Annotated in this window: 56 protein-coding genes and 1 other RNA gene (2 of these 57 only partly in view); 17 read left to right on the forward strand and 40 right to left on the reverse strand. The window is 69.9% G+C overall.

All coding sequences use genetic code 11. The features are described from left to right. From TR49_RS10645 to TR49_RS45440, 5 genes are all read right to left on the reverse strand, one after another. Nucleotides 1-1309, reverse strand: the 5' portion of a protein-coding gene (locus TR49_RS10645) for a putative type IV secretion/conjugal transfer ATPase (RefSeq protein WP_236653315.1). 59 nt of this gene lie to the left of the window's left edge; the window shows 1309 of its 1368 coding nt (coding positions 1-1309); it begins with the start codon at nucleotides 1307-1309; the stop codon falls past the left edge of the window. A gap of 2 nt (nucleotides 1310-1311) precedes the next feature. After that, nucleotides 1312-2808: an SCO6880 family protein gene (locus tag TR49_RS10650; RefSeq protein WP_042379979.1), complete on the reverse strand. Its 1497-nt coding sequence runs from the start codon at nucleotides 2806-2808 to the stop codon at nucleotides 1312-1314. Nucleotides 2809-2840: 32 nt separating this feature from the next. Then, nucleotides 2841-4343 carry a hypothetical protein gene (locus TR49_RS10655; protein ID WP_152627180.1) on the reverse strand — a complete coding sequence of 501 codons (1503 nt, stop codon included), beginning with the start codon at nucleotides 4341-4343 and terminating at the stop codon, nucleotides 2841-2843. Beyond that, on the reverse strand, nucleotides 4333-4869 hold the full coding sequence (locus tag TR49_RS10660; RefSeq protein WP_042379981.1) for a DUF8175 domain-containg protein: 537 nt from the start codon (nucleotides 4867-4869) through the stop codon (nucleotides 4333-4335). The genes TR49_RS10655 and TR49_RS10660 overlap by 11 nt, the downstream gene beginning before the upstream one ends. A gap of 283 nt (nucleotides 4870-5152) precedes the next feature. Then, nucleotides 5153-5476 (reverse strand): DUF8827 family protein, encoded by a 324-nt coding sequence (locus tag TR49_RS45440; protein ID WP_042379983.1) that lies wholly within the window; start codon nucleotides 5474-5476, stop codon nucleotides 5153-5155. Between the two features lie 492 nt (nucleotides 5477-5968). On the opposite strand from TR49_RS45440, the gene TR49_RS45445 reads away from it, so the two are divergent. The 3 genes from TR49_RS45445 to TR49_RS10690 all read left to right on the forward strand — a co-directional run bounded on the left by TR49_RS45445 (nucleotide 5969) and on the right by TR49_RS10690 (nucleotide 9254). Further along, a complete protein-coding gene (locus TR49_RS45445) occupies nucleotides 5969-7051 on the forward strand; it encodes a C40 family peptidase (protein ID WP_236653316.1) in 1083 nt (360 codons plus the stop codon). An 874-nt stretch (nucleotides 7052-7925) separates the two neighbouring features. Next, on the forward strand, nucleotides 7926-8126 hold the full coding sequence (locus tag TR49_RS10685; protein ID WP_152627181.1) for a hypothetical protein: 201 nt from the start codon (nucleotides 7926-7928) through the stop codon (nucleotides 8124-8126). Nucleotides 8127-8693: 567 nt separating this feature from the next. Next, a complete protein-coding gene (locus TR49_RS10690) occupies nucleotides 8694-9254 on the forward strand; it encodes an NUDIX hydrolase (protein WP_042379989.1) in 561 nt (186 codons plus the stop codon). A gap of 150 nt (nucleotides 9255-9404) precedes the next feature. On the opposite strand, the gene TR49_RS10695 is transcribed toward TR49_RS10690, so the two are convergent. The 16 genes from TR49_RS10695 to TR49_RS10765 form a co-directional block, all read right to left on the reverse strand. Further along, nucleotides 9405-10037, reverse strand: a complete 633-nt coding sequence (locus tag TR49_RS10695) for a mycothiol-dependent nitroreductase Rv2466c family protein (RefSeq protein ID WP_042379991.1) — start codon at nucleotides 10035-10037, stop codon at nucleotides 9405-9407. A 52-nt stretch (nucleotides 10038-10089) separates the two neighbouring features. Next, a complete protein-coding gene (locus tag TR49_RS10700) occupies nucleotides 10090-10752 on the reverse strand; it encodes a 3'-5' exonuclease (protein ID WP_042379992.1) in 663 nt (220 codons plus the stop codon). 97 nt (nucleotides 10753-10849) lie between these two features. Next, entirely contained in the window at nucleotides 10850-11815 is a 966-nt protein-coding gene (locus tag TR49_RS10705) for a phosphoribosylaminoimidazolesuccinocarboxamide synthase (protein WP_042379995.1), read from the reverse strand. 52 nt (nucleotides 11816-11867) lie between these two features. Beyond that, the gene (locus TR49_RS10710) at nucleotides 11868-12548 is read right to left on the reverse strand and encodes an HAD family hydrolase (RefSeq protein ID WP_236653317.1); all 681 of its coding nucleotides are present in this window, start codon (nucleotides 12546-12548) and stop codon (nucleotides 11868-11870) included. A gap of 50 nt (nucleotides 12549-12598) precedes the next feature. Further along, entirely contained in the window at nucleotides 12599-13366 is a 768-nt protein-coding gene (locus TR49_RS10715) for a dTMP kinase (protein ID WP_042379998.1), read from the reverse strand. A gap of 73 nt (nucleotides 13367-13439) precedes the next feature. Further along, on the reverse strand, nucleotides 13440-14552 hold the full coding sequence (locus tag TR49_RS10720) for a DegT/DnrJ/EryC1/StrS family aminotransferase (protein WP_084724773.1): 1113 nt from the start codon (nucleotides 14550-14552) through the stop codon (nucleotides 13440-13442). Beyond that, complete coding sequence (locus TR49_RS10725) at nucleotides 14549-15583, reverse strand: radical SAM protein (protein WP_042380238.1); 1035 nt, start codon at nucleotides 15581-15583, stop codon at nucleotides 14549-14551. The genes TR49_RS10720 and TR49_RS10725 overlap by 4 nt, the downstream gene beginning before the upstream one ends. Then, nucleotides 15573-16295 carry a dTMP kinase gene (locus TR49_RS10730; RefSeq protein WP_042380241.1) on the reverse strand — a complete coding sequence of 241 codons (723 nt, stop codon included), beginning with the start codon at nucleotides 16293-16295 and terminating at the stop codon, nucleotides 15573-15575. The genes TR49_RS10725 and TR49_RS10730 overlap by 11 nt, the downstream gene beginning before the upstream one ends. Beyond that, complete coding sequence (locus tag TR49_RS10735; RefSeq protein WP_042380002.1) at nucleotides 16292-17110, reverse strand: class I SAM-dependent methyltransferase; 819 nt, start codon at nucleotides 17108-17110, stop codon at nucleotides 16292-16294. The genes TR49_RS10730 and TR49_RS10735 overlap by 4 nt, the downstream gene beginning before the upstream one ends. Beyond that, on the reverse strand, nucleotides 17100-17627 hold the full coding sequence (locus TR49_RS10740; RefSeq protein ID WP_042380005.1) for a phosphoribosyltransferase: 528 nt from the start codon (nucleotides 17625-17627) through the stop codon (nucleotides 17100-17102). The genes TR49_RS10735 and TR49_RS10740 overlap by 11 nt, the downstream gene beginning before the upstream one ends. 36 nt (nucleotides 17628-17663) lie before the next feature. Continuing rightward, complete coding sequence (gene folE / locus TR49_RS10745; protein WP_042380008.1) at nucleotides 17664-18299, reverse strand: GTP cyclohydrolase I; 636 nt, start codon at nucleotides 18297-18299, stop codon at nucleotides 17664-17666. A 49-nt stretch (nucleotides 18300-18348) separates the two neighbouring features. Further along, entirely contained in the window at nucleotides 18349-19095 is a 747-nt protein-coding gene (locus tag TR49_RS10750) for a 7-carboxy-7-deazaguanine synthase QueE (RefSeq protein ID WP_042380012.1), read from the reverse strand. After that, nucleotides 19092-19544: a 6-pyruvoyl trahydropterin synthase family protein gene (locus TR49_RS10755; protein WP_236653318.1), complete on the reverse strand. Its 453-nt coding sequence runs from the start codon at nucleotides 19542-19544 to the stop codon at nucleotides 19092-19094. The genes TR49_RS10750 and TR49_RS10755 overlap by 4 nt, the downstream gene beginning before the upstream one ends. A gap of 116 nt (nucleotides 19545-19660) precedes the next feature. Then, entirely contained in the window at nucleotides 19661-20326 is a 666-nt protein-coding gene (locus TR49_RS10760) for a M15 family metallopeptidase (RefSeq protein WP_042380014.1), read from the reverse strand. A gap of 31 nt (nucleotides 20327-20357) precedes the next feature. Beyond that, on the reverse strand, nucleotides 20358-20480 hold the full coding sequence (locus TR49_RS46370) for a hypothetical protein (protein ID WP_268874068.1): 123 nt from the start codon (nucleotides 20478-20480) through the stop codon (nucleotides 20358-20360). A gap of 66 nt (nucleotides 20481-20546) precedes the next feature. Then, nucleotides 20547-21062, reverse strand: coding sequence for an ATP-binding protein (locus TR49_RS10765; protein WP_052434176.1), 516 nt, complete (start codon nucleotides 21060-21062; stop codon nucleotides 20547-20549). Nucleotides 21063-21497: 435 nt separating this feature from the next. Between TR49_RS10765 and TR49_RS10770 the strand changes: the two genes are divergently transcribed. The 4 genes from TR49_RS10770 to TR49_RS10785 all read left to right on the forward strand — a co-directional run bounded on the left by TR49_RS10770 (nucleotide 21498) and on the right by TR49_RS10785 (nucleotide 25453). After that, nucleotides 21498-22883: an NsdA family TPR-like regulatory protein gene (locus TR49_RS10770; RefSeq protein ID WP_052434177.1), complete on the forward strand. Its 1386-nt coding sequence runs from the start codon at nucleotides 21498-21500 to the stop codon at nucleotides 22881-22883. 24 nt (nucleotides 22884-22907) lie between these two features. Next, nucleotides 22908-23384, forward strand: a complete 477-nt coding sequence (locus TR49_RS10775; protein WP_042380016.1) for a TrmO family methyltransferase domain-containing protein — start codon at nucleotides 22908-22910, stop codon at nucleotides 23382-23384. 367 nt (nucleotides 23385-23751) lie between these two features. After that, complete coding sequence (locus TR49_RS10780; RefSeq protein ID WP_236653320.1) at nucleotides 23752-24858, forward strand: helix-turn-helix domain-containing protein; 1107 nt, start codon at nucleotides 23752-23754, stop codon at nucleotides 24856-24858. A 16-nt stretch (nucleotides 24859-24874) separates the two neighbouring features. Next, complete coding sequence (locus TR49_RS10785) at nucleotides 24875-25453, forward strand: HD domain-containing protein (protein ID WP_042380018.1); 579 nt, start codon at nucleotides 24875-24877, stop codon at nucleotides 25451-25453. Nucleotides 25454-25780: 327 nt separating this feature from the next. Here the strand turns inward: TR49_RS10785 and TR49_RS10790 are convergent, their stop codons facing one another. The 11 genes from TR49_RS10790 to TR49_RS10835 all read right to left on the reverse strand — a co-directional run bounded on the left by TR49_RS10790 (nucleotide 25781) and on the right by TR49_RS10835 (nucleotide 35115). Further along, nucleotides 25781-26629 (reverse strand): alpha/beta fold hydrolase, encoded by an 849-nt coding sequence (locus TR49_RS10790; protein WP_042380021.1) that lies wholly within the window; start codon nucleotides 26627-26629, stop codon nucleotides 25781-25783. Next, entirely contained in the window at nucleotides 26629-27219 is a 591-nt protein-coding gene (locus TR49_RS39840) for a GNAT family N-acetyltransferase (protein WP_052434178.1), read from the reverse strand. Before TR49_RS39840 ends, TR49_RS10790 begins: the two co-directional genes overlap by 1 nt. Nucleotides 27220-27308: 89 nt before the next feature. After that, complete coding sequence (locus TR49_RS10800; protein ID WP_042380024.1) at nucleotides 27309-27767, reverse strand: hypothetical protein; 459 nt, start codon at nucleotides 27765-27767, stop codon at nucleotides 27309-27311. Between the two features lie 198 nt (nucleotides 27768-27965). Continuing rightward, nucleotides 27966-28763, reverse strand: a complete 798-nt coding sequence (locus tag TR49_RS10805) for a hypothetical protein (protein ID WP_042380028.1) — start codon at nucleotides 28761-28763, stop codon at nucleotides 27966-27968. 31 nt (nucleotides 28764-28794) lie between these two features. Continuing rightward, entirely contained in the window at nucleotides 28795-29535 is a 741-nt protein-coding gene (locus TR49_RS10810) for a hypothetical protein (RefSeq protein WP_152627183.1), read from the reverse strand. Between the two features lie 288 nt (nucleotides 29536-29823). After that, nucleotides 29824-30255 carry a hypothetical protein gene (locus TR49_RS10815; protein ID WP_042380034.1) on the reverse strand — a complete coding sequence of 144 codons (432 nt, stop codon included), beginning with the start codon at nucleotides 30253-30255 and terminating at the stop codon, nucleotides 29824-29826. A gap of 191 nt (nucleotides 30256-30446) precedes the next feature. Further along, nucleotides 30447-30908 (reverse strand): hypothetical protein, encoded by a 462-nt coding sequence (locus tag TR49_RS10820; RefSeq protein WP_042380037.1) that lies wholly within the window; start codon nucleotides 30906-30908, stop codon nucleotides 30447-30449. 116 nt (nucleotides 30909-31024) lie between these two features. Beyond that, nucleotides 31025-31177, reverse strand: coding sequence for a hypothetical protein (locus tag TR49_RS43690; RefSeq protein ID WP_160311569.1), 153 nt, complete (start codon nucleotides 31175-31177; stop codon nucleotides 31025-31027). Between the two features lie 165 nt (nucleotides 31178-31342). Beyond that, complete coding sequence (locus tag TR49_RS10825) at nucleotides 31343-32623, reverse strand: ATP-grasp domain-containing protein (protein ID WP_042380040.1); 1281 nt, start codon at nucleotides 32621-32623, stop codon at nucleotides 31343-31345. A gap of 11 nt (nucleotides 32624-32634) precedes the next feature. Beyond that, entirely contained in the window at nucleotides 32635-33843 is a 1209-nt protein-coding gene (locus TR49_RS10830) for an MFS transporter (RefSeq protein WP_042380043.1), read from the reverse strand. 15 nt (nucleotides 33844-33858) lie between these two features. Continuing rightward, entirely contained in the window at nucleotides 33859-35115 is a 1257-nt protein-coding gene (locus TR49_RS10835; protein ID WP_042380046.1) for an ATP-grasp domain-containing protein, read from the reverse strand. 1052 nt (nucleotides 35116-36167) lie between these two features. Between TR49_RS10835 and TR49_RS39845 the strand changes: the two genes are divergently transcribed. Beyond that, complete coding sequence (locus TR49_RS39845; RefSeq protein ID WP_052434179.1) at nucleotides 36168-36920, forward strand: hypothetical protein; 753 nt, start codon at nucleotides 36168-36170, stop codon at nucleotides 36918-36920. A gap of 132 nt (nucleotides 36921-37052) precedes the next feature. Here TR49_RS39845 and TR49_RS10845 read toward each other — a convergent pair whose 3' ends face one another. Together TR49_RS10845 and TR49_RS42650 are read right to left on the reverse strand one after the other, a co-directional pair. Further along, the gene (locus TR49_RS10845; protein ID WP_042380074.1) at nucleotides 37053-37358 is read right to left on the reverse strand and encodes a hypothetical protein; all 306 of its coding nucleotides are present in this window, start codon (nucleotides 37356-37358) and stop codon (nucleotides 37053-37055) included. Between the two features lie 923 nt (nucleotides 37359-38281). Continuing rightward, nucleotides 38282-38521: a hypothetical protein gene (locus TR49_RS42650; RefSeq protein ID WP_152627184.1), complete on the reverse strand. Its 240-nt coding sequence runs from the start codon at nucleotides 38519-38521 to the stop codon at nucleotides 38282-38284. A gap of 138 nt (nucleotides 38522-38659) precedes the next feature. Between TR49_RS42650 and TR49_RS10855 the strand changes: the two genes are divergently transcribed. Together TR49_RS10855 and TR49_RS10860 are read left to right on the forward strand one after the other, a co-directional pair. Further along, nucleotides 38660-39763 (forward strand): helix-turn-helix domain-containing protein, encoded by a 1104-nt coding sequence (locus TR49_RS10855; protein ID WP_152627185.1) that lies wholly within the window; start codon nucleotides 38660-38662, stop codon nucleotides 39761-39763. Between the two features lie 642 nt (nucleotides 39764-40405). Beyond that, nucleotides 40406-41734 (forward strand): tyrosine-type recombinase/integrase, encoded by a 1329-nt coding sequence (locus TR49_RS10860; RefSeq protein ID WP_084724774.1) that lies wholly within the window; start codon nucleotides 40406-40408, stop codon nucleotides 41732-41734. A 186-nt stretch (nucleotides 41735-41920) separates the two neighbouring features. Here TR49_RS10860 and rnpB read toward each other — a convergent pair. Beyond that, an RNA gene (gene rnpB, locus TR49_RS39850) (RNase P RNA component class A) lies at nucleotides 41921-42322 on the reverse strand. Between the two features lie 93 nt (nucleotides 42323-42415). Here rnpB and TR49_RS10865 point away from each other — a divergent pair. Continuing rightward, complete coding sequence (locus tag TR49_RS10865) at nucleotides 42416-43033, forward strand: Uma2 family endonuclease (protein ID WP_160311570.1); 618 nt, start codon at nucleotides 42416-42418, stop codon at nucleotides 43031-43033. A gap of 42 nt (nucleotides 43034-43075) precedes the next feature. Here the strand turns inward: TR49_RS10865 and TR49_RS10870 are convergent, their stop codons facing one another. Further along, nucleotides 43076-44527 carry an RNB domain-containing ribonuclease gene (locus tag TR49_RS10870; protein WP_042380081.1) on the reverse strand — a complete coding sequence of 484 codons (1452 nt, stop codon included), beginning with the start codon at nucleotides 44525-44527 and terminating at the stop codon, nucleotides 43076-43078. Nucleotides 44528-44616: 89 nt separating this feature from the next. Beyond that, a complete protein-coding gene (locus TR49_RS10875) occupies nucleotides 44617-46386 on the reverse strand; it encodes a streptophobe family protein (protein ID WP_152627187.1) in 1770 nt (589 codons plus the stop codon). A gap of 215 nt (nucleotides 46387-46601) precedes the next feature. Here TR49_RS10875 and TR49_RS10880 point away from each other — a divergent pair, with 215 nt between their 5' ends. Continuing rightward, nucleotides 46602-49238, forward strand: coding sequence for an FHA domain-containing protein (locus tag TR49_RS10880; protein ID WP_042380084.1), 2637 nt, complete (start codon nucleotides 46602-46604; stop codon nucleotides 49236-49238). Nucleotides 49239-49301: 63 nt separating this feature from the next. On the opposite strand, the gene TR49_RS10885 is transcribed toward TR49_RS10880, so the two are convergent. After that, nucleotides 49302-50417 (reverse strand): S-adenosylmethionine:tRNA ribosyltransferase-isomerase, encoded by a 1116-nt coding sequence (locus TR49_RS10885; protein ID WP_174501565.1) that lies wholly within the window; start codon nucleotides 50415-50417, stop codon nucleotides 49302-49304. A gap of 14 nt (nucleotides 50418-50431) precedes the next feature. After that, entirely contained in the window at nucleotides 50432-51187 is a 756-nt protein-coding gene (locus TR49_RS10890; RefSeq protein WP_084724778.1) for an SDR family oxidoreductase, read from the reverse strand. A gap of 204 nt (nucleotides 51188-51391) precedes the next feature. On the opposite strand from TR49_RS10890, the gene TR49_RS10895 reads away from it, so the two are divergent. Together TR49_RS10895 and TR49_RS10900 are read left to right on the forward strand one after the other, a co-directional pair. Then, on the forward strand, nucleotides 51392-52609 hold the full coding sequence (locus TR49_RS10895) for a GAF domain-containing sensor histidine kinase (protein WP_084724779.1): 1218 nt from the start codon (nucleotides 51392-51394) through the stop codon (nucleotides 52607-52609). Then, nucleotides 52602-53249 carry a response regulator gene (locus TR49_RS10900; RefSeq protein WP_042380088.1) on the forward strand — a complete coding sequence of 216 codons (648 nt, stop codon included), beginning with the start codon at nucleotides 52602-52604 and terminating at the stop codon, nucleotides 53247-53249. The genes TR49_RS10895 and TR49_RS10900 overlap by 8 nt, the downstream gene beginning before the upstream one ends. A 76-nt stretch (nucleotides 53250-53325) precedes the next feature. Here the strand turns inward: TR49_RS10900 and TR49_RS10905 are convergent, their stop codons facing one another. Beyond that, the gene (locus TR49_RS10905; RefSeq protein WP_042380091.1) at nucleotides 53326-54126 is read right to left on the reverse strand and encodes an Rv1486c family protein; all 801 of its coding nucleotides are present in this window, start codon (nucleotides 54124-54126) and stop codon (nucleotides 53326-53328) included. Between the two features lie 141 nt (nucleotides 54127-54267). Between TR49_RS10905 and TR49_RS10910 the strand changes: the two genes are divergently transcribed. The 3 genes from TR49_RS10910 to TR49_RS10920 all read left to right on the forward strand — a co-directional run. Beyond that, nucleotides 54268-55062 carry an ABC transporter ATP-binding protein gene (locus TR49_RS10910; RefSeq protein ID WP_042380095.1) on the forward strand — a complete coding sequence of 265 codons (795 nt, stop codon included), beginning with the start codon at nucleotides 54268-54270 and terminating at the stop codon, nucleotides 55060-55062. Nucleotides 55063-55151: 89 nt separating this feature from the next. Then, entirely contained in the window at nucleotides 55152-55583 is a 432-nt protein-coding gene (locus tag TR49_RS10915; protein WP_042380097.1) for an NfeD family protein, read from the forward strand. Nucleotides 55584-55702: 119 nt separating this feature from the next. Next, nucleotides 55703-56284, forward strand: partial view of an SPFH domain-containing protein gene (locus TR49_RS10920; RefSeq protein WP_042380099.1) — the 5' portion only. It continues 396 nt past the right edge of the window; 582 of the gene's 978 nt are visible here — the first part of the coding sequence; its start codon is at nucleotides 55703-55705; its stop codon lies off the right edge, out of view.

The raw sequence follows: 56284 nt of genomic DNA on the forward strand, positions 1-56284 counted from the left end.
CCCTCTCGGTCATCCTGCGGTTGGTGTCGGTCAGTCGAATTTCCGCTTTCGTGCGGATATGTTCCACGAGATTGATTCGGGAGCCGACCTGCCATATCGCGCGCCCGGGGGCGCAGACGTTCGCGCCGTCGGCGAGTGCGTCACGGGCCCAAGAGGGAAGCCCCAGGTAGTCGGCAGTGACGTCGGCCTCGGCGCGGTCCAGGTGGTAGAGCACACGGACCGCGGTGAGTTTGAGGATGGCCGCGGCCTCGGGGGCGTCCGCCAGCACGAGGTCCGCCAGGTGGTGCATCACCGCGACGAAGCTCAAGCCGAGTCGGCGGCCGTAACGGACCAGCTCCTCGAACAATCGGGCCACGGGCCTGTGCGAGAGGATGTGCCACGCTTCCTCCACGATCAGTGTTCTCTTGATGCTGTCGCCGGACTTGATCCAGCCGAACCGGATCCACGGCCCGATGACCGCCATGAGCAGCGGCATCGCCTCCCCCTCACGGGGCAGACGGGTCAGGTCGAAGACGATCAGCCGTGCGTCGAGGTCGATGCCCTCACTGGTGGGACCGTCGAACAGGCCAGCCAAGTCGCGGTGCGGGTTGCACAGTTCGTCGAGAGCGAGCGCCGCCGGTTGCCCCCACTCGGTCAGCTCCTGCGGGGTGACCGGCTGCTGTCCCAGCAGCGCCGCGCTGGGCGCGGTCAGTGCGTCGAGGACGTCGGAGAGGATCACGACTCGTCGCTCCGAGGCCGCCTTGGCCACCGCCGCCCGGTGCGCCTCGGCGAGGGCGAACTTGCACTGCGACGTGATGACCGTTCCCGTGAGGATTTCGAACATCGAGACGAGGACCTTGAACTGGTGCTCCTGCGGAATTCGGCGGTCGAGCGGATTGATGCGGATCCCGTCGGTGGCGCCGACGTCCCCGTAGACCAGGCGGACCGGTGTGATGCCCAGTTCGCGCGCGATGCCGTCCCACTCGCCCGCGCCGTCCTCGCCCTGAGCGTCTAGGACGCAGAAACTCCGGTCGCGGAACCGCAGTTGCCGCAGAACGTAGGTCTTCTCCAGCGCAGACTTCCCGTGCCCCGACTTCCCGAGAATCAGGACGTGCCCGCTGGGCAGCCTGATCCGAGCCTTCGGGTCGTACAGGATGAACGGATCGAAGATGTAAGCGGCCCCGGAGTACGCCTCGCGGCCGATGATCACCCCCCGGGGATCCATGCTCGACGCACCGACAGCCGGATACAGGCCGCAGGCGTTGGTGGTTGTGGATCGGATGGCGCGTCGGCGGGTCTGCGTCTGCCGGCGGAGAGAGCCCAGGATCATGGTCAGCTCTCCTTGATGAGGCCGCCCGCGAAGGGCTGAGTGTTGGCGAATGCGCGATGGTGCTCGTGGTCCATCCACTCCAGGCGCAGTCCGCTGCGGGTGGCCGCGTTGCGCGTGGTGTCGGAGTCCCGGCGCAGCGCCTCGGCGTCGGGCGAGGTCACCGTCACCCAGCCGGTGAGCCGCACGCCCGCGGCGCCGTCCGCGATCTCGCGCATCGTGGCCACGGACGCGCTCTGGGCCTTGCGCTCACGCGGGTCCTCGATCTTGCCGGCGCGCTTGTCGGCTTGACCGAGCTCGGCCGTGGCGTCGGCCATGGCCTGGGTGATGGCCTGATCGGTGGGGACGAGATCCATCGTCACCGCCACCGAGAGGATCACATCCGAGACATACAGAAGGAGAGGCGCCATGAAGTTGACGCCGACCGGCATCACGGGCCACTGCTTGATCCAGGCTGTGCGCGAGTGCCAGGCCTTCGCGGAGCTGTCCCAGCTCCGGGAGACCATGCGCTCGGTGGGGCGGGCGTCGAGTTCGGCGGGCCATGCCGTGACACGGTCCATGCCTGTGGTGTCGTCGATCCAGTGGCTCGGGTCGAAGGTGTGGTGCAGGTAGGACGCGAGCAAGGACTCGTCGTAGTTCCGGATGTGTCTGAGCTGGCCGCGTCCCAGGCCCCGGATGAAGGACTCGACCTCCTTGCCGAGGGTGATGCCGTATCCCTCGTGCAGGCTGTTGTAGCGGCGCGCTTCCGCCACGAGGTCCGTGCTGTAGGGGATGCCCACGACCATGATCAGGCGGCGGTCTTCGGCCGTGACGGCGACCTGCCTGACCAGCTCGGAATAGGAGTCCTCCAGCCACTGCGGGGCGGCAGAGTCGCGCCGCGCTGCAGCGTCGCGTAGGTGGGCGTTCGGATCGGTGGGGATGATCCTCGTGATCCACTGCAGACGGCGGATCCGCCCGCCGCTGTCGGCCGTCGACCTGAGCAGGTACTCATAGGCCCTGATCAAGGCCTCCTTGTCGTCGGTGTCGAGGCTGCCGAAGTCCCGCATGGCTTCGACCTCCAGGGCGGCGGTGAACCACAGCTCGTGAGGTTGCAGCACGAAGGCGATCTCTCCGAACGCCGTGCGCGACGTGATCCACTCCATGTTCTGCGGCGCCCCGGGCGGCACGTCGATCGGCACGCGCCGACCGCTGCTGAGCCGCCCAGCCTCCGGGGCCCTGGAGCGGTAGAGCAGAGTGCCGTCGCGCAGCAGCCGCTTGTAGGTGCGGCGGATCTCGAACCAGCGCACCCAGGTCCGGCCCTTGTAGGGCGCGAGGGTGGCCCAGCTGCCCGATCCTGCGATGGCCGCGAAGACGAGAACCTTGAGGATGATGTCGGCGACGAGGTATCCCGCGATGAGGCCCGAGACGAAGGCGGCGCACAGGATGTACTGGTCGTCGGCTTCAAGTTTCCGGCCGAGGAGACCTCGCGGCCGGGGCCTGGGGAAGGTGAAGGTCCGTGGCATCGGGCGCTACCTTCCGGCCGTTCGGCTGGTGATCACGAGGACTCCGTCTCTGGGGGCTCCGGGGGAGTGTGCATTGGTGGTTCGTCTGGCGGCGGCGCGGGCGGCGGCTGGGCGCCACTGTGGGTGTCCGCATCCCAGGTCGGAGCGCTCGGCGAGTCAGCGCTGGAGCCTGTGGTCCTGCTGGGGACTGATGGGTCAGTGGCGGCGTCGGACCGGGACCCGCTTGCTTCCGGGTCGTCCACTGCAGCGCTGGTTGAGGTGTCCGCGGAAGTGGGCGGTTCGTCTGCCCCTCCCATCGCGTTGGAGGTGCTCTGCTCGGCGGTCTGCTTCGCTTCGTTCTTGGCGGTGTCGGCTGCTTCCTTCGCGGCCAACGCGTTCCCCGCGGGGGAGTCGCCTTCCTCGGAGCCGCCCTCGTCGTCGCCGTCGTCCCCCTCGTCGTCCCCGTCGCCGCTGCCGAGGCGGTTCCTGAGTTCGCCGAAGGTGTCGCCCACCTTGCCGCCGATGTTCTGGGCTCGGCCCTTGAAGTCGTCTCTGGCGGCGTACATGGCCTGGAGCTCGTCGCCCAGAACTGGCAGGAACTTCGCCAGCGTGAACGGCAGGTACAGCGCCAGCCACAGAACGCCGATGCCGGTGAAGACCGTGGCGAACGCCTGGCCGACGGAGGGTGGCCCGGTGCCGTTGGTGGATACCAGTCCTGTGCCGAGAGCGAGGGTTGTAAAGGTGACGTACCGGGACGCGATGATCCCGGCGATCACCCCGATCCACCTCTTGCAGTGACCCCAAAGGTTCCTGTCGACCAGCCCGCTGAACACGGTGGCCCCGAAGACGAGTCCGCACAGGATGAGTGCGGCTCGGATGATGAGTTCCATCCAGACCCCGGCAATGGCGGAGAGCATCGCCAGCGCCAGAAAGATCACGATGATCTGGCCGCCGGGGATCGCCATGAGTACCGCGAGCGCTGTCGACACGCTGCTGGCCATGCTCCCGATATCTGATGAGACCGGCGCGAACATCGCGGCGGCTGCCTGGTCACCGAGCTCCGTGGCGTAGGCGACTGCGGCAGGGGCCAGTGCAGTGACGAAGACGGAGAGCATCAGGAAGCCGATCGACTCCCCCGCGGCCTGCAGAGGCGGAACCCCCTGCAGCGCTCGCTTCAGAACCGCGATCAGCCAGAGGATCACGGTGAGGATCGTCGATGCTCCGAAAGCCATGCCGTAGGTCCGCAGGAAACCCGCGTTGCTCCAGTCGATGGTCGTCGACGACAGCAGTGCCTTGACCATCTCGTGGAACAAGCTGGCGACGGCGTTGTTGAAGAACTGCGCGATGTAGCCCAAAGGGTCGTTCATGAAGTCGACCGACTTGTTGACCGTCTGCACGATGCCGCAGAGCTTGTCGGCGAACGGGATGCCCTTGCAGATCCCGCCGCCTCCGTCGGCTCGGGCCCGGCCGGCGAAGAAGAAGAGCTGCATCACCGTGGCCATCACGGCTATCAGGCGCAGTCGCGCCGCCAGGCGCTTGATCGCTTCAGCCGACATAGGGCGGCGCATCGAATGAGGAGTTGGCGGTGCGGAAGTCGTCCACGGAGGTCGGGCTGCCCGACCCGGTGTCCAACGGCGTGGGGCCGGCGGCCGAGGTCACGGAGACCAGCTTCCAGTCGCTCGACTCCCATTGAAGGGTCAGTGTGTAGGTGGCCCACGAGGCTGAGACGGGGAGCGGCGCACTCTTCGAAGTCGTTCCGATCACCCCGGCCATCCACACCTCGACCGTGGCCACCTGGTTCGAGTAGCTGTCGGACTTGGTACCCAAAGCCGCAGCCCGCGCGACCAGCGTGTTCGCGTTGGAGCTGTTGATACCCAGCGAGACCAGCAGCTGCTTCATCGCCGCGTCCTCGTTGCTGATCATCTGCGGACGCGCCCCGGAGGCAGCCATCGCACCGATGACCTTGTGCCGAGCGGTGGGGTCGGTGAAGTAGCTCGCGGAGGACCGGGCGAGCTCGTAGTTGACCGCTGCCTGGACAGCACCGGTCTGCGTGTCGGGGTAGCCCACGGGGACGCCGGCCACGGTCCTCTGGGTCGAGGTGCTGGGGTTCCCGCCAGCGCCGGTCACTGGCTGGGGCAGGGAAGTCCCGGTACTCGAAGTGGGCGACGGCGTAGCTGCACCGGCAGGGATGGACGACCCGCCCTTCGTCAGATTGACCGCCAACGCCATGACGAGCAGCGCCGCCAACACCGATCCGGCAATCGCAAGTCCGCGCCACCACGGCGGTTGCTTCCGGGTAGACGGCGAAGGCTCCTCTGTCAGAACTCGCGTGCCGCCACGTTCCTCACGTCCTCGGGCTGCCATGTCAGATCCCCATCCCGTAGACGATGGTGAAGACAGTGCCGAGAGAGGCGACGACGAAGGCGCCGATCAAGGAGCCGGCCACCTCCTTCTTGCCCTTGCTGACCTGGGCAATGTCGTTCTGTCCTTCCCCGATCTTGATGTGGAAGGAGCCCAGTGCCGCCCTGCCCAGCAACGCGCTGATGACGGCGGCCATCACGATGTCGATCACGGTCTTCGCGGTGTTTCCGAGCGCCGAGAAGGGGCCCCAGTTCGGCGCGACGCCGTTGACGAGCCCCCCGATGTTGCCGTTCGCGGCGAGCTCCACGAGATGGTGCACAGCCGACATAACCCAACTCCCTCCCAGGCCTCACCGGATTCGTACATCTCGGCGAGGCAGTTCGGCACGACGCCAGAGGCCACATCATAAACACACGTTTACATAATGGCGAGAGGGATTGGAGTGTTCGGTGGAGGTGATCAGAGGGGGATCGTAAGCGGAACGTAGACTTCCACTCCTTGTCATTCCTGGGGCTGTCCGACAGGCTGGCGCTCGCCTGGGCTCTACATAATCCCAGGTGAGGAGTCAAAGGAGCGAGGGTGGCGGACTGTGGCTTTGGGATCGCCATCAGGTGTCCAGAGTGGCTCGACTCGATGGCCGGGGGGCGGATCCGGGGACCTGATCTTGTCAGTGCCAGGTCGGGCGCGAGGAGGGTGGGCCAGGTGAACCCTGGCTCTATGTGCGCCGCTGATGCTCTACTGAGGCCGTGCATAAACACTCGTTTACGGATGCGGAAGCATGAAGGGCGCCGTCGGCGGGCTCGCCGCAGCTCTCGTGGTCGTGTTCGCGGTCCTGGCACTGCCGCTCTTTGTTGTCGCGGAGGCGACGGGGACTGCGAACGCGCAGACCTGCACGTCCGGCCTTCAACCGGTCGGTACAGGACAGCAGGGAGCCGGGGCGGGCGGAGGCGGCACGGTCTTCGAGGGCACAACGCGACCGGGCGACGGACAGGTGATCGTGCCCCTCGATCCTCAGGGGCCCCAGGCCACAGCGACGTGGAGCCCGAGTCAACTGCGGAACGCGGCCACCATCACCAACGTGGCCCGCACCCGGTCGCTCTCTCCGCGTGCTGCCGTCATCGCCGTGGCCGTTGCGATGCAGGAGTCCAGCCTCAACAACATCGATTCCGGGAACCTCGACTCGGTCGGGCTCTTTCAGCAGCGCCCCAGCCAGGGCTGGGGAACTGTCGCCCAGCTGACCGACCCGGTGTACGCCTCGAACAAGTTCTACGATGCGCTCGTCAAGGTCCCCAGCTGGCAGACCGGCGCACTCAGCGTCGTCGCCCAGGCTGTGCAGCGAAGCGGCTTCCCGTACGCCTACGCCAAGTGGGAGCGGGCCGCCGGTGCCGTGGTCTCGATGACCTGGGGGACGTCGGCGGTGACGTCAATCTCGACCGGATGTGCGAGCACGGGCGCCAACGACCCTGTAGTCAACTTCAACGTCAAGAACCCGCGTACTGCAGCCCAGGCCATCGCGGCCGCCCGCAAGGAGGCGGGAACTACGGGCTGGTACCGGCGGTGCGACAACTTCGTTGCACAGTCCTACGGCTGGTTCTACTCCGGTTCCGATACCGCGAACGAGCACTGGCAGCGTCTCGTCGCCGCGGGCCTGGCCCACCCTGGGGACAGCAACCCGCCGGCCGGTGCGTTGTTGTTCTACGACTCCGGTGAGCCTGCTGGCCACGTAGCCCTCTACCTGGGCGGCGACATGGTCGCCAGCAACGATGTCCTGGACTCGTACAAGGGCGAAGGCATGATCGCCATCGTCCACCGGTCAGACATCACCAATGGGCACTGGAGGCTCCGCTATCGAGGCTGGGCGGCGCCGAGCTTCCCCAGCGCCGGCGGAGCAGCCACGTTCTGACACCACGTACGGAGAGGCAACAGGGCACATGGAATGCTCGGTGCACGTACGCATCGCCAATGACGGAAGCTGCTTCATCGATGACGAGTTCTTCCCGGTGCCGCCGGGGGCGTCTTTGAACGAGGCGGTCCTCCGGCACCTCGCCCTAGAAGCCGCCGCCCTTGAGGCGCCGGTTCGGGCTCAGATTCACGATGAACAGTCCGACTACACCGTCGAGATCGAAGTCCGCCCCGACGGCGCGAGCGCACCCGTGGTTCGCCCGGGAGGCGCTTCCGTCCTGTCGGGGTCCCTTGCCGAGACGCTGGGAGACGGGCAATCCGCCGGACCGTCGCGGGTCCGAGAGCGTGATACGCAGTCGCTGCCTGATCCCCCCACAATCAGGGAACCTGTGCCTCCGGACCGGCCATATGAACCACTCGTTGAACCTCACCGAAGTCGCCTTGCGACCGTACTGAGCCTGGCTCGCGCGGGGGACATCGCCACGGCCAGCCGCAGCGCTGACGCGCTCCTTCGCGAGCTATCCGCGATCCACGGATCCACCCATGTCTCCACGGTGGCAGTCCTGACCGTTCGGGGCGATCTGGCGCACCTCAGCGGCGACTTCCACTACGGGCTGCGGCTCTGGTCTTTCGTGGCCGAGCTGTGGGGGCAGCAGCTCGGCCCCGTGCACCCCAGCACAGTGCGGGCCGCTGGCAACGCGGTCGGGTGTTGGAGGCGACTTGCACCAGCCGACGCTGTGACAACGAGCCAGGCAGTCGTCGAGCTGCTCAGTCAGGTCCCGATCCCTCGGGCCGAGGTTGCACAGCGACTGATTGAGTCGCGAACGAAGCTATGGCACTAGATAGCTGATGTTCATTCAGGGAGAATGAAACCCATGAATCCCATACGTGTGGGCCGTCTCGTCCTCTTCCTCCTTCCCTACGTCCTGGTGATCACGGGCATCCTCGTTGCGGGCAAGGTGCACGGGCAGGTCGGCGGTGGTCACGTGGCGTTCGAAGCCCTCGCCGTCGCTGCGGTCGGAGTGACCTGGGCGAGCATTCGTGGCATGCGTACCCGCCGGGGCCCTCGGCGCTAGGGCGCCTATGGAGTCGTAATCCGCACTGAATCTGCGTCAGAGCGTTCGCCGAAGGCTCGCTGGAGCCTGTCTGAGCGCAGCCTAGAGGGCCGGGCTCAATACCCTCTTCCAGGCTGCCCGCCGCTACGGCACTCACGTGGAGCTGGAGATGAAGGCGGCCGCAGCCGACCACCGCGGCCCCGTCTTCACCGAGATCAGCAACGATCTCGCCGCGCTCGTGGTCAGGCACGCGGACCGCGGCCGGCCCCTCGGCGGGTCGTGGTCGAGTACGGCGGTACAGCTGGGTCTGCCCGCGTCGCCCGTTGCTTCCACAAGACGGCCAACAGCGCGGGAGATCGACCAACTGCCTTCCAATTCAGGCGAGTCGCGCCAGTCTCTCAGGGCTCTTGTGGCAGGGTCGTACCGTGCGTGAATTGGATTATGGGGTCGTCCGTAGCGACCCAGTTGCCACGTCCCTCCCGGGGTCGGGTCTTCGGCGACTCGCCTCAGTAAGAGCCGATGACCAGGGGGTGACCCTCGCGGTGGCGGTGCCACGCAGTGGTTTGCCTGGCGGCGCGGGGGTAGCCGATGACAATCAGTAATGCCGAAGTCTCGGACGCTCTGTCGTCGTACCTGGAGCGCTATCCCGACGAGGCAAATCGGCTGGCGGAACCGCTGAGGCTGCTGGCGTCCGGCCAGGACTCCACTTCACGGCGCAGCTTCCCCATGCACGTGACCGTCGGCGCGCTCCTCGTCCGCGACGGGCGCGAGATCCTGCTCATCGAGCACCTTGCCTACGGGATCATTCTGCAGCCTGGCGGCCATCTGGAGCCGAGCGACCCCACGCTGATCGCCGCGGCAAAACGCGAGCTGACAGAGGAGACTGGCGTTGATCCCGGCCATGTCTCTCCGGTCACCCTGACTCCCGCCTACATCGAATACGGACAAGTGCCGGCCAGGCCCGAGAAGGACGAACCCGAGCACCATCACCTGGACATCGGTTACGCCTTCACGACGGTGCGCGGCGAGATCGGGCTCATTCAGGAGTCCGAGGTGACCGGTGCCGGCTGGTATCCGCTGGACATCGCGGAGCGCCTTGTTGGTGAGCGCATCGCGCGGGCAGTCAGCGCGCCGGTCCGGTCCGGCTGACCGAGCGTCGACCAGGGGAGGCATCCATGGTGCTGCCTGCCCTGGTCGTGGCCGGGCGGCTTGGGCCGGAAGCGCGCTCCGGGCCCAAGGGTGGACTGCCGGGATGCGGCAACCGGGCGGTGTCTACCACCCCGGCCGTCGCGGGGCTGCTCACTCGAACGACGGTTTGATGCCGGTCCGGCTTCGCTTGATCTCGAAGAATCCATCCGTTCCGGCGACCAGTACCAGGCCGTCCCAGAGGCGTCCGGCCTCTTCGCCGCGGGGGGCTTGCTGGAGCACCGGGCCGAACAGCGTTGTGCCAGCGACGCGAAGGATGGGCGTCCCGACATCGAGGCCGACCTCGGTGAAGGCTTCGTTGTGCGAGTCCTTGATGAGCTGGTCGAACTCGGTGCTGGCGGCGGCTGAGGCGAGGGACGCGGGCAGGCTCGTCTCGGCAAGTGCCTCGGTGATGACGGTGGGGTCCTCACGGCGCCGCTGGTTGTGAAGGCGCGTGCCGATGGCCGTGTAGAGCGGGCCGAGGACACCGTGCCCGGCGTGTTCGGCGGCTGCTGCGCAGACCCGCACCGAGCCCCATGCCGTCTCCATCAGCGCGCGGTATTCGTCACTGAGTCCCTTGCCTTCGCGTTGTTCGAGGTTGAGGTAGGCCAGCGACATGATGCGCCAGTCCGGGCGCACGGGGCGGACCTTCTCGACTTCCAGGAGCCAGCGCGAGGTGACCCAGGCCCACGGGCAGAGCGGGTCGAACCAGAAGGGCACCTCGGTGAGCTGTTGTTCCTTGACCATGAGCCGTGCACCGTCCTTTCGAGCGGTCGTGCGGATGCCGGGCGGGATGCCGTCACACGTCAAATAGCCCCGCTTGGAGCGGCTGGTTGGCCTTGGCCGTGCGGCCCGCGGTTCTGACGAGCGCCGCGAGGTCGCCGAGCTGCCAGTCATCGTCGGCGGCGCGGACGAGCCGCTGGAAGAGCTGGGCGGTGACGTCGACGTCGGCGTAAGCCCGGTGCCGGTCGCGCGGTTGCGGGATGCCGAAGTGCGCCAGCAGCGTGTCGAGCTTGTAGTTCGGCAGCCCGGGGATCAGGTGCTTGGCCAGCGGGATCGTGTCGAGGAAGTCGATTCGGGCAAGCCTTGGGCAGTGCTCCGCCTGGTTGTGGATGATGCCCGCCTCGGTGGCCGCGTGCTGGGCCACCAGCAGGTATGGGCTGCCGGCGATGAGCCGCCGGTCCAGTGCCCCCAGTGCGTCGGTCGGCGTGGGGGCCTGCTGGAGCTGTGCGGCGGTCAGGCCGGTCTGGGCGGTGTCGGCCGGTGTCACCGGGGCGAACGCGGGCGGCCGGATCAGACTTGTGCTGCGGCCGGTCTCCTTCCACACGCCGTCTTCGCAGCGTAGCGCGAGCGCCGCGACCTCGATGGGCTGCGCCGGGTAGCCGGTGGGGGTCGTCGTCTCGAAGTCGATGACCACGTAGGTCGTCGCCCGGAAGGCGGGATCGGCCGTCAAGCCGCCCATCGGTTCACCGTCCTCGCAGAGTCCATCGCGCCGCAGCCACCGGCCGGGGAGCTCGTTGTGAAGAGCATGCCTTGCTGACGGCCGCCCCGATGGCCGGTCATCGGCAGATCACACTGGCGACAGTACGAGTGGCGGCCGTCAGAGGCGGGGCGTCCCAGTGACGCTCGCCCGTCCAGGTCTCGCTCAGGGACCGGTACAGGTCCGTCATCACTGGCAGGAAGTCGGACGGGAGCGAGGCTGGCTCGGGCCAGCGGTCCCTGGGCACGCCGTCGGCGATTAGCTGACCGGTCGGGATCTCGTGGCCGGACCGGACGTACCAGTCCCGCAGGACCTGCTTGCCGCAGTGGACGCCGTTCAGCATCAGGCGGCTCTCGTCCGGTGTGCCGGGGCTGTCGGCGACCAATAGCTGCTGACTGCCCGTCATCAGGCACTCGACTTTGCCGTCGCAGTGGCTCAGGCCGACCTTGGACGCGTGCCCAGTCAGCAGTTCGTTGACCTTGAAGGTGGTGTCGCGGAGCACCTGGAACTGCTCGTCGTCCAGTCCCGCGAGCTGCTGAGCCTCCTGGGGGGTGATGAAGCGGTTGACGACTTCTCGTGTTGTCGCGTACTCGATGAGCGGCCGCTTCAGCATTTCTCCGACCGGCGGGACGGTGTCGAGCCCGATCTCGGCCGGGGTCAGTTCGCCCGCAGCCAGGCGCCGGTGAATGGAGCTGCCCGGGGGGAGTTCGTTGCGGAAGAGGACCTGGAGAGGGAGGAGGTAGTTGCCGCGGACCGGAGCACCTGGCGGGGTTGCCGGGTCGGGGAGACGGGCGAGGGTGAACTCGATCTGGTTCGGGGCGATGAACCTGCGGAAGTGTGTCCGGATGCCAGCCTCCTCCAGCATGGTGAAGTTGAAGACGGCCATGCGACACACCGCTTCGCCCTTGCCGGGGATCGTGTCCGGCATACGACCGTAGTGAAAGACGGTGAAGTGGTCGGTGTAGTCGAAGATGCCGACGCCTTCGCGGGTCACGGTCGGCGGGTCGACGACGTGCAGGGTCTTGGTCGAGTTGAGGACGGGCATCTTGCTCCTTCGGCCGGCCGGGCAGGGATGACTATGGATGGGGACGTCAGGGCTACGGGTGGCTGCGTCGGGCCGGGTCGGGCTCCGCGCGGCTCTGCGTGTGCGCCACGGTGAACACGGCGGCCTCCGTCCCCGCCGCCTGGTCCGCGGTGGGAGTCAGGTGGCCGCCGATCACGGTCAACACCCGTATCCCGGCAGCACGGGCGGAGGTGATGCCGTCGGGAGCATCGTCGACCGCAAGACAGCGCCCCGGTGCGACGCCCAATCGGTGGGCGGCGACGAGGAACAGTTCAGGATCGGGCTTTCCGCGCGTGACGTCCTCGCGCGTGACGATCGCCGCGAAGGCGTCCCGCAAGTCCAACGCGTCGAGTCCCGGGTCGACGAGCAGCCGGCTGGCCCCCGACGCCACGGCGCAGGGCAACCCCGCACGGCGAGCCTGCCGCAGGAGTTCCGCAACGCAGGGGATTGGTGTGATCGTGTGCATCGCGGCCAGCAGATGGGCGCGGCTGTGCTGGACGATCTCCGCGTGGGGCAGCTCGCGTCCGCCGGGCAGCACGGCCAGGAGATCGTGGATGGACAGGCCAACATGGTCGCCGTACCAGTCGTGGTCCAGGACGACGCCGTACTGCTGCAGGGCCGCGCGTAGCGCGCACTCGTGTCCGAGCCTGGTGTCGGCGAGGGTTCCGTCGAAGTCGAGGAGCAGGGCCCCGACTTCCACGTTGAGCTCGGGCACGCAGGCCGCTGTCGGCCCGCCCGAGCAGACTGGCGGCTGGGCGGACGGGCTCATGCTGCCGCCGCGGTCATCCGGCGGCCACAGCACATGCAGGCCGCATCCGGGCCCTGCCACGGCTCCATCAGGCAGCCCAGGTCGTCACCCGCGCTCAGGATCCAGGCTCGGATCTGCGCGGCCGCCTCGTGCTCGTCGACATGGCGCCGGTCCACGACGCAGTAGCGGACCGGATCGGTGGCGGCGAGTCGCTCGAAGAGCGCGCAGGCCTCGCGCATGAAGTCGGCCTGCTCGGCGGTGAAGACGCACCGGTCGCGACGCTGTGCGCGCTCCAGGGCCTTCGAGGCGTCGTCGGTGACGAGGATCGTCAGGTCCGGCAGCGGCCGGTAGGAGGACGCGAGATCCAGCAGCGCGGTCGCTGTCTGGAGGGCGGCGTCCGGGTCGTCGGGGTGGAGCAGCAGCGCCTGGCACACGGCGGTGGTGTCCACACTGCGGCCTTCGACGACCGTGCGGCCGCCGGCCAGGTCGTGCAGCACGGTGTCCAGGTCGTGCCGTTTGATGGCCATGAGGATCAGCGCCTCGGCCATCGGCGTACCGCCGCGCAGGAACGGATCCCCGGCGCTGGCCTCGCGGAGCGCGCGGAGCAGGTCCTCGCCCAGACCCGGGCGCCCGCTGGCCCGCTGGGAGAACTCGTCCAGCATCAGCGGCTTGGCTTCGAGGGATTCGACGGCGCGGTTGGTGAGGTAGGTCTTGCCGACTCCGTTGAGCCCCTCGGCGGAGATCAACGCGCCCCGGGGGCAGCGGTACTCCGGTGTGGTCGTCATGCTGCGGTCTCCGTTCGGGGGCGGCGGGCAGCCGGGGAGAGGATGCCGGCTGGGAAGGGGATCACGGTGTTGGTCAGCCGTGCCATGCGGTGGCCTCCCGGGTGATGACGGCGGCGTAGCGGTCGAGGACCACTTCGTCGTCTCGCTCACCGAGAACGATGGCGAGGGTGTGCTCCAGGATCTGGGCCGCGCCGCGGCACGGTGTCCGGTCGCCCCTGGCGAACATCGGCCGGGTGTCGCAGGGCACCAGGTGGAAGGTGCCGGTGGAGCTCGGCACGCCTAACTGGGAAAGGTGCTCGGCAAACGCCCGGGGCCTGGGCAGGCTGACGCTTAGCAGCGGGGCGTAGCCGTTCCACGTCTCGTCCCTCGCGGGCTGGAGGGCGATGAGACCGCGGGCGTTCTGCACCGCGCGCAGCAGGTGCGCGGTCTGGGCGCGCCGGCGCTCCAGGAGAGCCGGGTACCTGTGCAGGTTGGCGTGGGCGAGCGCGGCGAGCGGCTCCGCGAGGCGTCCATTGAGTGCGAGCCGCTCCTGAGGGCGGCTGCCCGGAGGCGGCGTCAGCCAGTGGCTCCGGAAGCCTCGGGCCTGGGCGGCGAGGCCTGAATCGTTGGTGAGGACGAAGCCACCCTCACCGCTCCAGAGGATCTTGCCGTCCTTCATGCTGAAGCACCCGGCTGCGCCGAGCGTCCCGGCGGTGACGCCGGCGCGTGAGGTCCCCGCTGCCTGGGCGGCGTCCTCGACGATGTCCAACCCTCGCCCAGTAGCGAAGGCCTGCAGCCTGGCTGGGTCGCCCATCCTGCCCCACAGGTGCACCGGCACGATGGCCTTGGTTCGGGCCGTGGTCTTCGCGGCGGCGTCGGCGTAGTCCAGGTCGAGGGTGTTGGGGTCGCTGTCGACGAACACGGGCTTGGCACCGAGCGCGACGATGGGTGCGACGGTCATGACGACGGTGAGGGCCGGGACCAGGACCTCGACGCCGGGGCCGACCCCGACTGCGTGCAGTGCGGCGTGCAGCGCCATCGTGCCCGAAGACACGGTGACCGCGTGCCGACTGGCGAACGTCTCGACGAGTGCGTGCTCGAACCCGGTTGTGAACGCGTCCCCGGCGGGCGAAGGCATGCCGGCTATGGCGGCCAGCATGCCCTCGCCGAGACCTTCCGTTGCGGGGAGCGGCAGGAGGCCGGTCACCGCGACTCCCAGGAGAGGAGGCGGGGCATATCGAGCACGAGCGGGCTCATGTTGACGCAGTCCCGGGAGAAGTGGGAGCAGTCCGTGCACGCCGGCCGGTCGGCGAACAAGGTCCGCGCATCGGCGCCCACGATCGTGCGCTGCTGGGAGGGGACGGTGGCGGCAATCCGCCGGTCGGACGGGCAGTCCCACAGCGAGCCGTCGGGTTGGATGAAGAACAACTGGGCCCCGCCGAAGCAGTCGGTGACGCGGCCGCTGTCCTGGGTGGCGATCGAGGCGACGAACTGCCGCATGTAGGCGGGGTCTGGGATTGTGAGCCCGCCGGGGTCCGCCTGGAGTTCGCGCAGCTGCCCTTCGACCGCGGGGACGTCAGCGGCGGTATGGCAGCGCTCAGCGAACAGCTTGTGGTCAGGGGTGAGGGAGATGGGCTGTGGGACGTAGTAGTCGACGCCGATCTCCGAGGCGAGCCGGGCGACGTCGGTGATCTCCTGGGGACGGTCGCGGATGACCACGGTGTAGATGCCGACCCTTGGCCCAGGCCCGGAACCTCGCTCGCCGAGTAGCGTGCGAATGCCTGCCAGGACCTCCCTGTGGCCAATCCCGGTTCGGGTGGGTCGCAGTCGGTCGTTGGTGACCGCGTCCGCGCTGTCGAGGGAAACTGAGACCCCGTCAACGCCGAGCTTGACGATTTGCCGGGCGATGCCGGGCCGGTTGAGCGGCACTCCGTTGGTCGCGACGACGACCTGGCATCCGGCCTGCTTGATTGTCTTGATCAGGCTGAGGGTGGGCAGCCAGTCCAGCGGCTCGCCGCCGGCGATGACGACCCGCTCGACCGGCGAGTCGGTCAGGGTCTGCGCGAACGCCTCCATGTCGGTGCGGTCGAGGTCGCGAACGGGGATGTGGGACAGCAGGCCCAGGCCTTCGGGCAGGACCCTCTTGTGCTCCTCCAGCTCACCGAAGTAGCAGTGCGGGCACCTGAAGTTCGCACAGGGCGAGCGGAGGGCCCAGAGCAGGGTGACGTCACGAGGCACGGAGAGCCTCCCGATGGTCCACGAGAGCACGGACGGCTGTCTCGACCGCCTTGCCTGTCTCCTCCGGGCCGTATCCGGTCACGTCGATGACGGTGAACCGGTCCGGCTCGGCGGCGGCGAGCTCCCGGTACAGCTGGTCGGTGCGCTCGATCACCTCCACCGCGCTCGCGGGCAGACTCCGGCCGATCCGAGCCGCGAAGCGGGCCAGGCATACATCGCGGTCGCCCGTGAGTAGCAGGGTCGCGTCCGGCATCGACCTCCAGCGGCGGACCGTGGCCAGGATCTGGTCAGCCACCATCCGGGCGGGCGTGGCCGGGTGCTCGGCGTGCAGGATCGCCCCTTGACACACCGCCACGCTGTCCACGCCGCGGTCCTCCAGAATCACCTCGACGCCGTCCAGCAGTTCCGGGGTGAGGTGCTCGACCTCACGGAACTTCAGCGCCAACAACGCCAGGGTTTCCACGATCGGGTGCCCGGTGCGGAGGCAGACGTCCCCACTGGAAGCGAGGGCGGCGATCACCCGGCCGGGCAGCGTGTCGGAGGCCTGGTCGGTCAGCTCGTCCAGCCGCAGGCACGGCGAGCGCAAAGCTGCGGCCGTCGCGCGCACGGAGGTGGTCTTCCCGACCCCGTTGATGCCCTCCACGCTCACCCAGAGCGGTCGGGCGTGCGCCTGGTCACCGCGGCGGGGCCCCGGCACCGTGATGGCGGTCATGCCGGCCTCCTGCACACGAACAGCAGCTCGGTTGCCCGGTTGGGGACGGCCACGGCCGACACCGTGTCCAGCAGTGCCTTCGGAACCCGGGCGGCGAGGGCGCGGTAGAAGTCGACCGCGCCGTCCCCGTACCGCTCGGCGAGTTCGGCGGCCACCCCCTCCGGCTCGGGCGGCAGCAGCCCCATCACCTCGTCCACGATCAGGCCGGCGGCCTCGACGGCTTGCACCACCTCCTCGCGAGACCACTCGTACACGTGGACCCGGTACTGCAGCGGCCGCGGCGGCGGTCCGAACGCCTGCGGCGTGGACAGGTACAGCACGCCCCCGGGGGCGAGCGCGGCCCCCGTGGCGGCCAGGCTCCGCACTCCGAGCTCGAACGGCAGATGTTCCAGGGCCGAGGTGTAGAGCGCGACGTCGAACGCCGGGAGCTGCGGCCACGCGCCGGATACGTCGCACTCGACGAAGTCGACGGGGAACGGGGTGCCGTACTCCTGGCGCAGGTCTGCGAGCCGTGTGTGGGCCTCGGCGAGGTTGTCCGTACTGATGTCGAGGCCGACGTAGCGGACGATCTTCGGCGCGTAGCGGTGCAGCAGCGGCAGTGCCAGCCCACGGCCGCAGCACACGTCGAGCACGTTCGCGCCGTCCGGGCACCGTTCGGCTGCGATGAGATGCTGCATCAGGTTCATCAGGCCGGACGACTTCGCCTCGCCGCGGCTGAGCGCGGCGTAGAAGTCGTCCATCTGGTTGGTGCTGTACGGGCCGATCATCGGTGTGCTCGGCCGGGTGCGGTACTGCTCATCCAGTTCAGCGCTCATGCTGTCCCTCCCAGGGGAAGACGATCCAGGTGTCCTGCAGCGATGCGATGTGGTCGATGGCGCGTGCGGGTTCGTCCTCTTGTGTCCAGTTGGCCCGGTTCACGGTGAGGACCGCGGTGCGCACTCGGGCGCCGAGATCCCGGAGCATGTCGGCGGTGTGGGCCAGCGTCTCGCCGCTGCCTGCGATGTCATCGACGAGGAGCACGTCGAGGGCGCTCAGGTCGCCGAGCGAGCCGGGGTTGCGGACGGTGGGGAGAGAGGTCTTGGGGGCCCCGATGCCGTCTTTGGTGGTGTGGGTGACCTCGATGCTCCGCACGTCGCGGATCCCGAGGCGGTGGGCGAGCCACACAGCTGGCACCATGCCGCCCCGCATGATGCCCACCACGGCCTGCGGCATCCCGCCAGCCGTCACCTGTTCGGCGAGGGCGCCCGTGGCGGCTTCGATGTCGTCCCACGTCAGGTACAGGCGGTCAGGTACGTCCGGGTCGTGCGCGGGTTTCGTCGGCGGTGTGGCCATCTGCTGAACTCCTTGCTCGACCGCGTCGGTCGGAGATCAGGCCGCGTTCCACTGGGCTGCGGCGAGGGTGAGGAACTGTTGGCTGAGCGCCGGGTCCGTCTTGAAGTGACCGCTGGCGTGCAGGGAGGTGGTGCGGGCGGCCTCCATCTGCACGCCGCGCATGCTCATGCACAGGTGCTCGCCGCGGACGGCGACGGCGATGTTGTCGTGTCCGATGACGTCGGTCAGGTGCTCGGCGACCTGGCGGGTGAAGCGCTCCTGGACCTGGAGACGGCCGGCGAACTGCCGGGCGATACGGCCGAATTTCGACAGGCCGACCACCTCGCCCTCAGGTACATATCCAGCCGTGACCTGGAGGTTCATGGGCAGCATGTGGTGTTCGCAGAGAGACCACACGCTCATGCCGCCCACGATGACCAGCTGGTCGCTCAGCTGAGCCTCGGGGAAACAGGTGACTGTCGCGTCGCTGTCCGGGGACAGAAAGGTGCTCCACCAAGCCGCGACGCGGGCCGGGGTGCCGATCAGCCCGTCACGGGAGGGGTCCTCGCCGAGCTCTACCAGGAGCTGGGCGATCAGGTCGGCGACCCGGTCCGTGTCGATGGGTGCGGCGGGCCAGCCTGACACGGTGTCGGTGTCTTGGGTCGGCATGGGGCCGGCCACAGAAGTCGTCATGGGCTTCTCTCGTTTCCGGAGGCTGAGTGACGGATGGGCAGGGCGTAAGTCAGCGGCCGCGCGTCTCCGCGAAGGCGAGCACATGGAGCCTGGTGGTGAAGTGCCAGTGCCGCTCCGCGACCGCGTCCGCGAGCATGCGAGTTGCCGCAGTGATCGCCTCCGCCGTCGTGCCTTCAGGCATCACCCACACCGGTCCGAGCCCATGGGCCTCGACGATCTCGGCGACCCGGTCGAGGTCGGAGACCGATCCGGCGACGAACTTGAAAACGGCCTGTCCCGTGGCCGCGAACGCCTCCAGGACCGCGGGCACGATGCTCCTTGCCTCTTCCTCCCCAAAGCTCCGCAGCTTCGGGGAGACGTTGAATCGGACGCCCTCAACCAGCAGGGCCGGTTCTGGCGCGATCGTTCCGTTGGTCTCGAACTCGACGCGTTTCCCGGCAGCCAGCAGCCCCGCGACGAGCGGCACCAGGCGGCGCTGCTGGAGCAGCGGCTCGCCGCCGGTGATCACGACCAGTTCGACCGGAGACGAAGCGGCCCAGGCTACGAGCTCCGCCACCGTCCGCTTTTCCGACTCCTCGTGCGGGTCGAACTGGGTCCAGTCCCACGTGAACTTCGTGTCGCACCGCTTGCACCGGAGGTTGCACCGGGACAGACGGATGAAGATGGCTGGGTGCCCGCAGCTGGGGCCCTCGCCCTGGAACGTCGGTGTCTCGACGCCGAAGCACTCCGCGACGAGCAGCCGGAACTGCGCGTCACCCGGCGGCAGCTCGTGCGTGGCCGACTGCCCCGCGGTCACACCGCCTCCGCTTCCACCTCGAACTTCGCCCAGCTGCTCCCGGTCTCACGGACGCGGACGCCCACCAGGCGAGCGGGAATGTTCGGCTGGAGGTGCTTGATGATCCAGCCCGCCAGGAATCGGGCGAGGAGCTCCGAGGTCGGCTCGAACGGGAGGTTCTCGTGCAGGTTGCTGTGGTCGAGCTCGGTGTCGAGAAACTTCCTGAAGGGGGCGAGTTCGCCGAAGTCCGTGACGAAGCCAGGCGCCTCCAGCTCGGAAGCGGTGAGGATGACCTCGACCTGGTAGCTGTGCCCATGCTGGCGGGAGCACTTGTGATCGGGCGGCAGGCCGGGTAGCCGGTGGCCAGCCTCGAAGCTGAAGGACTTGCCGATGGTGAAGGTGCCCGAGGGCAACGGGATCATCGCCCAGTCGGTCTCAGCCGACTGGGACTTGGTGTTGGGGGCCGACACGGGACGGTGCTCCTTCGATGGGGGGTGGCTTGGCGCGGCCTCCGTGCCACGGGAGAGGGACGCCGCGATGTCGTGCTTTGCAGTAGTGGTCACTGCAGGTGGGGAGTGAAAGAGGGTTAGCGGCCAGTTACGACGTCCAACGGCCCGTACAACGCCGCCTGGGCGCTGTTCATGAAGGCGTGATAGCGCTCGAACAGGGACCAGTGCCACCACTCGGTTGGGTAGTTGACCAGGCCGACAGTGGTGAGGGCCTGGGCGAGGGTGACGCGCCGGTCGCGTGCTTCCATAGGGACGTTGGCGGCCCACGTGTAGCAGGCGCCGGCGGACTCCTCGGGGCTTGCGTTGACTCGGGTTCCCAGGTCGAGTTCCCGGCCTTCCCAGTCCGCGAGTGTGAGGTCCACGGCTCCGCCGGTGGAGTGCGGAGCGAGTTCGGGCGGGGACACGTAGCGCGCAGCAGCGTGGTGGATCTGCTGCGGTGGCCAGGCCGGGTGCAACTCGGTGAGTTGACGTTGGTAGTCGGCCCAGTACCGCGCCTGAACCTCCAGCGGCCGGTAGCCCTCGACGACCAGGAGCTGGAGTCGCTGGCGGGCGAGTTGCTGGTTCGCCGATACCAGGCGTTCCAGCAACGAGCGGCGAAGATGCGCGTACCACCCCTCCGGGTCGACCTTGCGGCGGTCAACCACCAGGCGGCCGTCTTCTCGCAGGTCGACGAGGGGCTCTCGGCACTCCTCGACCTGTACGGCGGCGACACGCGGGTCGGACAGTAAGACGATCCCAGTCACAGTCGACAGCTCCAGTTGTCAGAAGAGCAGATCACCAGCGGATGCTGGTGATCAGGCACAGCAGCGCCCATACAAGGGGCACGAATCCGATAGCCAGGCCCAGCGGGTGGCAGCCGATCGTCTCTCGACGTTGCTGGTCGTCCTGCTGGCTCACGTGCTTGCGCTCCTGTCGATCGACCTGGGGCCGGCTTCTGCATTCGGGTCCTGAGGGTGGGTCTGCTCAGCCAGCGGCCGTGAGTAGCGGCGGGACCGGGGGTCTCGGGACGGCCATGCGGACTCGGCGGCGCAGCTCCCCGCGTACACGCTCCCCGAGCCCGGTCTGCACTGGGCGCGGGATCACCGCCCACACCCGCTTGCCCTTGTCAGTGGGTTCGACCCCCCACCTGGAGACGGTGTCCGACACGATCCGCAAGCCGCGGCCGTTCTCTGGCAGATTGTCGTTGCCCGAAGGGCGGAGGGTGGGGTGGTCGGCATGGCCGTCCTCGACCGCGATGAACAGCTCGTCCCGGTCGGGGGAAACGACCAGCGACACGCTCAGGACCGGGGTCTCGGAGTGAAGGATCGCGTTGGTGACCAGTTCTGAGACAACCAGGCGGACGCCGTAGTCGAGATCGCCGTCCAGGTCGATCTCCCAGGATGCGAGCTTGTTCTGGATGCGGCGCCGCATCATCGGCACGGTCTCCGGTGCGCTCGTCACGGACCACATGCGTGCCAGGGCAGTGGGCCGGTCGGTCATGACGCGGCCTCCTGTGGCGCGCGCTTCGGGGTGAACGCGGCTGCCCAAGGCTCGCCGGCCGACGGCGGCGTGCCGGGCTGGTGGCCGGACGCGCCGCGAGTGCGTTGGGGGAGCGTCGGGCCGGCGGGACGCTCCTGCTGCTCGATGCACGGGAAGCGGCCGCAGCCAGGACAGGCCAGCAGTTCCACAGGAACGTCCAGCACCTCGGGTGGCGCGATGCGCGCGGGGTAATACGGGGTTGGGAACACCGGGCTTCTCCTAGCGAGCGGGATGAGGGGTGGAGACCGCCAGTCGCATTTGCGCCTGCTGACTGTTACTCACAGTCGCGATTTGGCAGCTACATTGAGGGAACCGCTTCAGCTGACGCATGGGCACCCGGTCAAGGGGCTGCATGCGGGGAAAGCGGGGAAAGATCATCTATGGCTGAGGGGCGCTGTGGTTGCGAAAGCTGAACGCGGAACCAAGCTCTCCGCGCTGCTCGCCGAGGCCGGACTCTCAGACGCCGCTGCCGCGACAGCCTTACGCCGCCTGGCCTCGGAGAATGGGGTTGCTGAACTCGGCTCGGTGTCTCGCTCGCACGTTTCGTACTGGGCCCGCGGCACAGTCCCCTCCAACCCACGCATCGCAGTCCTGCTGGCTGAGCTGCTGACTCGGGCTCTGGGCCGCACTGTGACGGCGTACGACTTGGGAATGGATCGGCACTCGAAGAGCACCCCCGGCGACCTGTGGTCGGGCGATACGCTGAGCGCGCTGATCGACATCGGGAGACGCGACTTGAGCATGGACCGCCGCCGCGCGCTCGGCGTCATGGCCTTCCAGACGGCTGCGCTCACGATCCCCACCGGTTCGCGGTGGAGCGCGTCGGCGGCAGGCAGCTCCGTGCGCCAGACCACGGAGCGCCGCGTAGGCCGCGGCGACGTCGAGGCAGTCCGAGATACCGTCGCGGCCTTCAGCCAGATCGACCAGCGGCGGGGAGGCGGTCACGCCCGCACGGCCGTGGTTCAGTACCTGACCTCGGAAGTCGAACCGCTGCTCCACGGCCGCTTCGCCAGTGAAACCCTCCGCCAGCAGATGTTCTCGGCCGCCGGAGAGCTGGCCTACCTGTCCGGTTGGATGTCCTTCGACGCCGGAGAGCACCCCATCGCTCAGCGCTACCTCACCAGCGCTGTCAGGCTCGCAGCCGAGGCTGGCGACGAACCCCTCGCTGGCCACATCTTGCGCGCCTTGGCACACCAGGCCAACGACCTGGGTCACCATCGCGCCGCCCAGCGCGTCGCCGCCGCATCGATCGAAGGCGACCGCTGTCGACGCGCTAGCTACCGCGAACGGGCACTCCTGCGCGTCGTCTACGCCCGCACCCTCGCCACCACCAACGACTCCAGGGGCGCCGCTGCCGCGCTCAAAGCTGCCGAGGACGACCTCGGGCGCGCCGTCGGCCAGGACGAGCCACAGCGAGTGTGGTTCTTCACCGAAGCAAGCCTTGCCCACGAGACGGCCTGCACGCTCCGTGACCTTGGCGACCTGGACGGAGCTGTGCGAGAGTTCCGCCACAGCGCTCGTACGAGAGGCGCAGCCTTCCCCCGGACCCACGCCGTGACGCTGGGCTACCTCGGCGAGATCCAGGCCCGCCAGGGCAACATCGAGCAGGCGTGCTCGACATGGTCGCGTGCACTCGACCTCATGGAAGGCATCCGCTCCGGCCGGACGATCCACACCGCCCGCCAGATGCGAAGCGCTCTTTCGCCCTACCGTCCGCGCGGGGTGCGAGCCGTTCATGACGTTGATGCGCGAGCCGTGTCCTACCTCGAATACGCCGCCTGACCTATGAACCAGGAGGAGACCGGAATGCCGGAGCAGTACCAGATCGAAGCCGTCGCCCATGTGATCAACCAGCGGCCCAAAGTCAGCGACGACTACTGGGGCGGCGTACCCTCGATCATTCGCTTGCGCGATGACCTGCCGGAAGACACCCTCGCCGGCCTGAGCGATTTCAGCCACGTTCAGGTCGTCTTCAAGTTCCACCTCGCTTCCCCCGAGGACGTGCACCTCGGGGCGCGATCGCCGCGAAATGACCCGCGCTGGGAGCCGAGCGGTACCTTTGCCCACCGCAATCACCGCAGGCCGGCGCAGATCGGCACCTCGCACCCGCGCGTGGTCAAGGTCGAAGGTCGGGACCTGCACGTTCTCGACCTTGATGCTGTTGATGGCACTCCCGTGCTTGACATCGCACCTTGGTTCGCCGAGTTCGGGCCCCGAGGGGAAGTTCACCAGCCTGATTGGCCAGCGGAGATGCTGGCCGACTACTGGGCTGTGCACTCCTGATCGGCGCGTCCAGGTAGATCGCCTCGCTTGACGGATCATGATGATGGCTGCGGTCTGACAGTCGGGCGCTTGGCCGCGAGCTGCAGGTGCCCATCGAGCTGTCTGGCTCTGGTCCTGTTGGCCTGCCGTCTGCTGCGGTGCCACAGAGGCAGCCGATGCAGCGGCCGAGGGCCTCGGATTCGGCGAGTGCACGAGGAACCTCCCCAGCAAGGTACGGACAGTCGCGAGTGCAGCCCCTTCCGGCGAAAACGTCCCGGAGCTGTCCGCTTGATTGGCTGTCATGACCGTATGGCTGGCCAAAATCGGGTAGGACTGACTGGCAGTACGCATTAGGTCACGGCAAGTTCTTTGATCTCACGGGGACGCTATGGGTTCCGGCCTGCCTTCGCCGCGCCGCGCCGTCAGTGGCATCATCAGCGGATACGTGCTTCGCCTGGTGCGCGAGAGCACCGGCCGGACACAGATCGGGTTCGCCGAAGAAGTGGCGGTGGACCTCGCCACCGTCCAAGGTTGGGAGTCCGGCCGTCGGCCATTGGCCAACATGAAGGCCGGTTCCCTCCTGGACCTCCGCCGGCGCTTACCCCTGCTGGGTGCAGACCCGGCGCTGATGCAGCTGCTCGACCCCGCACTTGACGCGGATCGGATCATTACCGCGACCTTGGAACCCCCACCGCAGGCCGAGCGGCATCCACTGGCCGGATGGGTCCACACCCGCACAACCGCCCACATGATCGCGTGGGCCGTCAACGGCACCCCGCCGCCGCTGATTGCCGCCCGCCCGCAGCCCGTAAGGCGTGGCGCGGTGCCGACCGCACCGCTGCTGCCTGCCCAGCAGAAGGCCGACCTTTTCGGGCGACTCCGGGATGCCGCCGACAGCGCTCACCTGGCTGGTCAGGCCGCACCGTTGCTGCGCCGTCAGGCCCTCTATCTCACCAGCTACGACCGGTCACCCGGGGCGTCGTCTTGGACAGCACTGGCACTGCACCAGCGCCGCGGAGTTCTGTCCGTCCGGGGCTGGTCCCCCGCTTGGGCCGAAGCCCGGTCGGTCGCCACGGCACTCGCCCGGCAAGGCGACCATCAGCCGCTGTCCGACTTCATCACGCGCGCCTTGGTGGACGACGACCGGAGCGAGGCCGCGAACCTGAACTACTGGGCGTACTGGCTCGGGGCAGCCCAACAGCCGCAGGCGTCCGACGGCTTCATGGCGGACACCGACATGCCGGGCTGGGATCCCGTCACGCTCCTGCGGCTCCTCGCCCAGGGCCTGATCGAGGCGCCGACGTACGCCGAGCTCTACGCCCACACCCTGTGGGCGCTGCTGGCCGCGCACCCCTGGCTGCCCCTGGCAGCTCCCGTTCTGGCTGGAGAGCTGGCCGACGAGACCGCACGCATTCTCGACACCGAACCGATCTCCGCAAGGGCCAGGCGGGAGTTCGCGGACGTGAACTACCGTCTGAGCAACCGCACCACCTGATCACGGAGGGCACCACATGGCAGAGCACGACGACACGGCGCGAGGCACCGCGGGCTACCTGCTGGAGATGGGGATGCTCAAGCGGGCCAAGCGCAGCGGCTGGTGGATCGCCGGGGTGAAGGACCCGGAGACCATCGCCGAGCACTCGTTCCGGACCGGCATCATCGGCTCCGTGCTGGCAATGATGGAGGGGGCCGACCCGGCGAAGGTCGCGTTGCTGTGTCTGTTCCACGACACTCAGGAGACGCGGGTCAGCGACATCCCCCACATTGGGCGGCGCTACCTGGAGGCCACCAGCAACGAGAAGGTCACTGCCGACCAGCTCGCCGACGCCCACCCCGCCGTCCAGGCTGGCGTTCAGCGTGTCGTCGAGGAGTACGAGCATGGGGACTCGCTGGAAGTCATCTGCGCACATGACGCGGACAAGCTGGAGTGCCTGATTCAGGCCGTCGAGTACCGCGAGCAGGGCTGCTCCAATGTTCAGGGCTGGATTGACTCCAGCGTGGCGAAGCTCAAGACGGCATCCGCCCAGGTCCTTGCCGAAGCCGCGCTCAACATGACCTCGGTGGAGTGGCAGCAGACCTACCTTCGGTAATGATCACCCGTTGCCCCCTCCCAGCGATCGATCATGGAGGGCCACCGGGCTGCGCGCTAGGTCGGTCGGAGACTTTCTTCTTGCTTTGCTGCGAACAAAGTCTTCGTCCTCCCCAGCGCTTGGCCCGCTGGCCCTCCAAGACCTCTTTTCGCCGGGAGGGGCCGGGGGTGATCAGTCTCCAGGCCTGCCGTGGTGCCCGTCCGCGGGCGCAGTACAGACCCTGGGCGGCGAAGACACCCGGAAGAGCGCCAGGGGTCCGCGGCACTGCTGGCCGAATGCCCACGAATCGAGGTTTTCCGAGGGCCCCAGTGTGACGTTCGGGGCGGGTCAAAGGGCAGCCAGCGGTGGCCGGATGCGTCGCGGGGAGGTGTGGGTGGCGTGTTCGGCCAGGGTGAGCGTGTGCCCGGCGAGGGTGAGCGGGTGCGTGGTCGGTAGGAAGTGGCCGGCTCTGGGCAGGACATGGAGGTTGGCACTGGGGATCCGGCCTGCCAGGTGGCTGGCCGCCGACGGTGGAGTCCACAGGTCGCGGTCCCCCACCAGTACCTCCACGGGGATGTCGGCGAGAGCGGAGAGGTCTTCGACGGGGCGGTTGGCCAGCATCGCGGCGCAGTAGGCCGCAACGGTCTGGAGCGGCCGCCGGCGCAGCAGGCACTGGGCTGCGACGACGGCGGCCTTGCGGGTGGAGAACCCTTCCGCGCTGGAGGGAGCCGGGTCGCTGCCGCGCTGGCGGCTGGGGGCGGGGCCGCCCCCGGTGGTGGCCGCGAGCAGTAGCGCGGCGATGTGGGTGCCGATGAGGTCCGGGCGGGCGTCGGCCAGCGCCAGGGCGGACAGGCCGCCGAGTGAGTGAGCGACCACGACCACCGGTCCGGTCGTGGCGAGTCCGACGACGGCGGCGAGGTCCTCGCCGAGCAGGCGCAGGCTGACCGCCTCCCGGCCCAGGGTGGAGCTGCCGTGCCCGCGCTGGTCCGCGCGCACGATCCGCAGGTCCTCGTCCAGGGTGGTCAGGTGGGTCACGAGGGCGTCGAAGACGGTGTGGGTGCTGCCAGCACCGTGCACTAGGAGCGCGGTGACCTGCCCGTCGGGGTTGCCGTCGTCGTAGAGGGCGATGCGGGCGCCGTCGGGTCTCTCGATGTATCGGTCGGCGGTGCGCGGTGGCGTGCGGCGGGACTTGGGCATCAGCGTGCTCCGTCCAGGTGCACGTGGGTGTCGGCATCTGGGCCGCTGTAGTGCCAGTCGGTCGCGCCGAGCCGGTGCAGGATGGCGATCATCCTGCGGTTCGCGCGGCCCGTGCTCGCGGTGAGCCGGTGGCCGCCGAGGAGCCGGGCGTGCCCGAGGGCGATGCGGGCCAGGGCGGTGCCCAGTCCCTGGCCCTGGAAGCCGTCCTCGATGAGCAGACCGAGGTCGAGTGCGCCGCGGTCGCCGTGATGGGCGATCAGGTTCGTCATTGCGACGATGCGACCGGGGGCGACCTCGGGGCTGGTGAGCCACGTCGTCGCCCGCGCCGGATGGGTGAAGTGCCGCCATTCGGCTGGGGCCAGCTCCCGCTTGCCGACCATGTAGCGGGCCGCCCGCGAGACGAGCGAGCAGCGTGCATGCAGGTCCTGGACGGCATCGAGGTCCGCCACGGAGGCGAGACGGGTCACGGTGCCGAGCGGCGTCGGGATCCACACGCTCTCCCCGGCGGCGGGCAGGAGCCCGTGCGAGGAGCGCGGGGTGGGGATCGGATCCGCCATCGTGGTGCCCGTGGCGACGATCTGTCTGGACATGGGCCTGCCTCTCGTGGTCGGTGCGTGGACGGGGGCGCTGGGCGGTGCGACGGTGCTGGCCGACTGCGGGTGCTGGCAGCGGCTGGTGGTCAGCGGGGCAGGGGAACCCCGCCTTCGGGCGACGGCGGGAGCGGCCCGTCATCGGGAGGCTCTGCCTGGACGCGGCGGGGCAAGGGAACCCCGCCCTCGGGCGGAGGCGGTGGTGAGGTCTCGGGTGGCAGGACGGAGTACGAGACATCCCGAATTTCAAGATCCTCTCCGTCCTGGCAGTGCAGGCCGTAGTCGATCTGCTGCTCCCACGCTTCGCGGTGGTAGTCCAGCCAGTCGTAGAGCCGGGCGATGGCGGGGTGCCTTTCCGGGTCGAAGTCATCGGCTTCTGCGCCGTCGGCCAGGGCCTGCAGCAGGCTCTGGGCCAGGTCCGTGGGCAGCCGTAGCCGGGCGGGGACGAGGAGGGTCTGAGCTTCGGCGCAGTAGATCCGCACCAGCATCAGCTGTTCGTCGGGGCGGTCGTTGTCGTTGTCGGCGCGGGTGAGGTCCACGGTGGTCATCGGGGCCCCTTCTCGTGTGATGCGCGCGCCCAGGAGGTCGCGAGGTGGGTCAGGCGGGCGGGGACGAGAGCACCGGGGCAAGGCGCTGCGGCCCGGCGGCATCCGTGCGGCCGGGCCGCAGGTGCGCCGCGGCCGGTGCCCAGCGCGCTTCCAGGCGATCGTCGCCGGTGCGGATCCAACGGCACAGCAGCCGGGGCATCAGCTGACCGCGCGGAGCTTGGCGATCTGGGCGTTGAGCAGGTATGCGCTGGTGGTCGGCAGCTGGTCGGCGGAGCTGAGGTTGTTGGCCAGCTCGACGGCGTTGATGACGGTGCCGCCTACGCGGACGACGGTGACGGTGCTGACGTAGCGCTGGCCGCTCGTCCCGGTCAGGACTGCGTGCCAGGCCACGGCCTGGTCCCCGTACTGCGGGGCCGCGATGGGTGTGATGGCCTCGTGGATCGGGCCGGAGGGGTCGGGGAGCGTGTAGCTGCTGCAGGAGCCGGCCGCGGTGGCGATGGCGTTGAGCAGCTTCGTCGCGGTTGTGCCGTTGAAGCTGGCCAGGTGCATCAGGTGCGCCGTGCCGCTCTGGCCCGAGTTGCCCTCCATCACCTTGAGGTCGACCGCGCCGGTGGAGGGGTAGTCGGGGCCGCCGCCCTCCCAGGCGGACGCGAGGGCCTCGCAGGTCGAGGGCTGCACGCGGGTGTTGCTCTGCTCGATGGGTGAGTCCGTCATCGGCAGGACGCCCATCTGCTGGCCGGCGACGTCGGAGGTGGTCACCGCGGCGCTCTGCAGCTGCTGCTGGGTCAGCGCGGCCACGTTGGCAGCCAGGTGGGTGACCGGGGCGGTCGCGGCCGGAGGGCTGTGCGGGGCGGCGGCGCTGCCGGTGGTGTGCGCCGCGGCTCCGCAGGCGGCGACGCTGAGCGCGAGCGCGGTGATGCCGGCGGCGGTCAGGATGCGGCGGCGGGAACGGGTGCCGCGGATGTTCGTGGCGTGGTCAAGGGTGCTGCTGTGCACGGGTTTCGCCTTTCAGGAGGGCTGTGCCGGATCAGTGGGAGATGGAGCGGAGCTTGGTGACCTGGGCACCCAGGACGGCGGGGTCGGGCAGCGGGACGGGGGCGGCGCTGCTGGCATCGACCACGGCCGTGATGACGGTGGTGCCGACGCGGACGACCGCGACGGACATCCACAGGGCAGCGCCGTCGGCCGCCACCGACTCCTGCTGCCACGCCACGGAGTCGTCGCCGAGGTGAAGCTGCTGGGGGCGGATGCGCTGGCGAAGGACGAGGGTGCCGTTCGTCATCGGGTAGCTGCTGCAGGTCGTGAGGGACTGGGCCACAGCGTCGGTGAAGGCGCGGGCACCCTGCTCGGAGTAGGCGCCCAGGTGCACGCTGGTGACGGTGGCGTCGCCGGAGTGCGTCACCTCCACGTCGGTGACGGCGGAAGAGGGATAGAGCGGTGCCCCGGCCTGCCAGGCGGCGGCGATCGGAGCGCAGCCGCCCTTCGGCAGGGGGCCCGGCGCTTCGGGAGAGATCATCGCGGTGTGGGCCGCGGGCGAGCGCGCCGACATCGCCAGACCGTGCAGGTCCAGGCTGGTCAGCGTGGCAGTCTGCAGCTGCTTCTGGCTGAGCGCAGCCAGGGTGACGACCGGCTGGGCAGCAGGCGGGGACGCGGGATGCGTGACCGGGGCGGCGCTGCCGCCGGCGGGGCTGCTGGAGCCGCAGGCTGCCAGGCTGAGGGCCAGAGCGGTCACGGCCGGGGCGAGGAGCGGGCGGGCGAGCATACGCATGGTGGCAGTCCTTGAAGTCTCGGGTCGGTGCTCGGGCGGGTGGTCAGCGTCTTTGGCGTCGGCGCTGGCGGCGTGGGCCACGCAGCGTGCGGACCAGGGCCGCGCGCTCGGCCGCACGCCGCCGGTCCTCGATCAGGGAGTTGGCGACGGCGCGCTGAAGCTCGTGGTGCAAGGCAGGTCCTTGGGTGGGCGAGGGCGCCGGCCCCGCGACGGCAGGGCCGGCGGCCGATGGCGATGGTCTGGTTCGGGTGCCCGCGGCGGTGCGCTCAGGGGGCGTCCGAGCGGGCGCTACCAGCCCCAGGTGCAGTGCTTGAAGCTCTCGGGGGCCTGGATGCTCTCGGAGATGCAGGCCCTGGCCCGGTCGTTGCCGTCGTTGTCCCAGTACCAGCCGGTGTAGGTGTTTCCGATGAGGCTGTCGATGTTGGTCGTGACGTTGAGCCAGTGCAGGCCGGAGACGCGGGAGTAGGAGGCGCCGCCGTTGGTGGACTTCTCCAGCCACATGACGCAGTTGTAGGCACCGTCGAGTACCTGGCCGGTGCCCTGCGCGTAGTTGGCGTTGGTGTACTCGGCGCGCAGGTACGCGCGGCAGTGCGTGGTGCTGACGCTGGTGAAGGTCCAGCTGGTGGCGGCCTGGGCGGTTCCCGGCAAGACGGCGATGCCGAGCAGGGCGGAGGTGGCGAGGGCGGTGGCTGTCAGTCCGCGGCGGATTCTGGTACGCATGTAGCTCTCCTTGGGCCTGTGTCGGTGCGCGAGACGGTGTCGATGGAGTGCGCGCGGAGCGGGGGTCGGATCCCGTGCCGCGCGGCCCGGTCCCCTCCGTCGCTGGGAGGGGACCGGTGCTATTTCGGGGCCTCGATCGGGCGAGGTGGCGCTGTGTCAGCGCGGGCCGAGCGGGCTGGGCTTCGGGGCGGCTACCAGGCGGGGGTGCAGCGCTGGTCGGAGTCGTAGCCCTGCCAGCCACTGCTCGGGGTCCACCACTGGTACCACTCCTCGACGCAGGCCTTGCTGACCAGGGAGGAGTCGTTGTACGTGCCGGACGCCGTGTGCTTGTGCGGGCCGTACAGGTAGTTGACGGCCTCCGCCGAGCTCCAGTGGCGGCCGCCGTCGTTGGAGAACTTGAGGAAGCCGACGCACGTGTACTCGCTGATGTGCGACTGGTAGGCGGTGTAGCTGTTCAGCGTGTACGAGGCGCCGAACCAGGTTCCGCTGTGATGGGCCCACAGGGTGGCCTTGCAGTGCCAGGTCGAGATCGAGCTCCAGGGCACAGCCCCGTTGGCCGACGCGGACGCGGGGGCCACGGCTCCGGCGAGGGCCGCGCCGGCGAGGGTGAACGTGGCCGCCGTGGTGACGGCGCGGCGCATGAGGGTGCGCATGCTGCTTCTCCTTCGAGGTGGGTCGGATCGGTGCGCGAGACGGTGCTGGTGGTGGGCGGGGGGTCGGGGTCGGATCCGGGTCCGCACTGCCGGTCGTGAAGGGCGGATCGGCGGGGCTAGTCGCCCCAGTGGGTGTCCGCCGGGGCGGCGGCGCTGGCGTGCTCCCACCGCGTGTCCGCGTGGGCGGCGGCCGGGAGGGTCGCGCCCAGAAGCGCCGTCAGGAGCGCGGCGCCGGCGACGGTTCGGCGGAGCAGGGTCAGGGTGCGCATGTGGGACCTCCGTGGGCTGGGGGTGCGGGTCAGGTAGCTGGTGCGGGTGGGTGCGGTGGCGGGTGCCCTCGCGCTGGCCGGTCCCCCTCGCACAGGCGGGGGGACCGGCGCCGGGGAGGCGTTGGCCGTGCTCGCGGCCAAGGCGTGGTCCAGGGGGCGGCGCGGTCAGACCTTCGCGAGGGCCAGGGCGATGTCGAGCGCGAGTACGGCCAGGAGTTCTTCCACATCGGCCAGCACGGTGCCCGGGTCGGTCGCGCGGGGGCGGATGAGGATCCGGCCGCCGCCGGGCATGCTGCCGAAGCCGCGCGGGACCGGCTGGCCGATGGTCAGGGTGAGGTCGACGTCGACCACGGCGGGCAGGGCGCGCAGATCGTCCGCGGAGGTGAAGTGCCGCACGATGCCGGGGGCGGGGGCCAGAGCCAGGGTGGTCAGGGCTGGATAGTGCGGGGTGAGCTGGTCGATGTCGGGACGCACACCGAGGGCGAGCTGGGCCAGAACGTGCGGGACATCCATGGCGTACTGGAGCCCGTAGGCCTGGTAGATCCCGCCACCGGTCCGGGCCGCGGCCTCGCCCAGCCACAGCTTCCCGGAGCGGTCGCGCAGCACCTCGACGTGGTGCACGCCGGTGTGGCTGCCCAGGGCGGTCACGGCGCGGTGCACGAGGTCGACGACGGCGATCGTCTCCGGCAGGTCGGGGCTGAGCACGGTCCAGTGCCGGTGACCGCCGCCCATGCTCAGCATGATCGGCTTGTGGTAGCGGCCGGGGGCGGCCAGCAGGCGCTCACCCTCGAAGAGGTACAGGTCGACGAAGCACTCCTCGACGACGTCGATGCAGGCCTGCACGAGGTAGCCGCCGCGGGCGCCGTTGAGCGCGCCGAGCAGGTCCGAGGCGCCGAACCGGTGCGCGGTGTCCTCGACCGGCGTCTCGAAGACGCCGGTGGCGCGCAGCTGGGCCAGCTCCTGCGGGTTGCCCACCCGGTAGGTGTGCACGGTGGCCATGCCGCTGCGCGGCTTGACGACGACGGGCCAGCCGATCGCCTCGGCCGCGGCGGCGATCTCGGACTCGTGGTGGACGACCCGGTGAGGCGCGACCGGGATGCCCGCCTGGGCCAGCCGCGTGAGCATCAGGTGCTTGTCGGTGAAGCACCGGGCGTCGGCGACGGACAGGCCCGGCAGACCGCGCAGCTCACGCAGGTGCGCGGCCGCGACCACGCACTGCTCGTCGTTGGTGGCCACCGCGTCCACCTCGGGGAGGTGGTAGTTGAGCGCGGTCAGCTCGGCGAGGTCGTCCCAGCTGTGGACACCGAAGACGGACAGCTCGGGGTAGCGCTGGCGGTAGGTCGGCACCGCGTTGGCGGGGACGATCAGGGTGACGGTGTGTCCGTCGTTGAGGAGGCCGTCCTCAAGGATCGGGTTTCCGGTGGTGGGGACCAGGACGTGGGCCATGGGGTGTGCTCCTAGCGGTCGAGGGTGGGGTGCGCGGCGGAGCGCACGGGGAGGGCGATGTAGGCGGTGCCGGCCAGCAGCGCGGCGATGACGAGCATCGGCAGCTGGGGGCCGACCGCCGTGGCGAGGGGGCCGACGCCCAGGCAAGCCAGGGACGCGACGGCGGTCATGGAGCGCTGGGTGCCGAGGATCTGGCCGTGCTGTACGGCGGGCACGATGTGCAGGAGCCGGACCCGGGTGGCCGGGGCCAACAGCTGCACTCCCGCACCGAATGCGACCTGACCGATGGTGGAGATGAGCGCGCTGTGGGTGGCGAAGACCATGACCTCGCCGCCGGCGACGGCCAGGACGCCGCACGTCATGGCCCGCGGGCCGGACACCACGTGCTGCAGGCGGGTGAAGACGAAGCCGGTGGCGACGGCCGCCACGCCGAAGACGCCTTGGCAGATGGCGAGCCAGCCGGCCGGGGCGTGCACGACCTGCGCCAGGTAGATCGGCTGCAGCGGCTCCAGGGCGGCATAGGAGATCAGCGTCACCATCAGGACGACGACCGCGCGCCGAAGCGCAGGATCGCGGCGGACCTGAAGCGGTTGGACCGGACCGGCAGCGTCGGGGCGAAGGGTGGGGGTACCCAGCAGGATCACGGTCCCCGCAAGGATGAGCACCGACCAGGCGGCGAAGGCCGCTCGGACGCCGCACGTGACGGTCAACGTGGTGGCCAGTGAGGCGCCGACAACCAGCGGAGCCCCCTGAGCTATCCCGATCCACACGCTCGACTTGGAGGCCTTGGGACGGGAGGGCAGCCACGACGGCAGGGTGTCCGCGCAGGCCTGGGAGGCGGCCCGGGCGATCGACACGAGCGCGAGCAGGATGAGCAGGGAGATGGGGCCAGACGCCGTGAAGGCGCCGACCGCGGCGGCCAGGGAGCCTGCGAGGGTGGCGGTGAGCCCGACCGGGCGCGGGCCAACTGCGTCGGCGAGCCGCCCCAGTAGACGGCTGACAAGCAGCGGCCCGCCAGCCACGGCGGTCAGCGCCGCCACGAACAGCCCACCCTGGTGCAGGTGGTAGACGGCCCAGGTCTGGCAGGCGACCATCATCGACCACTGGCCGAGGGAGGTGACGGCCTGCACGAGGATGCTGCGCGCCAGCTGCTCGCGCGGGCTCATCTCCTCGTCGGTGGTGTCGTCCGGGGCGGTGGGACGGTGCAGAAGCTGGACCATGACCGGTGCCGCCCGTCAGGCGTGCGCGGGCACGGTCGGCGCCTGCACCGTCTGGGTCTGCCACGCGGCAGCGGCCGCCGCGGCCCGCGCCATGGCGACTTCGGCGTTCGGGCCGGTCGCGTACACGTGGCCGCCGGTGATCGCGGTGCCCACTTGTCCGGTGCTCACGTCACCGACGGCCAGGGTCTCCTCCGCGCCGATGACGCCGGGCATGGCCAGGATGTCAGCAAGGGGGGTCACGCCCGTCACCAGACCGGGGGGAGCGAAGGGGCTGGCCCAGGCGATCGGGTCGTGTTCGGGGCGCAAGCGCACCAACGGACGGCGGTCCATCGCGAGGTCGGCCTGCAGCGCGAACGGATCCACGCCGTGCTGGAGCTCCACCAGGTGCTGGAGCCGGCCGCCGCCGGGGCGCAGACCGATCTCGCCGAGGACGAAGTCGCCGTCCGCAGTGAGCATCACCTCGGCGTGCGCGAAGCCGGTGGTCAGGCCGAGCGCGTCGGCGGCGGCTCGGGCCAGGGCGGCGACCTCGCGAGCCTCATCGCTGGCGGTGGGCAGGAGCACCGAGCCGACGATGTGGGTGTCCAGCAGCGGCGCGGTGTAGCGGCCCGGCAGGACGTAGACCTCCTGGCCCCGCCAGCGCAGCACCTCAACGTGCCATTCCGCTACGACCGTCAGCGCTTGTTCGACCATCAGCCCACCGGGAGCGTGGGTCAGCCCCAGGTCGAGGTGGGCGGCGTCCCAGCCGGTCGGCACCGCGAAGGGCCCGAAGCGGTTGTTGCTGCGGGCGAGCCAGAACTCCTGCTCGCTGTCCAGGCGGGTCGTGCCGAGCATGGACGCGCCGGTGCGCAACTTCACCACGACCGGCCAGCCGAGCGAGTCGGCGGCGGTCGGGACCTGGCTGAGGGTGGCCACCGGCAGGTGCCGGGCGACCGGGATCTGAGCTCGGGCCAGCTTCTGCTTCATGATGTGCTTGTCGGTGCCGGCCACGCTCTGCTCCCACGACATGCCCGGCAGGCCGAGCATCGAGCGGAGCCAGGCCGCAGGGCGCAGGCACCGCTCGTCGGTCGTAGTGAGAGACGCCACCGGCTCGTCGACCAGGTCGAGCGCCAGCCGCGCGAGTTCGCCGTAGGCGTCCCAGGCGCTGACCCTCCACACGGGGAAGTCGCGGTGGCCGACCGAGGCGCTGCCCGGAACGACCAGCATGACCTCCTGGCCCCGCTCGTGCAGGATCTCGGCGTGCGGGGCGGTGCTTGATGTCAGGACCACATGCATGAGGGATCACCCTTCGAGAAAGAGGGCGTCCGGCCGACCACGGCGTCTGCCTGGTGATCAACAGGGCGCCGGCAGTCGGCAGGCGGACGACCGTGAGCGATTCGCAGCAGTGAGCGAGTAGTCAGCCGCTTCACCGACGCCTCTCCTCTCGCCCGGCGGCTCTGATGGATCCGGGCTTCGCCGCGGGGGGGTGTGCGGCGAAGCCCGGAGCTCCTGAGGTGGCGCGTGAGCCCGCACGTGCCGACAGCGGCAGCAGGGCAAAGGCGCCTGTCGTAAACAAATGTTTACGACAGGCAGCACAGTAGACGAGCTCCCTGGCTTGTGCGAGCCCAAGTTGGAAAACGGTGATGATTTGGCCCTGTATGTCCTAAACATTTGTGAACGGGCGCGGCCTGAGATGCCCGCTCTCGTGCAGGTGCGCGGATGCCCGCGTGATCGCGAAGGGGCCGAGTGGCGATCGGGGGCCTGGGGGCAGGGCTCTCGTGTGAGCCGACTTGTCTCCGGCGGAGGTCGAAGCCGCCTGCTTGCCGTACCTCGACTAATGCGAGGCGCCGACCGGCCGCGTCTCGCGCAGTCGGGGTTGGCGGGTCACCATGGCGATACCTCTCCGCCCGGCCCAAGCTGGGCGTCGGCGTGGATGAGTCCGTCCATCTGAGCGGGGCCACCTCGACCTTCATGGGGCCGCACGCTAAGAATGCCAATCTGTCAAGACCGCCAAGGTCGATACCGACTTGTAATCGCACTCGTGCTCGATTTGAGGCGCCGGGCATGCATTGCCTTTGGCAAATGCCGCGAGATCGAGCGGGCTGAAGATGACCGAGTTGTGATAGTTTTTCCGTAAACGTTAGTTAACGCTAGGGCGCGCTCGCAGGGCCTACGCGGCAGTAGTCAAGGGCCAGTGCGGACTGCGTGGCTCCAGGAGACGTCTAAGGTCGCACTGCGGAAATCTGGACCGCCGGGCCGACAGTTATCTACGGCCGTGAATGGCGATAAGGTGCGCGGAGCTCTAGGTAAGAGAACCCCTTGGGGGAGGGAAGGAGTCAGGGCCGAACATGCCCGAGGTACTTGAGGGCGGCGCACGCCGGCGAACTCTCGCTGAGAAGCTGGAGTGGCTTCGTGCACTAAAGACTCCGCACGGGCAGGAGCCGTTGTCCTACAAGGCGCTGGCGGCGGACATCGCCACCGTCACTGGAGTGGACATCTCGGGACCCTACGTCTGGGAGCTGTGCACCGGGAAGACGACCAACCCGAAGCTCCATCACCTGGAAGCCATCGCACGATATTTCAAGGTCCCGACGGCCTACTTCACCGATGACCAGGTGTACCAGGAGCTCGATCCTCAGCTCCAGCTGCTCAAGCGGCTAAAGGACGCTGGCGTCAAACAGCTATCGCTACGGGACTTCGCCGACGAGGCGGCCACGCCTGACGATGTTCAAGGCCTGCTCGCGCGCCTGGGGGCACTGGACGCCTACGCCGACGAACGTGTACGAGACCTCGCCGTGAGGCTGAGCTGGCTCGCCCCTGAGCGCCAGCAGGTCGTTGAGTCCCTGCTCGGAGACGACGAGGCGCTTGACGCCCTCAGGGAGCCCGCGGTGCGGCGTCTGGCCGCGGCTGCATCCGCTTGTGACCCTGAACTCCTGGCCACCGCGACGGAGCTCGTGCGCGATCCAACAATCTTGGAAGCACTTCAGGACAAGGGCGCGCGCGACATCGCCCGCATGTGTCCGGGGCTGTCGGAGGCAAGTCAGCGAGCCGTCATCACCATGATCGAGCAGCTCCGCGCCGTGGAGCAGGCACGTAAATGACGCACGGCCAGCACCGTGGCCCGGCCTCCTTCACGATGGAGCCGGGTCGCTGTCCCGGTGAGAGAGCCGCCCGCGACGCCTCCTCGCACCCTCCAGAGTTGGTGCGAGGTCCGGCCGATCCCGCGCCGGATCTCAGGTGGAGTCCGAGCCGAGGCGGTAGCGAATCCCCGAAGCCAACCACTGCGCCTGCCCCAACTCGATCGCACACGAGTGCCAGGCGCCGTCGGTGCGCATGAACGGGTCCAGCCGTCGCAGTTGGTCCAGCAGGCCGGGGACCGGCTGAGACGGCGTCGCGCCCATGACGGTCAGCTCGATACCCCCGGAGCACGGCTTGATGACGTAGCCCAGGCCTGCCGCGTCAAGAGCATCGGCCAGTAGGGCGGCCGGGCCGTTCTGCAGTGAGGGCGCCAATTCCCGTAGCTGATCGAATTGCTCCACAGCCTCAAACTACCGTCCCGGTCCGGCGTCACCCACCGCGCTGCCGGGCCTCGTGTCAGGCGACCCAAGTCGGCCCCGAGGCTCATCAGTCCGGTGCGCTCGTCGGCGGGAGGCCCAGTACCTCGGCGATCAGCTCCGGCGAGAGTCCGGGCATCAATCTGGTCCCCGCTGCCAGAGAAGCGATCGTCGCTTGGTCGTCTGAACCTGTGGTGCTGTCCTGCTGCGCTGGCGCGCCGGCGTCCAAACTGATGAACACCCTCACGGTTCCCGGTGCCCCGCCGAGCCAGACCCCCCGACGCTGATTCGGGGCCGGTCCGGCGTCGCGGTGCGGACCTCGTGGCCCGCCACCGCCCCCGGTCGGGTTCCCGTCCGCGCCCAAGCCCTCAGCGGGCAAGCCCACAGCTATCGCCCCCACTCCATCCTCCTGGGCGCCATGCCCAGGAGTTCCTCGCCAGTCGACTCGCCGCCGAACGCAGGACCCCACCCAGCGCTCGATACCTTCACCCGAGCCTGAGCCCGAGGACTTCGGCGATCAACTCGCGCGGGAGCCCCGGCATCAGGAGGCAGGCGGCGTCCAGGCCTTCCTGAATCCCCGTTGACTGTGCTTCCAGCGATCCTGGCGACTCCGTGCGACGGCCGTGATTCACACGGGGGTGCTCAAGGCCCCCGGCCTCACCGTCCGCCCAGGGCTCCGGCCCCGCGCCCCCTGGATAGTTTGAACCGCAGACCCGCCGCGACGTCGCGCTGGGCAGGGTTGTGCTCGGCAGGTCCGCGCGGCTGCACGTCCCGGCAGTCCGCTCTTTCAGTTGCGGCCGGCTTCCCCCCGGCATACTCATTCGCCTCATCCCCGTGCCTGCTCGAACTGCGAATGCACCCTGGCGAACCCACCCCCGTGGGCTCGCCGGTCAGCTCAAGCAGACTTTTCAGCCCCCGTTCCAGGAGCTGTCCTGGGGAGCAGCCGTGCTGGGAGTTCCGGTGCCCGTGACGACGAGAGCGTTCCAGCTGGAGTCCGCGACCGTGGTCACCGGCGGGGTCTGCGGCGTTCCGTTCCACCAGGAATCGGCCACGGCGTCCCCGCCGACTCCGGCCGCCAGCGAAGCGGCCACCCCGAAGGCTGCGGCGGCGATGGCGCAAGAGGTGCGAATGCGACGAATGCTGATCATGATCCCCCTTCATCTCATCCTGGCAGAGCGAAGGTTGACCACCCGCTCATATGCCCTTGCCAGAGGTTGGTAACGGTGTGATGCTGCCAGTCCGCATCGGGAGGCCGGATTCCGGACAGTATCGTGATCCAACTCTCTGTGAACGACGTGTTCGGATCAAGGAAGGGCTGGGTGCACGATCGTATGGTGTCCGAAAGTGCAGGTGCATACCAGCCCGATTCGGACACCGGGGCTGGTGACGAGTCAACTCTCCTGCCGAGATTCGCACGTGACACCTATGAGGCCATAGGTCGAGGGCAGCCCATCTCAGACAATGATCTCGGCCTTGCGCTCCTGATGCAGCGAGGTCTGGTCGAGCCGGCCCGAACGCTGGAGGGCCCGGGGTACTACTCGCAGGTCGCCCTGGAGGTCGTCGAGCGCAAGGAGCGCCACGACGCACAGGAGCGACTGACCCAGGTTCTGGCCGACCTGCAAGGATTGCCCCGGCTGCTCGACGAACTCCGGAAGGCCGGAGGCGGCTCCTTCATGGACGGGAGCCTGACCTATCTCACGACCGAGCCCGCCATCAACGTGAAGATCCAAGCAGCGGCGACAGCGGCACAACGAAGGTTGCTGACCTGCCAGCCGGGCGGAACGCGATCTCCCGAAGTGTTGAAGATGTCCAGCGACCGCGACCAGGAGTCACTTCGGCGTGGCGTGACCTTGCGCACGATCTATCACAAGAGCGCCCAGGCCAACACACCCGACGGCATCGCCACCAAGGAGTGGGTCGAAGGCGTCACCGCCCTAGGGGCGCACGTGCGGACAGCGGCGTTCCCCATGCTGCGGATGATCGTGGCGGATGACGTCGCCTTCATCGCGGACTATGTGGACACCTCCCCGGACGAGGTTCGATGCTGGCAGGTCACCCATCCTGCGATGTCGGCGTTCATCGCCGAGGTGTTCGAACTCATGTGGGCCTTCAGCACCCCTTGGGAAGTTGCTCGCCGCACAGCCGCCGCTGCGACGATCACAACGCAGGCGCAGCGCTCGATCCTGCGAGGCCTCTCCGGCGGCCAGAGCTTCGCGTCCATCGCCCGCGAGCTCAACCTGAGCGAAAGCAGCGTCAAGCAGCAATTCGCCGAGCTGCGCGCCCGCCTCGGAGACCTGCTCAAGGAAGACCGTCGGACAGCCTCGCGACCCGTCAACACCAACCAGGCCATCTTCTGGTGGGCAACCTCCGACGAACAGGATCTCCCCTAGTCGGCACCCTCGGATCTGAGCCGAGGCCGGCGACCTGCCTGCTCCCACCTTGGCTCCTGCCAGGAGGGGCGTAAACAACTGTGAATGACTGGCCCGAATGTTGGTGCTACTGTGCAGCCAGTCATAAACGTCTGTTGACGGGCATCCAGTGCCAGGCTCGCCCTGCACTTGGGTGGAAATGCCCGTCTACGTCCGCCAGGGGGATAGATGTCCGGTTCTTCGGTCGTGGGCCGATCTTGGCGTGCTGCGCACGCAGAATGCGTCTCGCTCGCGTGGGCGGTGGCGTAATGCCGAGGCCCAGGAAAACTCAGGATTCCGGCGCCGTAATTGCCGGGGACAGCTATATCATTCCCTTTGAGGTCGAATCCCGTTTGGGGATTTCGGCCTCGACGCGGCGAAGGTGGACGAGGCGAGGATTGCTGCGCGCATATCCCCTCGGGCCGAACTACCAGCCCGGTGCAAGCAGTAATCGCGAGGGGAATGGCAACGGTTCTCGCGTGCGCTACAGCGAGGCTGAGGTGGTCGACCTGATGGGGCGCATCAAGCGCGGTGAGTTGGCTCGTTCGCCGAAGCCGGCGGACCTGTAACCAACTCAACGGCCGAACCTGCGCGGGGCGGCCCATGATGAGCGGGAGGGGGCTCATGGGCGAGTCGACGAAACCATTCGACCGCTGGCACATCACCAGAAATCCGAGGCCGGGGGCCGTTCCGTGCCGGTGCGGCGCAAAGAGCGCCAAGCTGTACCCGTCGGGCGAACACGGCCGGGGGCAGCGCTGGCAGGCCCGATACACCGACCCCGAGGGCAACCGACACAAGCCCGGTTTCGACTCGTACGCCGAAGCACAAAGCCACCTGGACGAGGTCGCCTTGGCGATTCGCGCGAACACCTGGGTGGACCCGGAAGTCGGGAAGAAATCCGTATCCTTCTACGCCGACGAGATGATCGAGCGGCGGCGCGCGAGAAAGAAGGACGAGAGCACAACAAGCACGTACGAATCCCACCTGCGAAACCACATTCTGCCGTTCGCGGGAAGGCGCGAGTCGCAGACACTCAAGCGCCGGGATACCGCGGCGTTCGTTGACCACCTCATCAAGAAGCTCGATTCCTCCGCCTACGTCGTCCAGGTCTTCAAGACGTGGCGGATCCTCATGCACTACATGATCGACGAGGATGTCCCTCTCGCGGCGAACATCTGCGCTCGGATTGAGCTGCCGGAGGTCGCGGACCGGGTGGAGGTGGCCTACTCGCCCGAGCAGGTGGTTGCGCTGGCCGAGGCGATGCGCCAGGTCGAGCCGCGCTACGAGATCCTGATCTGGATCGCCGCCTGCGCCGGCCTGCGCCTCGGCGAAGCGTTCGGGCTTCGCTGGGGAGACGTCGACTGGGAGGACAGCCTCCTGTTCATCGTCGAGCAGCGACAGCGCGGCAAGGCGAAGAAGCTCAAGACCGAGTCCAGCAGGGTGACCCTGCCCGTCGACCACTTCCTGATGGACCGGCTTTCCGAGCATGTCGCGAGGCACCCGCGCAACGGGACGGTGACCGACCGGAGCCTGCGCCGGCGTCGGCAGACCGGATTCACGCCGCCGCCGGACGAGGGCCTGATCACCACCAACCGCTACGGGCGGCCCGTGCAGCGCAGTGACTTCAACAAGAAGTGGAATGCGGCCAAGGACATCGCGTGGGCCGACACCTCCCTGGGGTGGCCCGACAAGGAGGAGGCGCGTTACCACGACCTCAAGCGCTTCTACTCCTCCCGGCTGGGCGCGTCCGGGCATCACGACCCCAAGACGACCCAGGCCCTGTCCCGCCACTCCTCCTTCTCGGAGACCTGGGACACCTACGCGCGGCCTCCGCGCGCGGTGGAGAACGTGGTCGTGCGCACCTTCTCCGAATCCTTCGCGCCGCTGACGGAACTTCAGCGGCGGCAGGAGCCCGAGCAGGCAGACCCGGAGGCGTGGGACGAAGCCAGCTGAGGTCCGGTACTTGACCCCAACTGCCCCCGCTGTGCAAGACTCAACGAAGAAGTGAGGCCAGCGCCTCACAGCAGTGACGGTGGTCCTGCCCGTGGAACGGCAGAATCATCGGCTTGGCCCCCGATTGGCCCCCTGAGGTACCGGAAAGAGCGACACCCGCTCTGACCAGGGCCGGAGCGGGTGGGGCGGACGAGTCGGCCTGTACGCCGGGTTCTGTCTCCGCGGTCCGTTGCCGGGCCGCGGGAGGCGGTCATCCATCTAGGGCGACCGTTGCCGGCCGCCTCAAGCGGTCTACCCGCTGACTCGGGCGAGCAGCCCTCAGGCGTCAGCGCAGGGGGTCCGAGGACCCCCATCTTGACCTTGCTCCAGGTGGGGTTTACCGAGCCGTCCAGGTCACCCTGGACGCTGGTGGTCTCTTACACCACCGTTTCACCCTTACCGGGCGCCGAAGCGCCCGGCGGTCTGCTTTCTGTGGCACTGTCCCGCGGGTCACCCCGGGTGGCCGTTAGCCACCACCCTGCCCTGTGGAGCCCGGACGTTCCTCGGCGGATCCCCTGAGGGACCCGTCGCGACCGCCCGGCCGGCTCGTCCGCCGTGGTGACCATGGTAGCGGGCTCCACGGTGTCGTCCGTCCGGGTGACTCGGGCGGGGATGAGTCGTTGGGCAGTACAGTCGGATCGGATGGCCACCCAGACCGCCGCAACCGGCTCGACCGGGGAGGGGCAGACTCGTATGACGCTTCAGCACGACGTGTTCACCTACGAGGAGCTGCTCGGCGTTTTGGAGCGGCTGGAGACTCCCCCCGGCTTCAAGTCGGAGCTGCTGCACGGGGAGATCATCTTGTCACCGCAGCAGGGAGAAGAGCACAGCGACATCATTCAGGCGGCGCAGGAGGCTGCCCGAGCCGCGGGGCTCCCACGGTGGCGGTCGGCTTCCGACGTCCTGACGCCGTTCCCGGAAAACGGCAGCGGCTTCTGCCCCGACGTGTCCCTGTTGCGCCGTTCCGCGCAGCGCGGCGTGAAGCCGCGTCCCGCGGCCGACATCGCCGCCGTGGTCGAGGTGGTCTCGGGCGATCGGGGAGCGAACGACTACGGAGTGAAGGTCGACGAGTACGCGCGGGCCGGCATCGACGCCTACCTGATCGCCGACCCCCTGAAGGGCGCCTGCAAGCTCTACCGACGCCCCGTCGACGGAGCGTACGAGACGTGCGAGGACTTCGTGTTCGGCGACGTCGTCCGGTTCACCGCCGACGACACCGAGTTCGTGCTGGACACCTCCGACTGGCCGCGGCTCACCTGACCGGCTTACCCGTACGTGCGGGCTGCCGGCCCGCCGGCCGGCTCACGCCGTGGCGAAGCGGACCGCCGGGAGGGAGAGGTCGACCTCGGTCAGGCGCACCCGGATCTCCTCGCCGAGCGGCAGCGGGCCGCCGCCGTTGGTGAGCGGGGCGCGGACCGCCGGGTCGGCGAGCTGGACGGTGCCGCGCGCCGGGCGGCGTTCGTCCACGTCGATGACGATGCCCTCGAAGAGCTCGCCCTCACGACCCGTCAGCAGTGCGGCCTCCACCAGGTCGACGCAGGCGTGCTCGACCTCGTGGGCGCGGCGGTCGCCGCCCGCCATGAGGGCGGGAAGGCTGGGCAGCGCGTCACGGGCCCAGTCCGGGACCTCGGTCCCGGCGGCCAGGGCCAGGCAGACCTCGCCCGCGAAGCGGTCGACCAGTCGGCGCAGCGGCGCGGTGCAGTGCGTGTAGGGGGCGGCGACGGCCGCGTGGCCCGGGTTGGGCGGGACGACGCCGTCGAAGGCGGTGTAGGCGGCGCCGCGCAGCAGGCCCGTGCACTCGTTGAGGAATGCGGCGTGCGTCGGCAGTTTCGGGTCGAGCGAGCGGATCAGCTGGGCGTAGGGCAGGTCCTCCGGCCAGTCGACGCGCAGAGCCCGCGCCACGCGGTGCAGTTTGGCGACGGCGGACGGCGGGGCGCCCGGCAGGGTGCGCAGCACGCCCACCCCGCCCGTGATCATCAGCTGGGCCGCCGCCATGCCCGTCAGCAGGGAGATCTGCGCGTTCCAGCTGTCCGCGGGCAGCGGCGCGCGGTAGGCGAGCGTGTAGCCGTCGCCGGGGACCTCCTCGACCTCCTGCTCCGGGATCGGCAGGCTGATGCCGCCCCGCGCTGCCTCGCGCTCCTCGCGCAGCGGGCCGATGACGCCGAGCAGTGCGAGCGCCTCCTGGGCCGTGCCGGTGTCCAGTGCGCGCTGGACACCCGTGTAGTCGAGCTTGGCGCGGCTGCGGACCAGGGCGCGGCGCAGCCGCGTGGTGCGCAGTTCGCCGTCCGCGTCGAGGTCGAGCTGCCACAGCAGGGCCGGGACGTCCTGGCCCGGCAGAAGGCTGGCTGCGCCCTCGGACAGCTGCTGCGGGTGGAGCGGGACGCGGATGTCGGGGAAGTACAGCGTCTCGACGCGCCGCCGCGCCTCGGCGTCGATCGCGCCACCCGGGCGCACCCACGCGGCGACGTCGGCGATGGCGTAGTGGACGCGGTAGCCGCCGCCAGGGAGGCGCTCCAGGTGCATCGCCTGGTCGAGGTCGCGCGAGTCCGGCGGGTCGATGGTGAAGAGCGGCAGGTCGGTCGCGTCCACGCGCTCGCCGGGCGTCGCTGGCGGCGTGGCCGAGACGGCCTCGACCTCGGCCAGGACGGCGGGCGAGAACCCGTCCGCCAGCCCCAGCCGGGCACGGAGGGCGGCCAGCTCGGAGTCGATCCGGGCTGCTCCGGTGGTCCTGACGCTCACAAGTCGACGCGGCACGCGCCCCAGCCTAACCAGCGACCCGGCCCGACCACGGACCCGGCCCGACCACGGATCCGGCCCGACCGGTCCCGCGAGTGATCAGCGGTTCAGCGGTAGGGGTTGTCGTCCGGACGCCCGTCGGGGTTCGTCGGCGGCTGCGGCAGCCCGCCGTACGGGTTCGGGCCCCCGTACGGGTTCGGCTGCCCCTGCGGGTTCGGGTGCGGGGGAGCAGGCGGTCCGCCGTAGGGGTTGGGCGCCGGAGGCTGCCCCGGCCGCCCGCCGGGAGCGGGCGGCGTCGACGGCGGCCCATAGGGCCCTTGCGGGTGCGGGTGCGGGTGTGGGGGAGTGGGCGGCGCGGCCGGACCGGGCCGATCGGACGGCGTGTCGCCGTACTGCCCGCCGCCGCCGCCCTGCCCGCCGCCGTACGGCCCGCCGCCCTGCCCGCCGGGCATCCCGCCCGGCATCTCGCCGGGCCACGGCGCCGGACCCGGCTCCGCCGGGCCGACGCGCTTGGCCTCCGCGAAGCGCCGGACCAGCAGCGCGCCCAGCGCGCCCATGACCGCGCCCTCGACCAGGCCGAGGACCAGCGCCAGCGCCACGTTCCCGGTGACGCTCAGCCCTGCGCCCACCGCGTCGAAACCGAAGACCGACAGGTTCGCGTTCACCGTCACGTCCGCGAGCGCCAGCAGCACCGGCGTGACGATCATCAGGGCGACGCCGAGGCGCACCGCCGCGCCGCCGACCTCCGTGCCGAGCGACTCGGCGGCCGCGGCCCTGCGCGGCGTGCGGACCGCCGCGAACACGCCCGTCGCCAGCAACATCAGCACCACGGCGACCGGCAGCAGCCAGACCCTGCTGTCCTGCGCGGCCAGCGACGAGACCGTGATCGTCTTGCCCTGCCCGCCCGCCAGGAAGGTGTTGACCGGCGAGGGGAGGAAGTGGGTGAGCGGGCCCGACGCCTTGCCTGCGAGGCTCACGCCCATGCCGAGCGGGATCGCCAGGAAGACGCCGTTCGGGGTGCCGAGCAGCACGCCGCCGATGGTCTTCGCGCCGCCGTTGCCGGTCAGCCCGACCACGATGCCCGCCAGGGCGCCGACGACGCACGCGCCCACGTACACGGTGGTGATCGCCGAGGCCACCGGACGCACCGTGCGTGCGAGCCCCTGCCAGCCGACCGGCAGTGGCGCGCGGCGGGCCGCGACGACGGCGAAGGCGAGCACGACCACGACCCACAGCAGTCCGATGCCGAGCGTGGGCGCGACGTCGACCTTGAAGCCGACCGTCGGCTTGGTGTTGCCGCCGACCACGCCCCCGATCAGGCCGCTCAGCCCGCCGAAGGGGTCGTCCCCGCCACCGGAGCTGCCGGAACCGCCGCCCCCTCCACCCGATCCGGTCAGCGAGGAGACGTCGATGGACACGGTCCCGTTGCCGGACCACGCCACGATCGCCAGCAGCACCAGGAAGGCGACGACCGCCCCGGCCGCCCGCACGGCCAGGTCGGCGACGGTCAGCGCGGTCACCCTGCGGAGCGAACGGGTGAACAGCCAGCCGAGCACCACCGCGCCGACCAGGGTCAAGCCCAGCGGCATGATGTCGATCGAGCCCTGGGCTGCCGCGGCGTCAATTCCGAACACCGAGACATCACCTGTGGGACTGATCCTTCCGCCGACGGCCATCGCCACCAGGGCCGCGGTCACCGGGCCGAGGTTCGCGTGCGTGTCCAGACCGAGCAGGTGCACGCCGAGGGCGCCGACGGCGGCCATCGCCACGAAGGCCCAACTCGCCGACATGGCAGCAGAGACGACACCTGCCAGGAGGCTCGCACCGCCCGCCCGCGGACCGCCCGCGGCGGGTCGGCCGTGCTGGTACACCGTCATCTCGTCCACCATTCCCGCGCGTCACGCGAACGACCGGCAGCGTCCGCCCCCAGGCGTCAGGTTGCCACACGGTCACGGTCCGGCGTCAGCAGGACGGTTCCGGTTCTGCGTTCGGTGACCGAGCTGGAATGATTCCCCCAGTCGTTCGGCATCCCTACACTGCCCTGGCAAGGGCGGGGCAACCTCGGGGGAACTACATCGTGGGGCAGGCAACAGTGCCGCAGCTGGTACTTGAACTCAACGGACAGCGGTCCACGCTGGAGCCGGGGCGTACGTACAGTGTGGGTCGCAACCCGCAGTGTGATTTCACGATCAACGACGCCCGGGTGTCGTGGCAGCACGCGACGATCTCCTTCGCGGGCAACGCGTGGCTCTTCCAGGACCTGGGCAGCACCAACGGCACCTTCCAGGACGGCCGTCGCACCAACCAGGCCTACCTGGGCGACGGCGCGGTGATCACGCTCGGCAACGCGGAGAACGGACCGCGGCTCAGCTTCGCGGGGGTGCCCAGCCAGGTGCCGTCCGCCCAGCCGGGACAGGCGCCCGGCGCCGACTGGCACGACCAGCGGACCGCGCGCGTCCAGCCCGGACAGGTGCCGCAGCAGGCGGCTCCCCAGCAGGCCGGGTACAACCAGCAGCCCCCACAGGCCCAGCCGTACCAGCAGCAGGGCGGGTACGCCCAGCAGCCGCAGCAGCCGTACCAGCAGCAGCCCGCGCAGCAGCAGGCGTTCCCGCAGCAGCAGAGCGCGGCCGCCGGCTACCCCGGCGCCGGCCAGGGCTACCAGACGCCGTCCCAGGTCCCGTCCCAGCAGAGCGCCGTCGACCCCCTGTACGGCGCGCGCAACCCCACCATGGTGCGCAACCTGACGGCCGGTCTGAAGACCATCCGCATCGGCCGCGGTCTCGACAACGACCTGGTCGTGTCCGACCTGCAGGTCTCCCGCCACCACGCCGAGCTGCGCCAGCTCGCCGACGGCCGCTACGAGATCGTCGACCTCGAGAGCCACAACGGCACCTACCTCAACGGCCAGCCGATCTCCCGTCAGGTGCTGACGGCGCAGGACATCGTCGGCGTCGGCCACTCGACGTTCCGCCTGGTCGGCGACCGGCTCGAGGAGTTCGTCGACACCGGTGAGGTCTCCTTCTCCGCCCGCCACCTGACCGTCGAGGTCGAGCACAAGGGTCAGAAGAAGATCCTGCTCAACGACGTCAGCTTCGCCGTCCCGGAGAAGTCGCTGATCGGGGTCATCGGCCCGTCCGGCTCCGGCAAGTCGACGCTGCTGCGCGCGCTGACCGGCTACCGCCCGGCCGACCGCGGTGACGTCCTCTACGACGGCCGTAACCTCTACAAGCAGTTCGCCGAGCTGCGCCAGCGCATCGGCCTGGTGCCGCAGGACGACATCCTGCACTCGCAGCTGACCGTCCGCACCGCCCTCGAGTACGCGGCCGAGCTGCGCTTCCCCGGCGACACCGAGAAGGCGGAGCGTCAGCGCCGCGTCGACGAGGTGCTCGTCGAGCTGCACCTGGAGAAGCGTGCCGACAACCGCATCACCGCCCTGTCGGGCGGTCAGCGCAAGCGCGTCTCCGTCGCGCTGGAGCTGCTGACCAAGCCGTCGCTGATCTTCCTGGACGAGCCGACCTCGGGTCTCGACCCGGGCATGGACCGCGACGTCATGAAGATGCTGCGCGACCTGGCCGACGAGGGCCGCACCGTCCTGGTCGTCACCCACTCGGTGGCCGAGCTCGCGCTCTGCGACCGCCTGCTGGTGATGGCACCGGGCGGTTCGGTGGCGTACTTCGGCCCGCCCAAGGAGGCCCTGCACTTCTTCCAGTGCGAGACCTGGGCCGACGTCTTCCAGGCCTTCGAGAACCACGCCGACCATGACTGGGGCGGCCGCTTCCGCGGCTCGGTGCACTTCCAGATGTACGCGGCCGACGTGGACGCCGTACAGGCCCAGTCCGCGGGGATACAGCAGCACCAGACGCAGCCGCCGAAGCAGCAGAGCTGGGCCTCGCAGCTGTCCACCCTGGTCCGCCGCTACATCGCCGTCATCGTGGCCGACCGCGGCTACGTCGCGCTGCTCTTCGCGCTGCCGCTGATCATGGGCGCGATGAGCGCCGCGATCCCGGCCAAGTTCGGCCTCGGCCCCTCCGATCCACCGCAGGCCGGCAACCACGACGCGGCCACGGTCCTGCTGCTCCTCGCTGTCAGCGCCTCCCTCACCGGCGCGGCCAACGCGGTCCGCGAGCTGATCAAGGAACGGGTGATCTACGAGCGCGAACGCGCCGTCGGCCTCTCCCGCTCCGCCTACGTGGCCTCGAAGATCATCGTGTTGGGTGCGATCACCGCGCTGCAGTCGGTCATGGTCGCCATGATCGGCCTGCTGCCGCGCAAGCTGCCCAGCAGCGGCCTGCTGATCTCCAGCACGGCGCTGCCGGAGCTGGTCCTGGTCGTGATGCTGCTCGGTATCACCTCGATGACGCTGGGCCTGGTCATCTCCGCGCTGGTCAAGACGGCCGAGAAGACCATGCCGCTGCTGGTGCTGATCGCGATCATCCAGGTCGTCTTCTGCGGTTCGCTGATCCAGGTCGCCGGCCAGCCCGGCATGGAGCAGCTCGCCTGGCTGGTCCCGTCCCGCTGGGCCGTCGCCGCGCAGGCGGCGTCGATCAACCTGCTGCAGATCCAGGGCCTCGGCGCGGACGGCAAGCCCGCCAGCGACTCGCTGTGGACGCACACGGTCGCCCAGTGGGGCATCGACGTCGGCGTGCTGGTGCTGCTGGGCGTGATCTGCAGCGTCCTGGTCGCCCGACTGCTGCGCCGCCACGAGCCCGAGGTCATGCGCAGCCGCTGATCCGGCGGCTCGACGACACGTGGAGGGGGCGGGGACCGACGGTCCCCGCCCCCTCCACGTTCCTCACCCCCGTCGCGAGAGAATCAGGTGCAGGTCGCCGAACTCGTGCCAGAGGTAGCCCTCGCGCAGCGCCTCCGCGTAGCTGCGGTCCAGCAGCGGACGGCCGCCGACCGCCTCCAGCATCATCAGGTGCGAGGCCCGCGGCTCGTGAAAGCCGGTCAGCAGCCCGTCCACCGCCCGCACCCCGCGCTCCGGGGTGATCACCAGCTCGGTCCAGCCCGAACGCGCCCGGACCGTGCCGTCCGTGCCGGCCGCCGACTCCAGCGCCCGCACCGCGGTCGTGCCGACCGCCACGACCCGCGATCCCGCCGCCCGCGCGGCGTTGACCACCCGCGCGGTCGCCTCCGGCACCTCGAACCACTCCGCGTACGGCGGCTCGTGCGACTCCACCGAGGCGACGCCCGTGTGCAGGGTGATCGGCACCACCAGTACGCCCCGGCTCACCAGCCGTGTCACCAACTCCGCCGTGAACGGCCGCGCCGCACTCGGCATCTCCGCGCTCCCCGCTCCCGCGGAGGCCGCCGGCTCGGCGAAGACGGTCTGGTACGCGGCCAGCGACCGGTCCGCGCTGGTGTACGCGTACCGGATCGGCCGCCCGTAGCGGGCCAGGTACGCCAGTGGCTCCGCCGCGCCGAAGCACGCCCGCCACAGCCGGCTCGAACCCCCGGCGCGATCTCCGACCCGCGAGACGAGCGTGACCCTCGCCCCGCCGGTCAGCCGGACCGTCACCAGGGTGCCGTCGTGGTGCCGCTGACGGGTGCTGCCGTGGCCGTCCGGGGAGCGGAGCTCGACCACCCACTCGCTCTCGCTGCGGCGCGTCGAGAAGTGCACCACCACCGGTTCGCCCGTCTCGGCGACCCGGCCGTCCACCGCGGCCGGCAGCGTGGCGGAGGTGTTGACCACCAGCACGTCGCCCGGGCGCAGCAGCGACGGCAGCTCACGGAAGGCGTGGTGCCCGATCCGGGGGGCCTCGTCACGAGGACCCTCGGCGACCAGCAGCCGCACGTCGTCGCGCCCGCTCGCACCCCGCTCCTCCGGCGGCGCGGCGGCCTCCAACTCGGGCGGCAGCTCCCAGTCGCCCAGCCCGTCCACGAACCCTGCGTCGTCCGCTGCCGCCACCTCCGTCGTCCCCGTCACCGCGCCGCCTCCGTCCCGACCACTTCGGACTCCGCTGCGGCACCCGTCCCGGCCGTGCCGTGGTCCGCCACTAGCCCCGCCGCCGTGTAGCGGCCGCTCGGCGGGCGCGAGCCGAGCAGCGCCAGCAGTCCGGGCACCGCGCCCTCCTCCGGCCGCGGCGACTCGGCCGCCGCGCCCGCGTCGGCCGCCCGGTACATCGCGGTGTCCATCTCGCCCGGGTCCACCCACCACACCCGCAGGGCGTTCCCCTCCTCGGCGAGCTCGGCGGAGAGCGAGCCCGACAGCGCCTCCAGCGCGGCCTTCGTCGCGCCGTAGCCGCCCCACGTCGGATAGGCCTCGACGGCCGCATCGGAGCTGATGTTGAGCACCGCGCCGCCGGAGGCCCGCAGCTGCGGCAGCGTCTCCTGGAGCAGCCCCAGCGGCGCCAGCACGTTGACCTCGAACGCCCGGCGCAGCTCCTCCAGCGACAGGTCCGCCACCGCGGCCAGCCCCTGGCCGCCCAGCACCCCCGCGTTGTTGACCAGTAGATCCACCCCGCCCAGGTCGGCGGCGGTGGTGGCCAGCGCGGTGCGGTGCCAGGTGTCCGTGACATCGCCCGCCACCGCGTGGATCCGCGGCCGACCGGCGGCAAGTTCGGCGAGCGCCTCCCCGCTGCGCCCGTCCACGACGACCTCCCAGCCGCGCCCGGCCAGCGCAAGCGCCAGCGCCCGGCCCAGTCCGCGCGACGCCCCCGTCACAATGGCGACTGCCATGGCCTTTCCTCCCGTGCGAGCACCGTGTGTTCCACTGCCGGCCTCCGTTCACTGCCGACACCGCCGAAGCTAGGCCGCGCCCGGTCCCGCCCACCTCGGCCACAAGCCGCCGCACGCCGGGGCCCTTGGACCTAGGTCCCGAGCCCTGGGCCGCACCTCCCCGCGTCCGATGCTTCGGCGATCACCGGGCGGTACGGTGACGGCATGTCGACGAACGAGTGCCCGCCGGGCGGCTCCGGTGGCGCGCAGGCCGGACCCGGCGATCCCTGTCTCGGCGGGATCGAGGCGATCAGCGCCGCGGTCCTCGCGATGAGCCGCCATCTGGAGGTGCGCGAGGTGCTGCAGCGGATCGTCACCTCCGCGCGCACCCTCGTCGGCGCCGAGTACGCGGCCCTCGGCGTCCCCGACGACCACGGCGGCTTCGCCCAGTTCGTCGTCGACGGCGTCAGCGAGGCCCAGTGGCGCGCCATCGGCCCGCTGCCCCGGCAGCACGGCATCCTCTTCGCGATGCTGCACGAGCAGGAGCCGACCCGCCTCGACGACGTCCGGGCCGACGAGCGCTTCGGCGGCTGGCCCAGTGCCCACCCGGACATGCGTTCCTTCCTGGGCGTCCCGATCCAGGACGGCGACGAGATCCTCGGGGCGCTGTTTCTTGCCAACAAGCACAGCCTGACGAACCCCGTGGGCCGCGACCGCTTCTCCGCCCACGACGAGGAGCTGCTGCGCATCCTCGCCGCGCACGCCGCGCTGGCGCTGGTCAACGCCCGCCTCTACGAGCGCAGTCGCGAACTCACCCTCGTCGGCGAGCGCGCCCGGATCGCGCACGAGCTGCACGACGCGGTCTCCCAGAAGCTCTTCTCGCTGCGCCTCACCGCGCAGGCAGCAGCCGCTCTCGTCGACCGCGACCCGGTGCGCGCCCGCGCCGAACTCGCCGAGGTCTCCCGCCTCGCCGCCGAGGCCGCGGAGGAACTGCGCAGTGTCGTCGTCGAACTGCGCCCCGCCGCGCTGGACGAGGACGGCCTGCTGCCCACCCTGGCCTCCCAGGTCGAGGTGCTGAACCGCGCCCACGTCGCACGCGTCGCCTTCACCCACGACCGCGTCGCCGCGCTGCCCGCCGCCCAGGAGGAGGCCGTGCTGCGCGTCGCCCAGGAGGCCCTGCACAACGCCCTGCGCCACTCGGGCGCGACCTCCGTCTCCGTCGAACTGCGCAGCGCCCCCGGCCCGCAGGGCGCCGGCCGCGGCGCGCTGCTGCGCGTCACCGACGACGGCAAGGGCTTCGACCCCGACGGCACCCGCCGCGCGGGCCGCCACCTCGGCCTGGTCTCCATGCGCGACCGCGCCGCGAGCGTCGGCGGCTCCCTCGACATCGAATCGTCCCCGGGAGCGGGGACCGTGGTGGAACTGGAGGTCCCCGGTGGGTGACGCGACCATCAAGGTGCTGCTCGTCGACGACCACCAGGTCGTCCGTCGCGGCCTGCGCACCTTTCTGGAGATCCAGCCGGACATCGAGGTCGTCGGCGAGGCGGGCGACGGCGCGGACGGCGTCGAGCTCGCCGAGTCCCTGCGCCCCGACGTGGTCCTGATGGACGTGAAGATGCCCGGCACGGACGGCATCGAGGCCCTGCAGATGCTGAAGGAGCGGGGCAACCCGGCGAAGGTGCTGGTGGTCACCAGCTTCACCGAGCACCGCACCGTGGTCCCGGCCCTCAAGGCCGGAGCGGCCGGCTACGTCTACAAGGACGTCGACCCCGAGGCTCTCGCCGGCGCCATCCGCAGCGTCCACGCGGGCCATGTCCTCCTCCAGCCGGAGCTGGCCGAGGCGCTCCTCTCCGAGGACGGCACCGGCCGCGCCCCCCAGGGCCGCGGCGGCACGCTCACCGAGCGCGAACAGGAAGTCCTCGGCCTCATCGCCGACGGTCGCTCCAACCGCGAGATCGCGCGAGCGCTCACTCTCTCCGAGAAGACGGTCAAGACGCACGTGTCCAACATCCTGATGAAACTGGACTTGCAGGACCGCACCCAGGCCGCGCTCTGGGCGGTCCGCAACGGGATCAAGGGGTAGGAGCACGCACCTCAGGGGCGCGCGGAACTGCGGAAGCGAAAGCGGCGGAGCCGCTGACTGTCACAGCCCCGCGCCCCTAACGGGGCTCGTCGACCGCCGCGTTGTAGGCCGCGACTCTCGCCTTCCGTGCCGTTCTCTCCAGAGGCCGCAAGGCCCCGGCGCGCTGCGCCATCTCGCTCGCGCTGACCGCTGCGCCCTCCGTCACCGAGGCCAGGGCGACCAGCGCGGACACGCGCCTCGCGCTCTGCAGGACCCGGACCGCCCGCGGCGGGTAGCCGGGAGCCAGCAGGTCGTCCGGCTCCGACGAGCGTGAGCGCAGACGCGCCAGGGCCCGCTGGACCTCGGGGCCTGCTCCCGCGACGTCCAGTCGCACCAGCGCCTCCGTCGCCTCGCGCATGCCCTCCATCAGTTCCCGCTCCGCGTCCCGCAGCGCGGGCACGTCCGCGGGGAAACCGGGGTTGACCGGGAGCGCGTGCCAGGTGACGGCCAGCACGCCGTCGTCCGCGTGGTCCGCGCCGTGCCAGAGGGCCTCCGGGACGAGGCCCCAGGGAGCGCCCACCGCGAGAACCGCCTCGCCGGTCTCCATCGCGCGGCCGTTGAACTCCGCGGGCCCGGTCAGACCGAGCGGGTGCCCGGGGGCGGGCAGGGCCAGCCGCAGGCCCGTCGCGCCCATGGTGCGCAGGCGCCCCAGCGCCAGAGTCAGGCCGACGCCGTCCGCGCCCGGCAGGCCGCGGACCACGTGGGACTCGTCGTCGCCGCGCACCGCGTCCGCGGTGTCGTCGGGGGAGGCGTGGCCGGCGAACCAGGCGTTGCCCCAGGCGACAAGTCGGGCGGACCGGGGCTCTTCGTACGCTTCGTGCGCTTCCGTCTGCGGCATGGGCCAAGCCTACGGAGCGTCCGGCCACCTCGGTGGCGTAGGTTTGGACCGGCTCGGCAGGCCGCGGCCCTGAGCCGGGGCCGCGGGCGAGCGCGTGAGGCGAGAGAACAACTCTTCATTTCATTGGGGAAGGCGTACGCAATGAGCGACGTGCTGGAGCTGGTGGACGTATCCGTGATCCGGGACGGCCGCCCGCTGGTGGAGCAGGTGTCGTGGTCCGTCGCGGAGGGCGAGCGCTGGATCGTCCTCGGGCCCAACGGCGCCGGCAAGACCACGCTGCTGCAGGTGGCGTCCAGCTACCTCTTCCCGAGCACCGGCACCGCCTCGATCCTCGGCGACAAGCTCGGCGGCGTCGACGTCTTCGAGCTGCGCCCCCGCATCGGCCTGGCCGGCGCCGCGATGGCGGACAAGCTGCCGAAGCGGCAGACCGTGCTGGAGACCGTCCTCACCGCCGCCTACGGCATGACCGCGCACTGGCGTGAGACCTACGAGCAGGCCGACGAGTCCCGCGCGCGCCTCCTGCTCGACCTGCTCGGCATGGCCGACTACACCGACCGCAGGTTCGGCACCCTCTCCGAGGGCGAGCGCAAGCGCACCCTGATCGCCCGCGCGCTGATGACCGACCCGGAGCTGCTGCTGCTCGACGAGCCCGCCGCCGGCCTCGACCTCGGCGGCCGCGAGGACCTGGTGCGCCGCCTCGGCGCGCTTGCCCAGGACCCGGTCGCCCCGGCCATGATCATGGTGACCCACCACGTCGAGGAGATCGCGCCGGGCTTCACCCACGTGCTGATGATCCGCCAGGGCAAGGTGCTGGCCGCCGGCCCGATCCAGCAGACCCTGACCCCGCGCAACCTCTCGCTCTGCTTCGGCCTCCCGCTCACCCTCGAGCACCAGGACGGCCGTTGGGCCGCCCGCGGCCTTCCGCTGGGCAGGTGAGCGGCGCGAGTGAGCGACGCTCGAGAGTTGATGTGCTTGTAATGATCTTTGCCGCTCTTCCCTGACGCGGAGCCACCTGCGCAACTACCATGGCTTCCGTGGAGAGTTGGGCATGGTGGCTACTGGTCGCGGTGCTGCTGTGCGCCCCTGTGGTGCACACGGCGCTGCTCGAGTTCGTCATGTTCGGTATCGGAGCCGGTGCTGCGGCGCTGACGGCCGGGCTGGGCGGTGGGATCGTGCTGCAGTTCGTCGTGTTCCTCGCCACGACGCTCGCGCTCCTGGCGTTCGTCCGTCCGATCACCAGACGCCAACGGAGCCAGGGCGCTTCGCTCCGGCACGGGATCGAGGCGCTCAAGGGGTCGGAGGCCGTGGTCCTGGAACGCGTCGACGAGCACGACGGTCGGATCAAGCTCAGGGGAGAGGTCTGGTCGGCCCGCGCGCTCGCAGCCGGGCAGGTCTTCGAACCGGGGGAGAAGGTCAACGTCGCCGAGATCGACGGCGCGACGGCCGTGGTTCTCTGAGCGGTTCTCAGAGTGGTTCTCCGAAGGGTTCCCGGTAGCGCTCCGAGTCGTCGGCTCGGGCCCTGGGTAGGCAAGTCAACACGGCATCAAAAACGTTCGGGTCTGTCGAGGGAGTCCCTGTGGATACCGTCATCATCGTCCTCGTCCTGGTGGCGGTGCTCGTCTTCGTCATGCTGCTGCGGACGATCCAGGTGATCCCGCAGGCGCAGGCGGCGATCGTGGAGCGCTTCGGCCGCTACACCCGCACACTCAACGCGGGCCTCAACATCGTGGTGCCGTTCATCGACACCATCCGCAACCGGCTCGACCTGCGCGAGCAGGTGCAGCCCTTCCCGCCGCAGCCGGTGATCACCCAGGACAACCTGGTGGTCAACATCGACACCGTCATCTACTTCCAGGTCACCGACCCGCGCGCGGCCACCTACGAGGTGCAGAGCTACCTCCAGGCCATCGAGCAGCTCACCATCACCACGCTGCGCAACATCATCGGCTCCATGGACCTGGAGTCCACCCTCACCTCCCGCGAGACCATCAACGCCGGTCTGCGCGGCGTGCTCGACGAGGCCACCGGCAAGTGGGGCATCCGCGTCAACCGCGTCGAGCTGAAGGCGATCGAGCCGCCGACCTCCATCCAGGACTCGATGGAGAAGCAGATGCGCGCCGACCGTGACAAGCGTGCGGCGATCCTCCAGGCCGAGGGT

Origin of the sequence: Streptacidiphilus melanogenes (assembly GCF_000787835.1) — a bacterium.
Taxonomy (GTDB): domain Bacteria; phylum Actinomycetota; class Actinomycetes; order Streptomycetales; family Streptomycetaceae; genus Streptacidiphilus; species Streptacidiphilus melanogenes.

Bases quoted from the DNA above. Each gene is read 5' to 3' on its own strand.
- TR49_RS10650 (WP_042379979.1), bottom strand. From the start codon at position 2,808: ATGCCACGGACCTTCACCTTCCCCAGGCCCCGGCCGCGAGGTCTCCTC.
- TR49_RS10655 (WP_152627180.1), bottom strand. From the start codon at position 4,343: ATGTCGGCTGAAGCGATCAAGCGCCTGGCGGCGCGACTGCGCCTGATA.
- TR49_RS45440 (WP_042379983.1), bottom strand. From the start codon at position 5,476: ATGTCGGCTGTGCACCATCTCGTGGAGCTCGCCGCGAACGGCAACATC.
- TR49_RS10685 (WP_152627181.1), top strand. From the start codon at position 7,926: ATGAATCCCATACGTGTGGGCCGTCTCGTCCTCTTCCTCCTTCCCTAC.
- TR49_RS10690 (WP_042379989.1), top strand. From the start codon at position 8,694: ATGACAATCAGTAATGCCGAAGTCTCGGACGCTCTGTCGTCGTACCTG.
- TR49_RS10695 (WP_042379991.1), bottom strand. From the start codon at position 10,037: ATGGTCAAGGAACAACAGCTCACCGAGGTGCCCTTCTGGTTCGACCCG.
- TR49_RS10700 (WP_042379992.1), bottom strand. From the start codon at position 10,752: ATGGGCGGCTTGACGGCCGATCCCGCCTTCCGGGCGACGACCTACGTG.
- TR49_RS10705 (WP_042379995.1), bottom strand. From the start codon at position 11,815: ATGCCCGTCCTCAACTCGACCAAGACCCTGCACGTCGTCGACCCGCCG.
- TR49_RS10715 (WP_042379998.1), bottom strand. From the start codon at position 13,366: ATGACGACCACACCGGAGTACCGCTGCCCCCGGGGCGCGTTGATCTCC.
- TR49_RS10730 (WP_042380241.1), bottom strand. From the start codon at position 16,295: ATGACCGCCATCACGGTGCCGGGGCCCCGCCGCGGTGACCAGGCGCAC.
- TR49_RS10735 (WP_042380002.1), bottom strand. From the start codon at position 17,110: ATGAGCGCTGAACTGGATGAGCAGTACCGCACCCGGCCGAGCACACCG.
- TR49_RS10740 (WP_042380005.1), bottom strand. From the start codon at position 17,627: ATGGCCACACCGCCGACGAAACCCGCGCACGACCCGGACGTACCTGAC.
- folE (WP_042380008.1), bottom strand. From the start codon at position 18,299: ATGACGACTTCTGTGGCCGGCCCCATGCCGACCCAAGACACCGACACC.
- TR49_RS10765 (WP_052434176.1), bottom strand. From the start codon at position 21,062: ATGACCGACCGGCCCACTGCCCTGGCACGCATGTGGTCCGTGACGAGC.
- TR49_RS10775 (WP_042380016.1), top strand. From the start codon at position 22,908: ATGCCGGAGCAGTACCAGATCGAAGCCGTCGCCCATGTGATCAACCAG.
- TR49_RS10780 (WP_236653320.1), top strand. From the start codon at position 23,752: ATGGGTTCCGGCCTGCCTTCGCCGCGCCGCGCCGTCAGTGGCATCATC.
- TR49_RS10785 (WP_042380018.1), top strand. From the start codon at position 24,875: ATGGCAGAGCACGACGACACGGCGCGAGGCACCGCGGGCTACCTGCTG.
- TR49_RS10790 (WP_042380021.1), bottom strand. From the start codon at position 26,629: ATGCCCAAGTCCCGCCGCACGCCACCGCGCACCGCCGACCGATACATC.
- TR49_RS39840 (WP_052434178.1), bottom strand. From the start codon at position 27,219: ATGTCCAGACAGATCGTCGCCACGGGCACCACGATGGCGGATCCGATC.
- TR49_RS10800 (WP_042380024.1), bottom strand. From the start codon at position 27,767: ATGACCACCGTGGACCTCACCCGCGCCGACAACGACAACGACCGCCCC.
- TR49_RS10810 (WP_152627183.1), bottom strand. From the start codon at position 29,535: ATGCGTATGCTCGCCCGCCCGCTCCTCGCCCCGGCCGTGACCGCTCTG.
- TR49_RS10815 (WP_042380034.1), bottom strand. From the start codon at position 30,255: ATGCGTACCAGAATCCGCCGCGGACTGACAGCCACCGCCCTCGCCACC.
- TR49_RS10820 (WP_042380037.1), bottom strand. From the start codon at position 30,908: ATGCGCACCCTCATGCGCCGCGCCGTCACCACGGCGGCCACGTTCACC.
- TR49_RS43690 (WP_160311569.1), bottom strand. From the start codon at position 31,177: ATGCGCACCCTGACCCTGCTCCGCCGAACCGTCGCCGGCGCCGCGCTC.
- TR49_RS10825 (WP_042380040.1), bottom strand. From the start codon at position 32,623: ATGGCCCACGTCCTGGTCCCCACCACCGGAAACCCGATCCTTGAGGAC.
- TR49_RS10830 (WP_042380043.1), bottom strand. From the start codon at position 33,843: ATGGTCCAGCTTCTGCACCGTCCCACCGCCCCGGACGACACCACCGAC.
- TR49_RS10835 (WP_042380046.1), bottom strand. From the start codon at position 35,115: ATGCATGTGGTCCTGACATCAAGCACCGCCCCGCACGCCGAGATCCTG.
- TR49_RS39845 (WP_052434179.1), top strand. From the start codon at position 36,168: ATGCCCGAGGTACTTGAGGGCGGCGCACGCCGGCGAACTCTCGCTGAG.
- TR49_RS42650 (WP_152627184.1), bottom strand. From the start codon at position 38,521: ATGATCAGCATTCGTCGCATTCGCACCTCTTGCGCCATCGCCGCCGCA.
- TR49_RS10860 (WP_084724774.1), top strand. From the start codon at position 40,406: ATGGGCGAGTCGACGAAACCATTCGACCGCTGGCACATCACCAGAAAT.
- TR49_RS10865 (WP_160311570.1), top strand. From the start codon at position 42,416: ATGGCCACCCAGACCGCCGCAACCGGCTCGACCGGGGAGGGGCAGACT.
- TR49_RS10875 (WP_152627187.1), bottom strand. From the start codon at position 46,386: ATGACGGTGTACCAGCACGGCCGACCCGCCGCGGGCGGTCCGCGGGCG.
- TR49_RS10890 (WP_084724778.1), bottom strand. From the start codon at position 51,187: ATGGCAGTCGCCATTGTGACGGGGGCGTCGCGCGGACTGGGCCGGGCG.
- TR49_RS10895 (WP_084724779.1), top strand. From the start codon at position 51,392: ATGTCGACGAACGAGTGCCCGCCGGGCGGCTCCGGTGGCGCGCAGGCC.
- TR49_RS10905 (WP_042380091.1), bottom strand. From the start codon at position 54,126: ATGCCGCAGACGGAAGCGCACGAAGCGTACGAAGAGCCCCGGTCCGCC.
- TR49_RS10910 (WP_042380095.1), top strand. From the start codon at position 54,268: ATGAGCGACGTGCTGGAGCTGGTGGACGTATCCGTGATCCGGGACGGC.
- TR49_RS10915 (WP_042380097.1), top strand. From the start codon at position 55,152: ATGGCTTCCGTGGAGAGTTGGGCATGGTGGCTACTGGTCGCGGTGCTG.